The sequence below is a fragment of the Frankia sp. AiPa1 genome, assembly GCF_023243075.1.
Classification (GTDB): Bacteria; Actinomycetota; Actinomycetes; order Frankiales; family Frankiaceae; genus Frankia.
Window position 1 is genome coordinate 1 of record NZ_JALKFZ020000031.1, and the last position, 57,671, is coordinate 57,671.

Annotated in this window: 45 protein-coding genes (1 of these 45 running past the window's edge); 30 read left to right on the plus strand and 15 right to left on the minus strand. The window is 71.5% G+C overall.

Annotated features, from left to right (window positions below; translation table 11 throughout):
• The 10 genes from MXD95_RS04135 to MXD95_RS04180 form a co-directional block, all read left to right on the plus strand.
• A partial coding sequence (locus tag MXD95_RS04135) for an FtsK/SpoIIIE family DNA translocase (RefSeq protein WP_250639180.1) occupies nt 1-2,565 on the plus strand: 2,565 nt, incomplete at its 5' end.
• Between the two features lie 113 nt (nt 2,566-2,678).
• Nucleotides 2,679-3,500: a helix-turn-helix domain-containing protein gene (locus MXD95_RS04140; RefSeq protein WP_250639181.1), complete on the plus strand. Its 822-nt coding sequence runs from the start codon at nt 2,679-2,681 to the stop codon at nt 3,498-3,500.
• Nucleotides 3,501-3,853: 353 nt separating this feature from the next.
• Entirely contained in the window at nt 3,854-5,329 is a 1,476-nt protein-coding gene (rimO, locus tag MXD95_RS04145) for a 30S ribosomal protein S12 methylthiotransferase RimO (RefSeq protein ID WP_250639182.1), read from the plus strand.
• Nucleotides 5,326-5,940 carry a CDP-alcohol phosphatidyltransferase family protein gene (locus tag MXD95_RS04150; RefSeq protein WP_250639183.1) on the plus strand — a complete coding sequence of 205 codons (615 nt, stop codon included), beginning with the start codon at nt 5,326-5,328 and terminating at the stop codon, nt 5,938-5,940. The genes rimO and MXD95_RS04150 overlap by 4 nt, the downstream gene beginning before the upstream one ends.
• Nucleotides 5,930-7,204 (plus strand): competence/damage-inducible protein A, encoded by a 1,275-nt coding sequence (locus MXD95_RS04155; protein ID WP_250639184.1) that lies wholly within the window; start codon nt 5,930-5,932, stop codon nt 7,202-7,204. Before MXD95_RS04150 ends, MXD95_RS04155 begins: the two co-directional genes overlap by 11 nt.
• 148 nt (nt 7,205-7,352) lie before the next feature.
• Entirely contained in the window at nt 7,353-7,652 is a 300-nt protein-coding gene (locus tag MXD95_RS04160; RefSeq protein WP_250639185.1) for a helix-turn-helix domain-containing protein, read from the plus strand.
• A gap of 75 nt (nt 7,653-7,727) precedes the next feature.
• A complete protein-coding gene (locus MXD95_RS04165; RefSeq protein WP_250639186.1) occupies nt 7,728-8,195 on the plus strand; it encodes a Dps family protein in 468 nt (155 codons plus the stop codon).
• Between the two features lie 373 nt (nt 8,196-8,568).
• Nucleotides 8,569-9,411, plus strand: a complete 843-nt coding sequence (locus MXD95_RS04170; protein ID WP_250639187.1) for a PspA/IM30 family protein — start codon at nt 8,569-8,571, stop codon at nt 9,409-9,411.
• Nucleotides 9,398-10,144 carry a hypothetical protein gene (locus MXD95_RS04175; RefSeq protein ID WP_250639188.1) on the plus strand — a complete coding sequence of 249 codons (747 nt, stop codon included), beginning with the start codon at nt 9,398-9,400 and terminating at the stop codon, nt 10,142-10,144. The genes MXD95_RS04170 and MXD95_RS04175 overlap by 14 nt, the downstream gene beginning before the upstream one ends.
• 486 nt (nt 10,145-10,630) lie before the next feature.
• Nucleotides 10,631-11,182: an RNA polymerase sigma factor gene (locus MXD95_RS04180; protein WP_250639189.1), complete on the plus strand. Its 552-nt coding sequence runs from the start codon at nt 10,631-10,633 to the stop codon at nt 11,180-11,182.
• 327 nt (nt 11,183-11,509) lie between these two features.
• On the opposite strand, the gene MXD95_RS04185 is transcribed toward MXD95_RS04180, so the two are convergent.
• The 3 genes from MXD95_RS04185 to MXD95_RS04195 all read right to left on the minus strand — a co-directional run bounded on the left by MXD95_RS04185 (nt 11,510) and on the right by MXD95_RS04195 (nt 16,932).
• Nucleotides 11,510-11,773: a DNA-formamidopyrimidine glycosylase family protein gene (locus MXD95_RS04185; RefSeq protein ID WP_250639190.1), complete on the minus strand. Its 264-nt coding sequence runs from the start codon at nt 11,771-11,773 to the stop codon at nt 11,510-11,512.
• A 90-nt stretch (nt 11,774-11,863) separates the two neighbouring features.
• Nucleotides 11,864-12,085, minus strand: coding sequence for a hypothetical protein (locus tag MXD95_RS04190; RefSeq protein WP_250639267.1), 222 nt, complete (start codon nt 12,083-12,085; stop codon nt 11,864-11,866).
• A complete protein-coding gene (locus MXD95_RS04195) occupies nt 12,082-16,932 on the minus strand; it encodes an ATP-dependent helicase (protein WP_250639191.1) in 4,851 nt (1,616 codons plus the stop codon). The genes MXD95_RS04190 and MXD95_RS04195 overlap by 4 nt, the downstream gene beginning before the upstream one ends.
• A 128-nt stretch (nt 16,933-17,060) precedes the next feature.
• Between MXD95_RS04195 and MXD95_RS04200 the strand changes: the two genes are divergently transcribed.
• The 4 genes from MXD95_RS04200 to rny all read left to right on the plus strand — a co-directional run bounded on the left by MXD95_RS04200 (nt 17,061) and on the right by rny (nt 21,555).
• Nucleotides 17,061-17,255, plus strand: coding sequence for a DUF3046 domain-containing protein (locus MXD95_RS04200; protein WP_250639192.1), 195 nt, complete (start codon nt 17,061-17,063; stop codon nt 17,253-17,255).
• A gap of 168 nt (nt 17,256-17,423) precedes the next feature.
• Nucleotides 17,424-18,464 carry a recombinase RecA gene (gene recA, locus MXD95_RS04205; RefSeq protein WP_250639193.1) on the plus strand — a complete coding sequence of 347 codons (1,041 nt, stop codon included), beginning with the start codon at nt 17,424-17,426 and terminating at the stop codon, nt 18,462-18,464.
• Between the two features lie 3 nt (nt 18,465-18,467).
• Nucleotides 18,468-19,091 carry a regulatory protein RecX gene (locus tag MXD95_RS04210; RefSeq protein ID WP_250639194.1) on the plus strand — a complete coding sequence of 208 codons (624 nt, stop codon included), beginning with the start codon at nt 18,468-18,470 and terminating at the stop codon, nt 19,089-19,091.
• 373 nt (nt 19,092-19,464) lie between these two features.
• Nucleotides 19,465-21,555, plus strand: coding sequence for a ribonuclease Y (gene rny / locus MXD95_RS04215; RefSeq protein WP_250639195.1), 2,091 nt, complete (start codon nt 19,465-19,467; stop codon nt 21,553-21,555).
• 33 nt (nt 21,556-21,588) lie between these two features.
• Here the strand turns inward: rny and MXD95_RS04220 are convergent, their stop codons facing one another.
• The 4 genes from MXD95_RS04220 to MXD95_RS04235 form a co-directional block, all read right to left on the minus strand.
• A complete protein-coding gene (locus MXD95_RS04220) occupies nt 21,589-22,455 on the minus strand; it encodes an amino acid ABC transporter permease (protein ID WP_250639196.1) in 867 nt (288 codons plus the stop codon).
• Complete coding sequence (locus MXD95_RS04225) at nt 22,452-23,072, minus strand: amino acid ABC transporter permease (protein ID WP_308301444.1); 621 nt, start codon at nt 23,070-23,072, stop codon at nt 22,452-22,454. Before MXD95_RS04225 ends, MXD95_RS04220 begins: the two co-directional genes overlap by 4 nt.
• Nucleotides 23,073-23,268: 196 nt before the next feature.
• The gene (locus MXD95_RS04230) at nt 23,269-24,237 is read right to left on the minus strand and encodes a glutamate ABC transporter substrate-binding protein (RefSeq protein WP_250639197.1); all 969 of its coding nucleotides are present in this window, start codon (nt 24,235-24,237) and stop codon (nt 23,269-23,271) included.
• Nucleotides 24,238-24,303: 66 nt separating this feature from the next.
• Nucleotides 24,304-25,038, minus strand: coding sequence for an amino acid ABC transporter ATP-binding protein (locus MXD95_RS04235; RefSeq protein WP_308301440.1), 735 nt, complete (start codon nt 25,036-25,038; stop codon nt 24,304-24,306).
• A gap of 267 nt (nt 25,039-25,305) precedes the next feature.
• Here MXD95_RS04235 and miaB point away from each other — a divergent pair, with 267 nt between their 5' ends.
• The 7 genes from miaB to MXD95_RS04270 all read left to right on the plus strand — a co-directional run bounded on the left by miaB (nt 25,306) and on the right by MXD95_RS04270 (nt 31,934).
• Nucleotides 25,306-26,817 (plus strand): tRNA (N6-isopentenyl adenosine(37)-C2)-methylthiotransferase MiaB, encoded by a 1,512-nt coding sequence (gene miaB / locus MXD95_RS04240; protein ID WP_250639198.1) that lies wholly within the window; start codon nt 25,306-25,308, stop codon nt 26,815-26,817.
• Nucleotides 26,814-27,587: a class III extradiol ring-cleavage dioxygenase family protein gene (locus MXD95_RS04245; RefSeq protein ID WP_250639199.1), complete on the plus strand. Its 774-nt coding sequence runs from the start codon at nt 26,814-26,816 to the stop codon at nt 27,585-27,587. The genes miaB and MXD95_RS04245 overlap by 4 nt, the downstream gene beginning before the upstream one ends.
• A gap of 61 nt (nt 27,588-27,648) precedes the next feature.
• Complete coding sequence (locus tag MXD95_RS04250) at nt 27,649-28,464, plus strand: alpha/beta fold hydrolase (RefSeq protein ID WP_250639200.1); 816 nt, start codon at nt 27,649-27,651, stop codon at nt 28,462-28,464.
• Nucleotides 28,465-28,626: 162 nt separating this feature from the next.
• Entirely contained in the window at nt 28,627-29,502 is an 876-nt protein-coding gene (miaA, locus tag MXD95_RS04255; RefSeq protein ID WP_250639261.1) for a tRNA (adenosine(37)-N6)-dimethylallyltransferase MiaA, read from the plus strand.
• Between the two features lie 109 nt (nt 29,503-29,611).
• Complete coding sequence (locus MXD95_RS04260) at nt 29,612-30,502, plus strand: EAL domain-containing protein (protein ID WP_250639201.1); 891 nt, start codon at nt 29,612-29,614, stop codon at nt 30,500-30,502.
• A 31-nt stretch (nt 30,503-30,533) separates the two neighbouring features.
• On the plus strand, nt 30,534-31,508 hold the full coding sequence (gene dapF / locus MXD95_RS04265) for a diaminopimelate epimerase (protein WP_250639202.1): 975 nt from the start codon (nt 30,534-30,536) through the stop codon (nt 31,506-31,508).
• A 9-nt stretch (nt 31,509-31,517) separates the two neighbouring features.
• Nucleotides 31,518-31,934 carry a VOC family protein gene (locus MXD95_RS04270; protein ID WP_250639203.1) on the plus strand — a complete coding sequence of 139 codons (417 nt, stop codon included), beginning with the start codon at nt 31,518-31,520 and terminating at the stop codon, nt 31,932-31,934.
• A 43-nt stretch (nt 31,935-31,977) separates the two neighbouring features.
• Here the strand turns inward: MXD95_RS04270 and MXD95_RS04275 are convergent, their stop codons facing one another.
• Nucleotides 31,978-32,976: a helix-turn-helix transcriptional regulator gene (locus MXD95_RS04275; RefSeq protein ID WP_250639204.1), complete on the minus strand. Its 999-nt coding sequence runs from the start codon at nt 32,974-32,976 to the stop codon at nt 31,978-31,980.
• Nucleotides 32,977-33,269: 293 nt separating this feature from the next.
• Between MXD95_RS04275 and hflX the strand changes: the two genes are divergently transcribed.
• Nucleotides 33,270-34,736 (plus strand): GTPase HflX, encoded by a 1,467-nt coding sequence (hflX, locus tag MXD95_RS04280; RefSeq protein WP_250639205.1) that lies wholly within the window; start codon nt 33,270-33,272, stop codon nt 34,734-34,736.
• Between the two features lie 54 nt (nt 34,737-34,790).
• On the opposite strand, the gene lexA is transcribed toward hflX, so the two are convergent.
• The gene (gene lexA / locus MXD95_RS04285) at nt 34,791-35,555 is read right to left on the minus strand and encodes a transcriptional repressor LexA (protein ID WP_250639206.1); all 765 of its coding nucleotides are present in this window, start codon (nt 35,553-35,555) and stop codon (nt 34,791-34,793) included.
• A gap of 515 nt (nt 35,556-36,070) precedes the next feature.
• Here lexA and MXD95_RS04290 point away from each other — a divergent pair.
• The 3 genes from MXD95_RS04290 (at nt 36,071) to MXD95_RS04300 (ending at nt 40,453) form a co-directional block, all read left to right on the plus strand.
• Nucleotides 36,071-36,313, plus strand: a complete 243-nt coding sequence (locus MXD95_RS04290; protein WP_250639207.1) for a LysM peptidoglycan-binding domain-containing protein — start codon at nt 36,071-36,073, stop codon at nt 36,311-36,313.
• Between the two features lie 365 nt (nt 36,314-36,678).
• Nucleotides 36,679-37,353, plus strand: coding sequence for a transcriptional regulator NrdR (gene nrdR / locus MXD95_RS04295; RefSeq protein WP_250639208.1), 675 nt, complete (start codon nt 36,679-36,681; stop codon nt 37,351-37,353).
• Between the two features lie 259 nt (nt 37,354-37,612).
• Entirely contained in the window at nt 37,613-40,453 is a 2,841-nt protein-coding gene (locus MXD95_RS04300; protein WP_250639209.1) for a vitamin B12-dependent ribonucleotide reductase, read from the plus strand.
• A gap of 32 nt (nt 40,454-40,485) precedes the next feature.
• On the opposite strand, the gene MXD95_RS04305 is transcribed toward MXD95_RS04300, so the two are convergent.
• The 4 genes from MXD95_RS04305 to MXD95_RS04320 form a co-directional block, all read right to left on the minus strand.
• A complete protein-coding gene (locus tag MXD95_RS04305) occupies nt 40,486-40,908 on the minus strand; it encodes an SHOCT-like domain-containing protein (protein ID WP_250639210.1) in 423 nt (140 codons plus the stop codon).
• 22 nt (nt 40,909-40,930) lie between these two features.
• Entirely contained in the window at nt 40,931-41,188 is a 258-nt protein-coding gene (locus tag MXD95_RS04310) for a hypothetical protein (protein WP_250639211.1), read from the minus strand.
• Nucleotides 41,188-41,565 (minus strand): DUF2089 domain-containing protein, encoded by a 378-nt coding sequence (locus tag MXD95_RS04315; protein WP_250639212.1) that lies wholly within the window; start codon nt 41,563-41,565, stop codon nt 41,188-41,190. The genes MXD95_RS04310 and MXD95_RS04315 overlap by 1 nt, the downstream gene beginning before the upstream one ends.
• A 198-nt stretch (nt 41,566-41,763) precedes the next feature.
• Nucleotides 41,764-43,101, minus strand: coding sequence for an MGH1-like glycoside hydrolase domain-containing protein (locus tag MXD95_RS04320; RefSeq protein ID WP_250639213.1), 1,338 nt, complete (start codon nt 43,099-43,101; stop codon nt 41,764-41,766).
• A 677-nt stretch (nt 43,102-43,778) separates the two neighbouring features.
• On the opposite strand from MXD95_RS04320, the gene MXD95_RS04325 reads away from it, so the two are divergent.
• Nucleotides 43,779-45,053: an RNA polymerase sigma factor gene (locus tag MXD95_RS04325; RefSeq protein ID WP_250639214.1), complete on the plus strand. Its 1,275-nt coding sequence runs from the start codon at nt 43,779-43,781 to the stop codon at nt 45,051-45,053.
• Between the two features lie 153 nt (nt 45,054-45,206).
• Here the strand turns inward: MXD95_RS04325 and MXD95_RS04330 are convergent, their stop codons facing one another.
• The gene (locus tag MXD95_RS04330) at nt 45,207-47,279 is read right to left on the minus strand and encodes an acetoacetate--CoA ligase (RefSeq protein WP_250639215.1); all 2,073 of its coding nucleotides are present in this window, start codon (nt 47,277-47,279) and stop codon (nt 45,207-45,209) included.
• 143 nt (nt 47,280-47,422) lie between these two features.
• Here MXD95_RS04330 and MXD95_RS04335 point away from each other — a divergent pair, with 143 nt between their 5' ends.
• The 4 genes from MXD95_RS04335 to MXD95_RS04350 all read left to right on the plus strand — a co-directional run bounded on the left by MXD95_RS04335 (nt 47,423) and on the right by MXD95_RS04350 (nt 56,795).
• On the plus strand, nt 47,423-48,613 hold the full coding sequence (locus MXD95_RS04335) for an acetoin utilization protein AcuC (protein WP_374121965.1): 1,191 nt from the start codon (nt 47,423-47,425) through the stop codon (nt 48,611-48,613).
• Nucleotides 48,614-48,655: 42 nt separating this feature from the next.
• Nucleotides 48,656-51,325: a bifunctional acetate--CoA ligase family protein/GNAT family N-acetyltransferase gene (locus MXD95_RS04340; RefSeq protein ID WP_250639217.1), complete on the plus strand. Its 2,670-nt coding sequence runs from the start codon at nt 48,656-48,658 to the stop codon at nt 51,323-51,325.
• 530 nt (nt 51,326-51,855) lie between these two features.
• Nucleotides 51,856-55,881, plus strand: a complete 4,026-nt coding sequence (locus tag MXD95_RS04345; protein WP_250639218.1) for a SpoIIE family protein phosphatase — start codon at nt 51,856-51,858, stop codon at nt 55,879-55,881.
• Nucleotides 55,882-55,970: 89 nt separating this feature from the next.
• The gene (locus MXD95_RS04350) at nt 55,971-56,795 is read left to right on the plus strand and encodes an ABC transporter ATP-binding protein (protein ID WP_250639262.1); all 825 of its coding nucleotides are present in this window, start codon (nt 55,971-55,973) and stop codon (nt 56,793-56,795) included.
• A 569-nt stretch (nt 56,796-57,364) separates the two neighbouring features.
• Here the strand turns inward: MXD95_RS04350 and MXD95_RS04355 are convergent.
• A protein-coding gene (locus tag MXD95_RS04355; protein ID WP_250639219.1) for a hypothetical protein crosses the window boundary here: on the minus strand, nt 57,365-57,671 show its 3' portion. Its footprint extends 185 nt past the window's final position; only the last 307 of its 492 coding nucleotides appear in the window; the start codon falls outside the window, past its right edge — the gene reads right to left on this strand; the stop codon is at nt 57,365-57,367.

Below are 57,671 nucleotides of genomic sequence, written 5' to 3' on the forward strand. Positions count from 1 at the left end.
CGGCCGGCGCGCCGGCCACCGCTGTCGCTGCTGATCGGGCAGGCCGTTGTCCGCACCTGTTACCGGGCGTGGATGTCGGTGGCGACGCTGCTCGGCACGGCCCTGCGCCGCACCGGGCGCGGCGCCCGTGACCTGCGGATCGACCCGGCCCACCGGCGTGATGGTCTGGGCTTGGCCGCCTTTGGCGGTGCCATCCTCGCCGCGGCCGCGGTGTGGTTCTCCGCGGGTGGCCCGGTCGGCGACTTCGTGGCCGCCGCGCTGGAGCTGTCCGTCGGCGCGGGTGCCTGGGCGCTGCCGCTGTTCGGTCTGGGCGCGGCCTGGCGCCTGGTCCGCTCGCCCACCGATCCTGGCAGCCGCGGCCGGGTGGTGATCGGCTGGTCGGCGTTCGCGGTGGGCGCGCTGGGCGTGCTGCACATCGCCCGCGGCCTGCCGGACATCGGGGACGGTGTGGACCGGGTGCGGGGTGCGGGTGGCATCGTCGGCCTGATCGGCGGCCTTCCGCTGGCCAGCGCGGTGACGTCGTTCCTCGCGGTCCCCCTGCTGGTACTGCTCGCGGTGTTCGGCATCCTTGTGATCACCGCGACGCCGATCCGTCAGGTGCCCGAGCGGCTGGCCCTGCTCGTGGATCGGCTCACCGCCGGCGTCCGCGAGCCGCGCGCCGCGGCGGAGCCCGACGCCGACTACGACGAGTTCCTCGACGAGGACCCGGTCGGCGTGCCCGCTGCGGCGGTCGGCGACCCCGATGCGTACGACGTGGACGCGGCGCAGCCCAATACCCGGCGCTCGCGCCGCCGCTCGGCCAGCGCCCCCGGCGATGCCGCCGATCCGGCCGCCGCGGCCGCCGCGGCCGCCGCGGTCGCCGCCGCGTCCGGCGATGTCGGGCTTGACCTGTTCGGCGAGGTGGCCGGCCCGGAGGCGGACACCGGGTATGCCGTCGCGGGTCCAGCCCAAGCCTCAGCCCCGGCGCCCGCCGCCCGGCGTCGGCGCGACCGGGCGGCGAAGGCCACGGCGGGCGCTGCCGACACGGCCACGGGCGTGCCCGGGCCCGGCTCGCCGGATGCCGCTGAGCAGATCGAGTTTCTGGCGCCGCCGGGCGATGGTGGCTACACGCTGCCGTCGCCGACCCTGCTGCGTTCCGGGACCCCGCCGAAGGTCCGTTCGGCCGCGACGGACGCGGTGATCGGTTCACTGACCGACGTCTTCAGCCAGTTCAAGGTGGATGCTCGGGTCACCGGCTTCACCCGCGGTCCGACGGTGACCCGTTACGAGGTGGAACTCGGCGCGGCCGTGAAGGTCGAGCGGATCACCCAGCTGGCAAAGAACATCGCGTATGCGGTCAAGAGCCCGGACGTGCGGATCATCAGCCCGATTCCCGGCAAGAGCGCGGTCGGCATCGAGATCCCGAACACCGACCGGGAGCTGGTGTCTCTCGGCGACGTGCTGCGCAGCGGTGAGGCGCTCGGCAACGCCCATCCGCTCCTGGTGGGCCTCGGCAAGGACATCGAGGGCGGCTACGTCCTGGCGAATCTCGCGAAGATGCCGCACATCCTCATCGCCGGCGCGACCGGCGCGGGCAAGTCGACCTGCATCAACACCCTGATCACCTCGGTGCTCGCCCGAGCGACACCCGATCAGGTGCGCATGGTGCTGGTCGACCCCAAGCGGGTGGAGCTCACGAACTACCAGGGCATTCCGCACCTGATCACGCCGATCATCACGAACCCCAAGAAGGCCTCGGACGCGCTGCAGTGGGTCGTGAAGGAGATGGAAAACCGCTACGAGGACCTCGCCGCCTGCGGTGTGCGCCACGTGGACGACTTCAACCGCAAGGTACGTGCCGGGGAGATCGTCACCCCACCCGGCTCGGAGCGGGTGTACGTGCCGTATCCGTACATCCTGGCGATCGTGGACGAGCTCGCCGACCTGATGATGGTCGCCCCGCGCGACGTCGAGGACGCGATCTGCCGGATCACGGCGATGGCCCGGGCAGTCGGCATCCATCTGGTACTGGCCACCCAGCGCCCCTCGGTGGACGTCGTCACCGGACTGATCAAGGCGAACGTCCCGTCGCGACTGGCGTTCGCGACCGCGTCGCTGGCCGACAGCCGCACGATCCTCGACCAGGCCGGAGCAGAGAAGCTTGTCGGTCTGGGCGACGCCCTGTTCCTGCCGATGGGGGCGGGTAAACCGGCGCGGATCCAGGGCGCGTTCGTCTCCGAGGACGAGATCGCCGCGATCGTCGACCATACGAAGGAGCAGGCCCCGCCAGCGTTCCGGGAGGACGTGTTCGAGGCAGCGGGCGAGTCGAAGAAGGAGATCGACGAGGAGATCGGCGATGACATGGCCCTGTTCCTGCAGGCTGTGGAGCTCGTCGTCAGCACCCAGTTCGGCTCGACGTCGATGCTGCAGCGCAAGCTGCGGGTGGGTTTCGCCAAGGCTGGCCGCCTGATGGACCTGATGGAAAGCCGTGGCATCGTCGGCCCGAGCGAGGGCTCCAAGGCCCGCGACGTGCTGGTCATGCCGGACGAGCTGGAAGGCCTGCTCACCACCCTGCGCGCCGGCTGACCGGGGGGGCTCGGCCGGGTGGGCCTGCTTTCAGGGCCGGCCTGGGAATCGTAGACTCGCACGCGGTTGCCTCCACGCTAGTAGGCAGCAACGGACGGTGTGGAGGTCACGTCATGCAGTCCGTGGACGTTCCGCAGCCGGCCAGTGCCGGCTCGCAGCTCGCTGCGGCCCGCCGCGAACGTGGCCTGACGGTCGACGAGGTCAGCGAGCGCACGCGGGTACGCGCCACCCTGATCGAGCAGATTGAGCGCGACGACTACTCGCACTGCGGCGGCACGGTGTACGCCCGCGGTCACCTGCGCAGCATTTCGGCGACGCTGGGCCTGGACCCAGGGCCGGTGCTGGCCGCCTACGACGCCACCCACGAGTCGCTGACCGGCCCGGTCCTCGTAGTTCCCCCCGGCGAGTTCGACCCGCTGCGCAGCACATCCCGAAGCGGCGGCCGCACCTTCCGCTGGGGTACCGCCATGATCGTTTCGTTGGTGGCGGTGTGTCTGGTAGCCGTCGTCCTCCTGCTGCTGCCCGACGGTGGTTCGTCCGACTCGACCAACTCGGCGCGCCAGGCCAGCTCAACTGCCCCGGCCAGCGCCGCCCACGCCACGTCACCGCCCTCGGTCAGCGCCCCCGAACCCACCACCCCTGCCCCCACCGGGGTAAACCTCGTGCTGGTGGCGAAGGACGCGCAGAGCTGGCTTGAGGTCCGTGATGACCAGAGCCACATACTGCTCTCCCAACTTCTTCAGCCCGGCGATTCCCGGACGATCACCGCTCCCGGCGTACTGCGCATCCGCATGGGTAACGCCGGCGCCGTCAGCCTTTCCTGCAACGGCCGCGACCTCGGCCAGCCCGGGGGTGTCGGCCAGGTCGTGACGGTCACAGTCAGCGCTGCGGCATCCGGCGGCTGCCAGCTTGGCGGAGGCGACAGCGCCGGCTGACAAGGCTTCACGTTCCATGGTCACGGGTATGGACCGCCTTCCCGCCTCGAGACCTCGTGGATGTGGTGGACCTCGTGGACCCAGTGGACCCAGTGGACCCAGTGGACCCAGTGGACGTGGAGTCGGCCGCCCTGACGCTGGGAGCCGGAGCTGCGACAGGTGGCGTTGGCCGTTTGGTCCGGGGGGCACGGTTCGACGGTTCCGCGGAACCGTCCTCGCGACCGGGGACATCCAGACATAGCGGAGAGGCAGGCCCATGATTGCTCGGACGCGAGCTACCACGCCGGCCTGCTGCTGTCCGCCATGTCGGGCTGATGCGGCGCCGGCCATCGATGCCCCGGTAGCCTGACCTCGTGTCCACACGCGTTCCCCGCCGGGTAGCTTTGATCACGCTCGGTTGTGCCCGTAACGAGGTGGACTCAGAGGAGCTCGCGGCCCGGCTCGGCACCCAGGGCTGGCAGCTGGTTGACGAGGCCACTGACGCCGACGCCGTGCTGGTGAACACCTGCGGTTTCGTGGACGCGGCGAAAAAGGATTCGATCGATGCGCTCCTCGCTGCCGATGGCCTGCGTGACGAGACAGGCCGGGACGGTCCGCGGGCGGTCGTGGCGGTCGGCTGCATGGCGGAGCGCTACGGCAGCGAACTTGCGGGCAGCCTCCCCGAGGCCGACGCGGTGCTGGGCTTCGATGCCTATCCACGCATCGGTCAGCATCTGGACGCCGTCCTCGACGGCGCTGAGGTGCCGGCACACGCGCCCCGCGACCGCCGCCATCTACTGCCGATCACGCCGGTGGAGCGACGGTCCGCCGGCGTGCACGTGCCGGGGCATGGCACGGCGCTGCCGTCGGTGGAGCGTCGGCGGTTGGCGGCGGGGCCGGTTGCCGCGTTGAAGATCTCCAGCGGATGCGATCGGCGTTGCGCCTTCTGCGCGATCCCGTCGTTCCGCGGCTCCCATGTGTCCAGATCCGCCGAGGACATCCTCGCCGAGGCGGAATGGCTGGCGGGTGAGGGCGTGCGCGAACTCCTGTTGGTCAGTGAGAACTCGACGTCCTATGGCAAGGATCTCGGCGATCTGCGTGCGTTGGAGGCGCTGGTTCCGCAGCTTGCCGCCGTGCCAGGTATCGCACGGGTGCGCCCGGTCTACCTGCAGCCGGCCGAACTCCGTCCGTCGCTGCTGGAGGTGCTGCTCACGAACCCGGGGGTGGCGCCGTACCTGGACCTGTCATTCCAGCACGCCAGTCCGCGGGTACTGCGCAGTATGCGTCGGTTCGGCGGTGCGGAGCACTTCCTCGATCTGCTGCGCCGGGCTCGCGCGTTGTGCCCGGACCTCGGTGCGCGTTCCAACGTCATCGTCGGGTTCCCCGGCGAGACGGAGGCGGACATCGAGATTCTCGCCGAGTTCCTCGTCGAGGCCGATCTGGACGCGGTCGGGGTGTTCGGCTACTCGGACGAGGAGGGCACCGAGGCGGTCGGGATGGCCGGCAAGCTCGACGACGAGGAGATCGAACGTCGCCGGGCGACGATCACGGATCTTGTTGAGCAGCTGACCGCTGACCGGGCGATCGCACGTATCGGGCAGCGGGTGCAGGTGCTCGTGGAGGAGGTCACCGATGGCCTGGCCCATGGATGCGCCGGCCATCAGCAGCCGGAGGTTGACGGCGCGTGCGTCGTGCGTCTGCCCGCTGCGCCGTCGTCAGGAGGGCGTTCACCCGTGCGGATCGGTGACGTGATCGAGGCGCGAGTTGTAGCGACAGAAGGTGTGGATCTGATCGCCGAGCTCGAGACCGTCCCTGGTCAGGCGGGGCCCGGCGTGGCCGGCGAGACGTGACCGATACCCCCGCTGATGCTCCGGTGCTCAACGTGGCGAACCTGCTCACGATCGTGCGCCTGGCGTTGGTCCCGGTCTTCGTGGCTTTCCTTTTCACAGGACCGAGCGACCACGGATGGCGGTACGCGGCGTTCGCGGCCTATGCCGTGGCCGCAGTCACCGACCAGATCGACGGGCTGATCGCCCGCCACTGGCACCTGGTCACCGACTTCGGCATCCTGGTCGACCCGATCGCCGACAAGGCGCTGACCGGGGCGGCGATGATCTCGCTTTCCGTGCTTGGTGAACTGCCCTGGGTCGTGACCGTGGCAGTCCTCCTGCGCGAGGTTGGCGTGACGCTGCTACGCCTGTGGGTCATCCGGTTCGGGGTGATTGCCGCCAGTCGTGGCGGTAAGGTCAAAACGTTGTTACTCAACATCGCCATCGGGCTGTACATACTGCCGCTGACGGGGGCGGCCGCGACCGGTCGCGCGGTCATCCTCGCGGCTGGGGTGATCGTAGCTGTGGCCACCGGGATCGACTACGTCTACCGGGCTCTGGCCCTGCGTCGCCGGGCAGCCCGGCGGGAGCCGGCGGCCACCGACAGCGAGGGATTTGCGGATGCTTGCTGAGCTGCTGGCCGTGGGGGACGAGCTGCTGTACGGCGACATCGTCAACGGCAACGCGGCATGGCTCGGAGGTCAGCTTGCCGACGCCGGGGTGACGCTGAAGTGCTCGGTCGTCGTGGGCGATGACGTGGGCACGATCGCCACCGCGATCCGCACGGCTCTGACCCGCGCCGAGACCGTACTGATTACCGGTGGTCTCGGCCCCACCCAGGACGATCTGACCCGCGAGGGAATCGCGCTCGCCGCGGGCGTCGAGGTGCACCGGGACGCAGAGCTTGCCGGGGAGCTTGCCCGCCGGTATGAGCGGCAGGGGCGTCCCGGCGTGCCGAGCATGAACTTCCGCCAGGCGGAGCTGCCGGTCGGTGCGCGGCCGCTGTCCAACAGCGCAGGCACTGCGCCGGGAGTGCGGATGGCGATCGGCGCCGGGGTTGTCTACGCGATGCCCGGCGTACCGTTCGAGATGACCGCGATGTTCACCGCGAGCGTCCTGCCCGATCTGCTGAGTCGGGCGGGGCAGCCGGCCGTGGTGGTGCATCGGGTTCTGCGCACCGCGGGGATGTGGGAGTCCTCGGTCGCCGAGGCGTTGGCCGGTGAGGTCGAGCGGCTCGCGCCGATCGGCAATCCGCGTATCGCGTTCCTGGCCAGCGAGGGGCAGACCCGGGTTCGGATCACCGCCCGGGCCCGGGACCGGGCGGAGGCTGACGCGCTCATCGCCCCGGTGGAGACGGCGGCGCGGGCGGCGCTCGGCGCCGGCGTCTACGGCAGCGACGAGGACACCCTTGAGGGTGTGGTGCTCGGTCTGCTGGGCGCGCGCGGTGCGACGATCGCCGTCGCCGAATCGATCACCGGCGGCCTCCTCGCCGGCCGGCTCACCGACGTGCCCGGATCCAGCGCCGTGTTCCGCGGGGGAGTCGTGTCCTACGCGACGGACGTCAAGGCCTCGGCACTCGGCGTGGACGCCCAGGTGCTGGCCACCGAGGGTGCCGTGTCGGCGGCGACCGCCGCGGCGATGGCGTCGGGCGTGCGCGAGCGGCTGGGCGCCGACTACGGGCTGTCGACGACTGGCGTGGCCGGCCCGGGCAGCACCGAGGGGCATCCGGCGGGCACGGTTTACCTCGGCCTGGCTGGCCCGGACAGTTCGGTGGATGCCCGGACCCACCTGGTGCGGTTGCCGGGAGATCGGGCGCGAGTGCGGACATTTGCCGTCGTCTCCGCCCTGGACCTGCTGCGGCGGATGTTGACCACTGGCTTCAATGTGGCAGGCTGAACACACTGCGTCACGCACGCCCGGTGGGACACCGGAGTAATCGCCGGACCCGAGGTGCTTACACAGTTACAGTCCCATCAACGGCGGCCCGAGGGCCGTGGTGGTGGGTATACGGTGAACGCACCCCGCGGACGAAGGAGGAGGCTCGATGGTCCTGCTCCGACGCATGATCGGCGAGGCGTTGCGCCGCCGCCGTCAGGATCAGCACCGCACACTTCGGGAGGTGTCGTCGGCGGCCAGAGTGTCGCTCGGCTACCTCTCCGAGGTCGAACGCGGCCAGAAGGAGGCGAGCTCCGAGCTGCTCGCGGCGATCTGCGAGGCACTCGGGGTGCGGCTCGCTGACCTCCTACGTGAGGTCAGCGAGGACCTGGAGCTTGCCGAGCTCGCGGTCGGCGGCGCCACGGTGGTGGTGCCGGCTCGTCCGACCGTGGTGGAACGGGCGGCCTGAGCGTCGGCTTACGCACCTCGTTCCCGGGCAGGTCTGTGTGTGCAGGCGGCTGTCCGAGAGCGAGGAGAGCGAGCCATGAGCGCAATACGAAGTCCCCTGTCCGATGAGGCTGGCACTGTCGCCGGTGAGGCGCTGCAGGGCGCCCTGATCGATCTGGTCGATCTGGCGCTGTTTGCCAAGCAGCTGCACTGGAATGTCACCGGCCGGAGTTTTCGTAGCGTGCACCACCAGCTTGACGAGGTAGTCGCGCTGGCCCGGCGCTACTCCGACGAGGTCGCCGAGCGCGCTGTCGCGATCGGTATCAACCCGGATGGTCAGTCGGCGGTTGTTGCCCGCGGCACCCACCTGCCAGGGGTGGAGGCCGGTTATGTCGCGGACGAGAAGGTGCTGCGGCTCGTGACCGAGGTTCTCGCCGGTGTGGTGACGAGGATGCGTACCCGGATGGACGCCACCGGCCAGCCCGACCCGGTAACCCAGGATCTGATCATCGGCATCGTGCACGACCTGGAGGAGCAGCACTGGATGTTCCAGGCGATGGTCTGACGGGTCCCGCTGATCCGGATCTGGCCCGAACGGGCTAGGCCGGGTGGCGGCTGGCGCGCCGTTCTGCCAATCTCCCCGGTTACGAACGCCGTAAAGAAAGTAGGTGACGTGAGCACCGCCTCACGACCCGAGGAGGAGGACGTCGCGCCAGGCCACCGGCCCATCCAGGTCTGCAAGGGGTGCAATGGACTGGGCGAGCAACTTGTGGTCTTCGCGACCGCGCGCGGCGGATTCGTCCCGGCCTGTCGAACCTGCGGGGTATGTCTGGGGCGCGGTCGCACGGCGCTGAACCCTCCGGTCTGACGTCAGGCCGACTCGATCGGGCCCGCCCTGTGGGTACGCCGGGGCAGCGGTGCCGTGCGACGATCGTGGTATGGCGAATGTCGTCCGCAAGATTGCCCGGTATCTGTCGGCGTCGGCGAACCGCAAGTTCGACGAGCGGGCTGATCCGCGGGTGCAGATCGACCAGGCCATCGAGGACGCCCGCCAGCAGCACGAGGCGCTGGTCCAGCAGGCGGCGCTCGTCCTTGGCAATCAGCGCCAGCTCGAAATGCGCCTGGCCCGCCAGGCGGACGAGGTCGCGAACCTCACGGAATCGGCGCGCTCCTCGCTTCTGCTCGCCGATCGGGCGCGCGGTGCGGGTGACGTGGCCGCAGCGGCACGCTACGAGGAGACGGCGCAGGCCTTCGCCAGTCAGCTCGTCTCGGCGGAGGGATCGCTGGATGACCTGAAGAACCTGCACCGTCAGGCGGCGTCCTCGGCGGCGCAGGCCCGTACCGCGGTCGAGGACAACACGGCGCGCCTGCAGCGGCATCTCGCCGAACGGGCCCGGCTGCTGACCCAGATCGAGCACGCCGCCATGCAGGAGCAGATGACGCAGGCGATGGAGGGCATGTCACCGCTGGCGCCAGCCGGGGACACGCCGACTCTCGCCGAGATCCGGGACAAGGTCGAACACCGCTACGCCGTCGCTCTGGGCCGCCACGAGCTCGCCTCGCAGGGAATGGAGGCCCGGATGGTCGAGGTGCGTCGGGCGACCATGGACGCTCGCGCGCAGTCGCGTCTGGCCGAGCTGCGCGGCAGCCTGCAGTCCGGGTCGGCTGAGATCGAGCCCGGTGCCGCGGCGCGGCCCTCGCTGGCGAAGGGGGACGGCACGGCAAATCCGGCAGCGCAGGCTGGCCCGGCGGAGGAATCGGGCAGCGATGGACGTTCTTAGCCGGGCCGTACCCGGGCTGCCGGACTGGCTTGGGGCCGGCGTCGAGCGCCGCTCGCTGCGCCGGCTCCAGCGGCGGGACGGCCGTGGACGGCGTTGGGCTGGCCGATGGGTTGCCACGACAACGGCGGGCTGGAGTGCGGTGGCAGCACTGTCCCCGGTCGGGGCCGTGCTGGGCGGCGGGGAGTGGCTGCTGCTCGGGGCGGCGGCACTCGTCCGGGCGGGGCTCGGCGGATGGGAACTCGCGAGGCTGCGGCGAGTCGACGAGGCGGTCGCGCTGCCGCGTACGGTGGCGCCGAGTCCCTGGGAGCTGCGTGGGTCTGCCGCGGCGGCCCCGCTGCGCAGAGGAGAGACGGCCCTCGGCGCGCTCGCGGCGTTGGCCCGTTCGCTTGGTCAGGCCGGGCGGTCCGGTCCGGCCGCGAGCCTGGTGCGCGGTGCCGTCGTTGACGGCGTGGAGCTGGTGAACGGGCTGCGGATCGGGGCCGTGCGGGTCACGGCCTGTGAGGCAGCGATGCGGGCGATGGCGGACCCGGCTCGGCGGGCGGAGGTCGCCCGGGCCCGCGACGAGCTGGCGGCGACCATGCAGACGTCGGTGGCGGGCATGGACGAGCTGCTTGCGGCAGCCGTCGAGGTGGTCGGTGGAGCGCGCCCATCAGCGGCCGATCTGGAGCGGCTGCGAGCCGACTCCGAGCTGCTGCGCGAGTACGCGCGTGCACTGCGGTCGCTGGCCGGTTGACGCCCACCTCCTGTGTTGGACGGCAGATACGGGCGACAGGGCCTCCCCCACAGTGTCGTCTATCCAACTGGGTGGCACCTTGGGGGGAGAGATCGTCAGGTTTACCCCGGGTTCATTGACTACGCTCCGTAGTACATGGCAATCGGTCATAAGGTCCGCCGTCGTGCGTGTGGCCATCTTCTTGAGATTCACGGCCATTTGATGCCGTTTGCTGGTGCTACGCCGCCGCGAAACCAACGGTTCCGCCTGTGTCGTGCATACCGTGCGTAATTGTTGTGCTGGTGCGGCCGAGGTCGGGGCCGGGCGGCACTGGCCTGCCCAGGAGTGGATGTGTAATGTCCGGCTTGTCCAAAGCTCGCTGTCTGGCACACGGCGGGCTCATCAAGACCAAGGCGCGTTGCGGTCATCCGGTGCTGGCGCGTACCGGATCGGGTTGCAGGGCGCTGGGGGGTGGCGCGGTCCTAGCGGGTCAGAGGTGGACTTACCGTGACATGCCCAACCGAGGAGATCTCCTCGGGCGGTTCCGCGGCCGGCACGAGCGTCGCCGAGCTGGACCGGCCATATAGTGAACAGCGCTGGTCGTTGATGCTCCCGCATCGGGAGCGTCTTATTCACATCGCCCGCCGCCGGCTGCCCAGCAAGGCCGATGCGGAGGACTGCGTGCACGAGGCGTTCATCCGTGCGGCGGGATTTCGCGACCTTGATGCGAGTCGGGTCGGTCAGTTCCTCACCACCACTGTGCTTCGTCTGTGCGTCGACCATCACCGGGCCCGGCAGCGGGCCGAGCGGGCTGTGGTCCGCGGGTACCTGCAGCCGTGGGAGCCCGCGCCGGACGATGCGGTCTGTGACCGGGCCGAGGCGCGCTGGTTGCTTGCTCGTGCGGGTGCGCTACGTGGTCGTGAGCGTCAGGTGATCATGGCTCGGGCGGCCGGAATGAGCACCCGGGAGGCGGCGGCGGATCTTGAGATCAGCCTCAAGGCCGCCGAGGGCGCCTTCACGCGCGGCCGCGCCCGGCTGATCTCCTTCTCCCGGAACTGATCCATCCAGAATCGGCTTTCCCGGATCCCGCGTCCCGCACGGAACCTACAACCGGGTGGAGCTGACGTCCCGCCCCCGTCGGGCCGTTCGACGTAGGTTCCGCACTCTCACTGTCAGCACTCGGCTGGCAACGCGGGCACCAGGTGGTGCGGCGACTCTCGTCGCCGCCCCCGGGGCCGTTGCCACTGCCCGTCTTACCATCAGCGCCTCGAATCCTGCTTCCGCACCGTCGGCAGGGGCGCCCGGCGCGTCCGTAGACCCAGTGTTCCTGGCCGGGGCGAGTGGACCCGGTCGTCGCCTGATGCCCGCCCCGAGCGCCGACGGAGATCATCGTTCGGGCCCGGCGCACGAGCCCTTCGAGATCGGGCACATCGTCCACCGGCGTCCCCGGAAATGGGTGTGCAGGGTCAGGCCTCCGTCGATCCGGGTGAGCAGGTGCTTTCCGCGAGCGGCGACGCACCTCAGCCGCCGCCCGGACAGATCCACGGTAGCCAGGTGCGGCACTCGAAATTCGCTACGCAGCAGAGTCTCGCCGGCGAGCGCCGCGTCCAGCCGCCTGGCCGCGCGCCATACGGTGTCACCCTCGGGCATGGTCACCCCTGACCTGGTCGTCGGCTGCGGCGCCGCCCGCTGGGAGCCTGCGAACAACCAGAATCGCACCTGCCAGGCCCAGGGCCAGGGTCAGGGCGAAGGTCGCGCGAAGCCGTGCAGGTCGGCAGCGACGTCGGGCAGAACCGTGACCACTGCGAGCGCCTCGAACGCGACCAATGTGACGACTGCTACCAGGCCGACGGTGAGGGCCCGTACCCGCCGGTCCCACGCGGAGGTGATGGCCGGTCCCGACCAGCCTGGCGGCGGCTCGGGCGGCTCGGGCGGCTCGGGCCGGCCGGGCGATGCGCTCACCGCCGCAGGCGCAGGCCGCGCGGTGTCGGGCGGAAGCCGGCCCGGGTGAGCGCAGCGCCGACTGTGCTGGTGGTGATGACCCCTCCGTCGGCCTTCTCCACACTCAGCGTGCCAAGGGCTCCGTCGATCACCGACCGGGCGAGCGCCTCGGCGGCGCGCTCGGTGATCTTTTCGTCGGCGGACCAGGTCAGAAGTGAGCGCCCGCCGCGTTCGACGTACAGGACGAGCTCGCCGTCGACCAATACCACCAGCGCCCCTGCCTTGCGCCCCGGACGGTGCCCGGCGGCGTCTGGGGCCGGTCCGGGCCGGACTGGCCAGGGCAGTGCGGCGCCGAACGGATTCGCCGGGTCGGTCGCGGCGAGGACGACGCCGTCCGAGGCGCTCGGTGCTGGTGCTGCGGGTGCCCAGGCCGGGGTGGCCGCGGCGTCGCGTTGGGCAGCGGCGATGGTCCGCAGCCGGTCGACCGCTCCGGGCACGGCGAACTGGGCGGCGCCGAGCCCCTCGATGAAGTACCCGCGCCGAGCACGTCCGGCGTCCTCGAACGCGCTGAGTACTCGGTATACCGCGGCGAAGCCGCCCGGAGTGTGTTCGGCGGTGGCCGCGCCGCGGGTGACGATGCCATGCCGGTCGAGCAGCGCCTCGGCCTGGGCGTGGGCGCGTCGGGTGGGGTCACCGTCACGGGCGGGAAGCGCCGACCAGCGGCCGGCTGTGGTGGGCGGTCCGGTCCGGCGGGGCATCGCCGGGCGGCCGTAGCGGGACGGCCGGGGCCGGGCGGTGCGCCGCCGTCCGTTGCCAGCCGGGGTTCCATCGATACCACCGGATCCGGAGCCTCGAGAACCTCCGGATCCAAGGACGACCCGCAGCGGCGCCAGGGTGTCGTTGGTGATCTGGCCGGCCCAGACCAGGTCCCAGAGCGCAGTGGCGAGAGCGGAGTCGTCGAGCGACCCGACCCGGTCGGACAGTGCGCGGAAGAACATCGCCGCTCCATCGCCGAGCGCCTCGAGGATCGCGCCGTGCAGCGGACCACCGGCGGCGTCGACGTCGGGGACAGGAAGCAGCAGCGGCGCGGCGTCCGCGGTGACCAGGGTGAGCCAGCCGTCGCCGCCGGGCAGGCCACCGGCGCCGGCCCATTGCACCTCGCCGGCGGAGCACAGCTCGTCGAGCAGGGCGGGAGAGTATCCCGGCACCCGTGCCGGCAGCACCAGCCGTTCCCAGGCGCTGGCCGGGATGAGCGCCCCCTGCAGCTGCTCGACGGCGCGCAGCACGCCATCGACGCCGCGGGCGCTCCGGCGCCCGCTGCCGGTGATGCCGTGCCAGGCAGGCAGGAACGCTCCCAGCGCGCGCACCGGTGTCGGCTCGATCTCGCGCCGCAGTGCCGCGAGGCTGCGTCGGCGCAGCATCCGCAGCACCTCCGCGTCGCACCACTGCACCCCGGTGCGCTCAGGATGCAGCTCCCCGCGTACAAGTCGCCCGCGCGCGGTCAGCGCCTCCAACACGGTGACGACGACCGCCACGCCCAGACCGAGGCGGCGAGCCGGTTCGGCGGCGTCGAACGGCCCATGGGTGCGTGCGTACCGGGACAGCAGATCGCCGAGAGGGTCGTCGACCGGAACCGCGAACGCGTCGGGCACGCCGAGCGGGAGGGCGACGCCGAGCGCATCGCGCAGCCGCCCTGCATCCTCGACCGGTACCCAGCGTTCCTCCCCGGCGATGCGCACCCGCAGGATCCGCCGGGCCTGCTCGAGCTCGGCCAGCCATACCGGCGTCGCACCGCGGGCAAGGGCTTCCTCGGTCGTGAGGTCGCCGACGAGTCGCAGCAGATCGGCGACTCCTTCGACGTCGCGGGCGTGCCGGTCGGGGCTCAGCCGGGTCAGGTCGGCGCTCAGCCGGGCGAGCACCGCCGGGTCGACGAGCTCGCGCAGGTCGGCCTCGCCGAGCAGCTCCGCGAGCAGTGAGCTGTCCAGTGAGAGGACTTGGGCGCGCCGTTCGGCGAGCGGGGCGTCGCCGTCGTACATGAAAGCGGCGACGTAGCCGAACAGCAGCGCGCCGGCGAACGGCGACGGGCCCGGCGTCTCGACCTCGACGACCCGCAGCGAGCGGCCTGCGATCTCGCGCATCAGCCCGACCAGCGAAGGCGTGTCGAAGACGTCCTGCAGGCATTCCCGCATCGTCTCCAGCACGATCGGGAAGTCGGTGAACGTCGCCGCTACCGACAACAGCTGCGCACTGCGCTGGCGCTGCTGCCACAGCGGGGTACGCCGGCCGGGGGTGCGCCGCGGCAGGAGCAGCGCCCGCCCGGCGCATTCGCGGAAACGGCTGGCGAACAGTGCACTGGCGCCGATCTCGGCGCGCACGATCGCGTCGATCTCGTCCGGCTCGAACACGGCGAGCTCGGCGCTCGGCTCCTGCGCAGCGTCCGGGACGCGCGCGACGATGCCGTCGTCGGTGTGCATGATCTGCACTTCGGTGCCGTACTGCTCGCGTAGGCGGGCGCCGAGGGCGAGTGCCCAGGGCGCGTTCACCGGCGCACCGAACGGCGAGTGCACCGCGAGGCGCCAGTCGCCGAGCTCGTCGCGGAAGCGTTCGACCACGATCGTGCGGTCGTCGCTGAGGTGACCGACCGCGGCGCGTTGTTCCTCCAGGTAGCGCAGCAGGTTCGCGGCGGCCCAGGCATCAAGCCCGGCATCGCGCAGTCGGGCGTCGGCCGCGGCGGACGGGAGCTGGCCGAGCTCGCGCAGGAACGCGCCAAGCTGCCGGCCGAGTTCGGCGGGCCGCCCGGGTGCGTCGCCGTGCCAGAACGGCAGCCGGCCGGGTCGGCCGGGAGCCGGGGTGACCAGCACCCGATCCGGGGTGATCTCCTCGATCCGCCAGCTGGACGAGCCGAGCAGCACCACATCGCCGACCCGGGACTCGTAGACCATCTCCTCATCGAGCTCGCCGACCCGGCTGGACTTCTCGCCGACCAGGAATACTCCGAACATCCCGCGGTCGGGGATGGTGCCGCCGCTGGTCACGGCGAGCCGCTGCCCGCCCGGACGACCGTGCAGCATCCCGGTGGCCCGGTCCCAGACGATGCGGGGCCGGAGCTCGGCGAAGGCGTCGGACGGGTAACGCCCGGCCAGCATGTCGAGCACTCCCTCCAGCACGGATGCCGGCAGGGACGCGAACGTGGCCGTGCGCCGCACCAACGCGCCCAGATCCTCGACGGTCCAGTCCTCCATCGCGGTCATCGCCACGATCTGTTGGGCGAGGACGTCCAACGGGTTGCGCGGGTAACGCAGCGACTCGATCTGCCCGGCGCGCATCCGTTCGGCGACGACGGCGCATTCGAGCAGGTCACCGCGGTGACGGGGGAGTACCACGCCGACGCTTGGCGCGCCGACCTGATGCCCGGCGCGGCCCACCCGTTGCATGCCGGCGGCGACACTCGGGGGCGACCCGATCTGGACGACGAGGTCGACAGCGCCCATGTCGATGCCCAGCTCCAGGCTGGACGTCGCCACCACCGCGGGTAGCCGGCCGGCCTTGAGGTCCTCCTCGATCAGCCGTCGCTGCTCGCGGCTGACACTGCCGTGATGGGCGCGGGCCACCTCGGGTCGGGTCGGGTCGATGCGGGCGAGGCCGGCCGCCCCCATCGTCTCGGCCGGGAACCGGTCGCGCGGGTCACCGCCGGCGCCACTCGCAGCCGCATCCCCTGCCGGATCGTCCTCGTCCGGTGACAGGCGATCGGCATGACGCTCGTTGAGCCTGGCGCACAGCCGTTCCGCGAGACGGCGGGAGTTGACGAACACGATCGTCGAGGCGTGCGCGAGGATCAGATCGAGCACCCGCTCCTCCACCGCAGGCCAGATGGACGCCCGCCTCGCCGCCGCCGCGGACCCGTCGGGATCGGCGTCGGCAAGCGGCTCGCCGAGGTCCGTCATGTCCTCGACCGGCATGATGACCTCGAGCTCGAGGGTCTTCGCTGTCGGCGGCCGCACGACACCTACCGGCCGGGCACCGCCGAGGAACCGGGCCACCTCCTCGATCGGCCGGACCGTCGCCGAGAGCCCCACCCGCTGTGCCGGCTCGTCGAGCAGCGCGTCGAGCCGTTCGAGGCTCACCGCGAGATGCGCACCACGCTTGGTTCCGGCCACGGCGTGAACCTCGTCGATGATCACCATGCGCACGCCGCGTAGCGACTCCCGGGCGGCGCTGGTCAGCATAAGGAACAGTGACTCCGGCGTGGTGATGAGCACGTCCGGCGGGTGGGCGGCGAATCCGCGCCGCTCGGTGGCCGGAGTGTCACCCGACCGGATGGCGACGTCGATCTCGGGCCGGGGGAGCCCCAGGCGCTGGGCCGCAGCCCGTATACCCGCCAACGGGGCGCGCAGGTTGCGCTGCACATCCACGGCGAGCGCCTTCAAGGGGCTGATGTAGAGCACCCGGCAGCGGCGACTGCGCTCGGGCGGCGGCTGGGCCTGGGCGAGGGAGTCCAGCGACCACAGGAATGCCGCGAGCGTCTTGCCCGAGCCGGTGGGCGCGACGACGAGGGTGTCGCCACCGCCGCGGATGGCCTCCCACGCGCCGCGCTGCGCCGGTGTCGGAGCGGCGAAGGCGGCCTGGAACCACTCCCGCGTGGGCGCGGAGAACGGCGCGAGCGGATCGGCGGCCGTGTCCTCCCCGGCCGTGTCCTCCCCGACCGTGTCCTCCCCGACCGTGTCCTCGATGGCCGTGTCCTCCCCGGCCGTGTCCTCCCCGGCCGTGTCCTCCCCGACCGTGTCCTCCCCGACCGTGTCCTCCCCGACCGTGTCCTCCCCGACCGTGTCCTCGATGGCCGTGTCCTCCCCGGCGCTGTCGTCCTGCATGCCGTCCAGTGTGCGACGCGGCTCCGACAGTTTCCGTCTGCCCTACTCGCCCCGCCCCGGCCAGAATGCCGGATTAGTGCGTCTGTGGGAGGCGATGTCCGTGCCGGAGGCAGGTGCACACTGGACGGATGCGGCTGACCGAGTTCTGGGCGAGGATGAACAAGCAGTTCGGTTCCTCCTACGCGGAGTCGTTCGCCCGTGATCACGTGTTGGCCGGCCTCGACGGCGCTACCGTGGAGGTGGCGCTGGCCCGCGGGGATGACGCCAAGTCGGTGTGGCGGGCCGTGTGCGAGGAGTTCGATGTGCCTGCCCGGGAGCACTGAGGGCCCCCGTCCGGCGTGTCGCCTTCGCGTCGAACGCTTGTTCGTCTATGGTTGTCCCCATGCGGCAACTTGTCCACAGATCAGCCACGGCCCTCGAAACTGTCGGACCCAGGGCCTAGCGTCAGCCCCGTGGCCAAGAATCGACGACCTCAGCATGGAGTTACTCCGATGGCGGCAGGGCTTGACCGTGAGAAGGCGTTGGAGAACGCCCTCGCTCAGATCGACAAGGCGTTCGGCAAGGGATCCGTCATGCGGCTGGGAGACGACTCCCGGCCGCCCATTCAGGCCATCCCCACCGGCTCCATCGCGTTGGACGTAGCGCTGGGCATCGGCGGGCTCCCCCGTGGCCGCGTCATCGAGGTGTACGGCCCCGAGTCGTCAGGGAAGACGACCGTGGCATTGCACGTGGTGGCCAATGCGCAGGCCGCCGGGGGCATCGCGGCATTCATCGACGCGGAGCACGCGCTCGACCCGGAGTACGCGGGGAAGCTCGGGGTGGACACGGATGCCCTGCTCGTCTCCCAGCCCGACACGGGTGAGCAGGCCCTGGAGATCGCGGACATGCTGGTTCGCTCCGGGGCGTTGGACATCATCGTCATCGACTCGGTGGCCGCGCTTGTTCCGCGCGCCGAGATCGAGGGTGAGATGGGCGACAGCCACGTCGGTCTGCAGGCCCGGCTGATGTCGCAGGCGCTGCGCAAGATGACCGGGGCGCTCGCGAACTCCGGCACCACCGCGATCTTCATCAACCAGCTGCGCGAGAAGATCGGTGTCATGTTCGGCTCCCCGGAGACGACGACCGGTGGAAAGGCATTGAAATTCTACGCCTCGGTGCGTCTGGACGTGCGCCGAATCGAGACGCTCAAGGACGGCGCCGAGGCCGTGGGTAACCGCACCCGTGTGAAGGTGGTGAAGAACAAGGTCGCACCGCCCTTCCGGACCGCCGAATTTGACATCGTGTATGGCGGTGGTATCAGTCGTGAGGGTTCCCTCATCGACATGGGCGTCGAACACGGCATCATTCGTAAGTCCGGCGCCTGGTACACCTATGACGGTGACCAGCTCGGTCAGGGCAAAGAAAACGCCCGGTCGTTCATGCGCGACAATCCAGACCTTGCCAACGAGATCGAGAAGAAGATCAAGGAGAAGCTCGGTATTCTGCCGACCCTTGAGTCCGACGCGGCGGCGCCGGTCCCGGTCGATCTGTAGCGGATGCGCGCGAGTCGGCGTGACGCCGAACGCGGCCCGACCACCGCTGCCGGGCATGACGTGGCCGACAGGGGTGGTCAGGCGGTCGATCCGGCGGTGGTGGCTCGGGAGATCTGTCTGCGTCAGCTGGCTACGCGGGCGCGTAGCCGTGCTGAGCTTGCCGCCACTCTGCGTCGAAGAGGAGTCGCAGAGGACGTCGCCGAGGCGGTGCTGGACCGGCTGACCGCGGTCGGCCTGATAGATGACAGTGCCTTCGCTGCGGACTATGTCTCCTCTGCGCGAAGCCGACGTGGGTTGGGGCGGCAGGCGCTCGCCGCTGAACTGCGCCGGCGCGGAGTGCAGCCCGACGTCGTCCGGGTCGCCACCGAGTCCGTCTCCGGTGAGGAGGAGGAAAACGGCGCCCGCGATCTCGTGCGGCGCCGATCAGCCGCGATGCGTGGGTTGCCCGCGCCGGTGCGGGCGCGGCGGTTGCTTGCCGTGCTGGCCCGGCGCGGCTATTCGGCGCAGCTCGCCGCCCGGGTCGTGCGCGAGGAGCTCGAGGCAGATCACGGTGGCATGGGCGACCCTGGCGCTGACGGGCTTGGCGCTGACGGGCTTGGCGCGGGCGACGCGGAGCCGGACTGGTAGCCAGCTTGTCCTGGCCGGATTGCGGCGGTGAGTGATATGCGCGATTTCTTGACGCAGGAATGTGTTGTGATCTACGCTTCACTGGAAAGGTGACAGGATCTCGCGGTTCTGCGATGCGGCGATGCAGGTAGCGCGATGTAGATAGCTGGTCCAACTTCACACGTGGGCACCCGCCACCTGCGGATGTCCAGGCCGGTGCGCGACGCGGCCCGTCACGATTGGCGGTCCGCGCAAGTACGCCACAGCGGCTTCACACGCTGCCTGGGAGTACGGGTGTTCGTGCCGCGGTGGTGTTTGTGCCAGGCCGTGGATCCTTCGCCGCCCCCCGTCCAAGCCCGCTCGCGTGGGCCCGAAGACAGCGGAGGGAACCGCGGTGGAGGGCGTCCTGGTCATCGTCCTGTCCGTCGTCCTCCTCGTGCTTGTCGGGCTGGTGGTGATGGTTGCCCGGCTCGCGCACAACGACGGGCGGGTGTCACTGCCGGGTCGCGTACGACGACTGCGGCCCGGCCTCGGGTCCGCGACCCCGAGAAGCCCCGACGCGTACGACGCTCCGCGTTACGACCCGGCCTCTGACGGTGCGGACGGGGAACCCACCGTGAGGGTCCTGCCCGCTGCCACCGGCGGAACGCGGCAGCAATCCCACGACGACGGCCGGCCGTCCGCCGTGGCGCCGGTGGACCCGCCGGAGGCACCCGAGGCCTCTGGGCCCGCCGAGATCCCGGGGATCCCCACGACCCCGGAGATCGCCGAGACCCCACAGACCTCACAGACCACCGAGACCCCACAGACCTCACAGACCACCGAGACCCCACAGACCACGGTGGTGAACACGACCGGTTCCGTGGCCACGCATGCAAGCGTCGGGGCCGCCGGCGCTGCGACCGCGGGGAGCGCTTCTGCCGGCCGTGCGGCCGTCGAGGGCGCGCAGCTACTCGTCCGCGCTGAACGGGAGTCGCAGGAGCGCCTGGCGCGGGCTGAGCGGGAAGGCGCCGAGATCCGTCGGCGCGGTGCCGAGGAGGCCGCCTCGCTGCGTGACCGGGCCCGGGCGGAGGCCGCGGCCGAGGCAGAACGGCTCGAGGCCGCCGCCCGCGAGAAGGCCCAGGCTCAGGCCGAGTCGGCCCGAGCGAAGGTCGAAGAGGCCCGGGCCGAACTGCGTCGACGCGAGGACGCCCTGACCGGCCGCGAGCAACTGATCGAGCAGCGCGCGGCCAGCCTTGACGAGCACGCGAACCGCCTGGCCGACCGGGAGCAGGATCTCCGCGCAAGGGAGACGGAGCTCACTCGGCGGGCGGCAGAGGCGGACGACCTCGAGGCCGAGCGGCGGCAGGCGCTCGAGCAGGTTGCCGGGCTCACCGCCACACAGGCTCGCGCCGAGCTTGTCAGCACCATCCAGCAGGAGGCCCGTCGAGAGGCGGTGCTGCTGGTCCGGGAGATCGAGACGCGGGCCGAGGAAGAAGGTGAGGAACGGGCGCGGCGCATCGTCACGACCGCGATCCAGCGGGTCGCCGCCGAGCAGACCACGGAGTCCGTCGTGACCGTGCTGCAGCTGCCAGGCGACGAAATGAAGGGGCGGATCATCGGCCGCGAAGGCCGCAACATCCGCACCTTCGAGTCCGTCACCGGGGTGAACGTTCTCATCGATGACACGCCGGAAGCGGTGCTGCTGAGCTGCTTCGACCCGGTGCGCCGGGAGGTCGGGCGGATCACGCTCGCGGCGCTGGTCGCCGACGGGCGGATCCATCCGCACCGGATCGAGGAGGAGTACGCCCGCGCCCAGGTCGAGGTCGAGGCGCGCTGCGTGCGGGCGGGGGAGGACGCCCTGGTCGAGACGGGGATCTCGGAGCTGCACCCGGAGCTGATCGTCCTGCTCGGGAGGCTGCGCTACCGCACCAGCTACGGGCAGAACGTGCTCGCGCATCTGATCGAGAGTGCGCACCTCGCCGGGATCATGGCCGCTGAGCTCAGGATGGAACTGCCCCTGGCGAAACGGGCAGCGCTGCTGCACGACCTCGGCAAGGCGTTGACCCACCAGGTGGAGGGCTCGCACGCGCTGATCGGCGCCGACGTCGCTCGCCGCTACGGCGAATCCGAGGAGGTCGTACACGCCATCGAGGCGCATCACAACGAGGTGGCGCCGCGCTCGCTGTGTGCGGTGCTCACCCAGGCCGCCGATCAGATCTCCGGCGGGCGGCCCGGTGCCCGGCGCGCGAGTCTCGAGTCGTACGTGAAACGCCTCGAGCGCATCGAGCAGATCGCCGGGGAGCGCCCCGGTGTCGATCGGGTGTTCGCCATGCAGGCCGGCCGTGAGGTGCGGGTCATGGTGGTTCCCGAGGAGGTCGACGACGCTGCGGCCCATCTGCTCGCCCGCGATGTCGCCCGTCAGATCGAGGACGAGCTGACCTATCCCGGCCAGATCCGGGTCACCGTGGTGCGCGAAACCCGGGCCGTGGGCACCGCCCGCTGAACGGAGAACCTGAGCGGGGAGGGTGAGTGGGGATCAGCCCCGAGTCAGCGGCGGGTCGACTGGCCCGATGGCCGCGGGCGCGCCGAGCCGCCGGTCCTGCCGACGATCCAGCCAGCGGGCCAGCAGCGACAGTAGACCGTTGGTCACGATGTAGATCAGTGCCAGCACGGTGTAGACGGGCAGGGCGTAGCGACTGCCGAGATACTCCACCGCGCCTCGGCCGGACCGCAGCAGCTCGCTGTAGGCGATCACGAATCCGAGCGAGGTGTCCTTGAGCAGGATGACGAGCTGACTGACCAGGGTGGGGCTCATTCGCCGCACGGCCTGCGGGAGCAGGACGAGCCGGAAGGCCTGCAACGGCCGCAGGCCGAGGGCTGCGGCGGCCTCCGCCTGCCCCCGATCGATCGAGCCGACGCCGGCCCGGAAGATCTCGCTGAGCACCGCGCCGTTGTAGACGGTCAGGCCGAGCACGAGCGCCCAGAAGGTTGACACCTGCCAGCCAAGTGCCGGTAGCCCCAAATAGGCGAAGAGGATCAGCATCAGCACTGGCAGGCTGCGCAGCAGTTCCACCGCGACCGTGGCCGGTAGGCGAACCACCCGGCGGCTGGACATCCGGCCGAGCGCCAGCAGCAGGCCGAGTCCCACCGCGAGGACCATTCCGGTGACGGCCACACGCAGCGTGGCGAGCAGTCCCTTCCACAACAGGGTACGTAGCTCCGGCTCGTCCAGGAACACCCGCCAGATCTCCGCGTCGAGCTGCCCCTTGCTGGCAAGCCTGGCCAGGGCGAGCGCGACCAGCCCGGCGAACACGACCAGCGCGGCGACACTTCCGACCAGGATCCGTCGGCGTCCGCGCGGCCCGGGTGGATCGGCGAGCATGAGGGACGTGCCGCCGTTCATCGAACCCGCTCCAGCCGCCGCTCGGTCACTGCGAGCCCGCCGGCCAGCGTGAGAGTGAGGATCAGGTAGCCGACCACACCACCGAGCAGGATGGCGATGACGGCGTCCGGGTTAGCCGTGGTCAGCCGCTGCACCACGCCGGTGAGCTCCTGGACGCCGAAGGCCGCGGCAATCGAGGTGTTGCGGATCAGAGCGCTGATGACGCTGCCCAGCGGCTGCACAACGGTGCGCAGCGCCTGCGGCAGCACGACCAGCCGAAGGTTCTGGCTGAAGGTGAGGCCCAGCGCTCGCGCTGCCTCCACCTGGCCGACATCGACCCCGTTGATGCCGGAGCGTACCGCCTCGCAGACCATCGCCGCGTGGTAGATCGACAGCGCGACCACGGCAAAAGTGAAATACGAGAAGACGATGTCGACCTGGGGCAGAACGAACACCACGAAGAAGAACACCACTGTCAGCGGGGTGTTGCGCACGACCTCCACGTAAACGGTGCCGGCCCAGCGCAACGGAGGCACCGGTCCGACCCGCATGGTGGCAAGCAGAGTCCCGCCGACGAGCGCCGCCACCGTGGCGAACAGGCTCAGCCCCACCGTGCGGCGCAGGCCCTCGGCGAAGATGTCGAGGTTGTCAAGAACGGCGTCGATCGCGAGCCCCTCCCTTCTGTCCCACCGGTCGGCCCTGGTCGCACCGGTCACCGCGGCGGCTGGGGACGCCGGTGGGAAGGCCGGCGGGACGGGCGCGGTTGCGCGGTACCGCGGCCACCCGCCGGCTCTGTCCTGTGGCCTCCGTCGCGCTGCCCGGAGCCCCTGCCCGTCAGCTGGTGTATCGGTCCACTGGCGGCGGGGTCGGCGTCGTCTTCTCGACCTTGCCGACGGTGCTGGCGAACGCCTTCGCCCAGCGTCCGTCACGGTAGGAGGCCTCGAGGGTGTCGTTGACGAACGTCCGGAACGCGGTGTCACCCTTGCGGAGCCCGATGCCGTACGGCTCCTTGGTGAAGGTGCCGCCGACCAGCTTGAACGCGTCCGGATCCTTGTCGATCAGGCCGAGCAGAATCACGTTGTCGGTGGTGACGGCGTCGACCTGGCCATTCTTCAGCGCGTCCGCGCACTTGCTGTAGACGTCGAACAGGACGAGCTGGGCGGCGGGCGCGACCTTGCGGATGTTGTCGGCCGGAGTGGAGCCGCTTACTGAGCACACCTTCTTGCCGGCCAGGGAGTCCTTGCCGGTGATGGTGGTGTTGTCCTTCTTCACCATAATGGCCTGGCCGGCGACGTAGTACGGCCCGGCGAAGTCGACGACCTTCTTGCGTTTGTCGTTGATGGTGTACGTGGCCGCCACGATGTCGACCCGGCCCTGCTCGATGAACGGTTCACGGTTCGCGGAGACGGTTTCGACAAAGTTGATTTTGTTCTCCGGGATTCCCAGCGCGCCCGCGATGATCTTGGAGATCTCGACGTCGAAGCCCTCGGGCTTGCCGCTGAGGTTCTTCAGCCCGAACAGTGGCTGGTCGAACTTCGTACCGACCGTGATCTTTCCGGCGTCGTGCAGGCGGGCCATGGTGGTGCCGGGGGCGAAGCTCGTGGCGGCACTGGGCGTTGCGCTGTCACCGTCGTCGTCGCTGCCGCAGGCGGACAGGCCCAGCGTGGTGAGCAGCACGGCGCCGAGCAGCAGTGCGCCGGCGCGTCGACGGCGCAGACCAAACCCAGTTCGACCGAGCCCAGTACCTCGGCTGGACCCAGTACCTCGGCTGGACCCAGTATCTCGACCGATTGCTGTGCGCATGAACCATTCCCTTCGGGGGCGTTCGCGGATCGTTCTGTTTCAGATGGCTCAGGGCGCCTGGCGGGCTCAGTGCCGCAGCACCCGGCCAAGGAAATCGCGGGCGCGGTCCGAGTTCGGGGCGTCGAAGAAGGTGGCCGGCGGGGCGATCTCCACGATCCGGCCGTCGGCCATGAAGGCGACCCGGTCGGCGGCGGAGCGGGCGAAGCCCATCTCGTGGGTGACCACGATCATGGTCATGCCGCTGGCGGCCAGCGAGCGCATGACGTCGAGCACCTCGGAGATCATCTCCGGGTCGAGGGCCGAGGTCGGCTCGTCGAACAGCATCAGGACCGGATCCATCGCGAGTGCCCGGGCGATGGCGGCCCGTTGCTGCTGGCCCCCGGAGAGCTGGCGCGGCAGCCGGTCGGCCTTGTCCGCGATCCCCACCCGCGCGAGCAGTTCGCGGGCCCGAGCCTCGGCCACAGGGCGCTTCTGGCCGAGCACCTTCACCGGACCGAGCGTCAGGTTGTCCAGGATCGTCCGGTGGGCGAACAGGTTGAACGACTGGAACACCATCCCGACCCGCGCCCGCATCCGGGCGAGCTCACGGCCCTCCGCGGGCAGCGGCCTGTCCTCGAACAGGATCCGGCCCTCGTCGATCGTCTCGAGCCGGTTGATACAGCGGCACATCGTCGACTTGCCGGACCCGGACGGCCCGATGACGACCACCACCTCGCCCGCCTCCACGGACAGATCGATATCGGAAAGCACGCGGTGGTCGCCGAACGACTTGCCGACGCCCTCCAGGGCCACCAGGGGCACGTGGAACCTCCCGACACATTATGGAAACGGTAGGTGATGGGCCGATCATCCCGATCCTGGCCGTCGCGTGCCGTTCGACGCGCGGATCGGTCGTGAGTCCGACAGCGGCAGCGCCGGTCGGCTCCGACGCCCTTCCGTCCGTGCTCGTGCTCTCCGCGCTGACGCTGTGCCTCCATGACTCGTCGTCGTGCTGGTTTGTCGGGGCCTCGCCGTACGCTGGTGGACGTGACCGGACGCAGTTATGAGGTACGCACGTTCGGGTGTCAGATGAACGTTCACGACTCCGAGCGGCTCTCCGGCCTGCTCGAGTCCGCAGGCTACGTCCCCGCAGCCGCTGGTGCCGAGGCGGATGTCGTCGTGTTCAACACCTGCGCGGTGCGAGAGAACGCGGACAACCGGTTGTACGGCAACCTTGGCCAGCTCGTCCCGGCGAAGAAGTCCCATCCCGGCATGCAGATCGCCGTCGGCGGCTGCCTCGCGCAGAAGGACCGGGCGACGATCCTCGATCGGGCGCCGTGGGTCGACGTGGTCTTCGGCACCCACAACCTGCACCGCCTGCCCGTCCTGCTCGAACGTGCTCGGCACAACGCCGCCGCGCAGCTCGAGATCGTCGAGGCGCTGGAGGTGTTTCCCAGCACGTTGCCGACCCGGCGCGCCAGTCACCACTGCGCATGGGTCAGCATCAGCGTCGGCTGCGACAACACCTGCACCTTCTGCATCGTGCCGAGCCTGCGCGGGACCGAACGCGACCGGCGGCCCGGTGACGTGCTCGCCGAGGTCGAGGCGCTGGTCGCCGAGGGCGTCCTGGAGATCACCCTGCTTGGCCAGAACGTGAACTCCTACGGCCGCTCGCTCGGTGACCCCGGCGCGTTCGCGAAACTACTGCGGTCCTGCGGCGGCATCGAGGGCCTGGAGCGGGTGCGCTTCACCTCACCGCATCCGCGGGACTTCACCGACGACGTCATCGAAGCCATGGCCGCCACCCCGAACGTCTGCCATCAGCTGCACATGCCGCTCCAGTCAGGCTCGGACGCGGTGCTGCGCCGGATGCGCCGTTCCTACCGGCGCGAGCGTTACCTCGGCATCATCGAGCGGGTCCGCGCCGCGATGCCGGACGCCGCGATCAGCACCGACATCATCGTCGGCTTCCCCGGCGAGACCGAGGCCGACTTCGTCGACACCCTCGACGTCGTGCGCGCGGCCCGGTTCTCCGGCGCGTTCACGTTCCAGTACTCGCCGCGCCCCGGCACGCCGGCGGCGACGATGGACCACCAGATCGACCGGGCCACGGTCGCTGAGCGTTACGGTCGGCTCGTCGCGCTGCAGGATGAGATCTCCTGGGCGGAGAACCGTGAGCTGGTGGGCGCCCGGGTGGAACTGCTGGTCGCCGAGGGCGAGGGTCGCAAGGACGACGCGACCGGCCGGCTGACCGGCCGGGCCCGCGACGGCCGGCTCGTCCACTTCCGCGCCGCCGAGCTCACACCTGGGGAGAGCCGGCCCGGGGAGGTTCGGCCTGGTGATGTTGTGGAGACCTTGGTGACCAGGGCCGCGCCGCACCACCTGACCGCGGACGGGCCGCTGCTGTCGCTGCGGCGGACCCGCGCCGGTGACGCCTGGGAGCAGGCCCGTCGCACGTCGGCGGCGACGCCCGATGCCTCCTCGCGGCCGACCGTCACCCTTGGTATGCCAGCGCTGCGGCCGACGGACTCGGGATCGGAGGGGTCGGGGGCGCCGATCACGGCCTGTTCCGCGGCCGACGCCGGGCCTGGCTCGCGGTGACGTTCGTCGCGGCGGCGGTCTGCCCGCATCCTCCGTTGCTGGTCCCGGAGGTCGGCGGCGCCGAGCCGGTGGCGGCGCGGCCGGCCGCCCTCGCCGCGGTGCGCCAGCTGACCGCGGCCTCCCCGGACCGGATCGTCGTCGTCGGCGACGCCGGGGACGTGCCCGCTGAGATCGACTACGGCCCGGCGACCGCAGGCACGTTCGCCGGCTTCGGGGTGGACCTCTCGGTGTCTCTTGGCGTTGAGGCAGCTGTGCCGTCCGCGCCGGTCCTGCCGCTGTCGCTCACGGTCGGTGCGTGGCTGCTCGCGACGGCTGGGTGGCCGGGCGCGCGTACGGCGCTGGGTGTGCCCAGCGGGTACTCGGCGCGCCAGGCGGCCGAGCTCGGGCAGCGGCTGGTGGCGGCGAGCGACCCGGCCGAGCGGCTCGGGCTGTTGGTGATGGGCGACGCCTCCGCCCGCCGGACGGTGAAGGCGCCGGGTGCGCTGGATGAGCGGGCCGCGCCGTTCGACGCCGCTGTCGCCGCCGCGCTGCTCGGCGTCGACCCGGACGGACTGCTCGGCCTCGACGCCGGGCTCGCGGCCGATCTGCTCGTGGCCGGACGGGCTTCCTGGCAGGTCCTCGCCGGTGCGCTAGTCGCCGCGACTCGGGACGACACGCCCCGCGCGGCCTGGATCGGCGCGCTCGGTTACGACGCCGCACCCTACGGTGTCGGTTATCTGGTAGCCGTTTGGATCCGGGGGGATGCAGCACGTGAGGGAGCCGGCGAGTGATCTGCCGTCAGGAGTGCGACGAACGGAGATAGCGGGCCTGGCTGCTCTGCGGACCACAGCTGTGGCGCCGGACGGTACCGCGGTTCTGTTGCTCGCGGGATTCGCCGCGAGCAAGGAGGACTACCTGCCGATCCTGCCAGCGCTGGCCGCCGCGGGTTTCACCGCGGTCGCTCCGGATCAGCGTGGCCAGTACGAGTCACCCGGCCCCGACGATGTCGCCGGCTACACCTTGGCCGCGTTCGCCGCCGACGTCCACCGGGTGATCGGTGCGCTCGGCGGTGGGCCGGTCCACCTGGTCGGGCACAGCTTCGGCGGTCTGGTCGCGCGGGAGGTGGTCCTCACCGAGCCCACCGCGGTACGCACGTTGGCGCTGCTGTCGTCCGGCCCGGCCGGCATTGTCGGCCACCGCCGTCGGGCGCTGCGCACGATCCGACGGATGCTGCTGCACGGCGGGCAGCCGGCGGTGTGGGCGGCGCTGCACGCGGTCGCCCACCCGCGCCCCGACCAGACCGACGAGTTTCTGCGGCGCAGATTCCTCGCGCACCATCGCGTGGGCCTGACCGCCGTCAGTGACCATCTCCTGTCCGCCCCCGACCAGGTCGATCAGCTTGCCGGAGTGACGCGGGCGACGAGGCTGCCTGTCCTCGTCGCCCATGGCGATGGCGATGACGGCTGGCCCGCGAGTGTGCAGGCGGACATGGCCCGCCGGCTCGCGGCCCGCTACGAGGTGATCCCCGCCGCCCGTCATGACCCGGTGCGCGACAGCCCGGACGCACTCGTGGCCACGCTCATCCGGTTCTGGCAGGCGGGGACAACCCGGCAGGCCGAGCCCGGCGGACGAAGACCTCACCGCGCAACCGCGCGCGGCGGCGTCTGACCGGGTCGAGCGAGGAGCGTCCGGTACGCGAGGGTGGGGATCCGCGGGCGATGACCACGGGTCGTGGGGCGTGGCACCATTCTCGCGATGAGCGCATGTGGGAGTTCCGGGTCCCGTCCTGGGGTCGGCGGGCAGGGGCAGGGGCAGGGGCAGGGGCCGGTGGTGGCGGTGGTCGGGCCGACCGCGGCGGGCAAGAGCGATCTCGGGATCGAGCTCGCGCTCGCGCTCGGCGGCGAGGTCGTCAACGCCGACTCGATGCAGCTCTACCGCGGGATGGACATCGGCACGGCCAAGATCCCCCAGGATGAGCGCCGCGGGGTGCCGCACCATCTGCTCGACGTCTGGGAGATCAGCCGCGCCGCGGACGTCGCGAGCTATCAGACCGACGCCCGCCGGGTGATCGACGCGCTGCTGGCCGCGGGCCGGGTCCCGATCCTGGTCGGTGGCTCGGGGCTGTACCTGCGCGCGGCCCTCGATGATCTGAGCTTTCCGGGCACCGACCCGGCCGTGCGGGCTCGATGGGAGGCCGAGCTTGCCCGGCGGGGGCCCGCCGAGCTGCACGCGGAGCTGGCACGGCGAGCGCCGCGGGCAGCCGAGGCGATTCTGGTCAGCAACGGCCGGCGGATCGTGCGTGCCCTCGAGGTCGTCGAACTGACCGGGGACTACGTGGCGACGCTCCCGGAACACCGAGCGTTCTACGATATCGTCCAGATCGGCCTCGACCGGGCGGATCTCGATGAGCGAATCACCCAGCGGGTGGACCGGATGTGGCAGGCCGGTTTTTTGGATGAAGTGCGACAGTTGGCAGAATGCGGTCTCCGGGAAGGGCGTACGGCGTCCCGTGCGCTTGGATACGCTCAGCTCCTCGCCTGGATGGACGGCGCAATGGAGTCCGCCGAGGAGGCCAAGCTCGCCACAATTTCCGCGACGCGGCGTTTCGCTCGGCGGCAAAGGTCCTGGTTTCGCCGGGATGACCGGATATCGTGGCTCGACCATCCGGACGTCACGCAGGCGCTACGGCTGGTGGGTTCGCTCTGACGGGTGACCGGTTCGTCCGATCGCCGGAAGCATGGTTGGCGCTGGCCGCGGCGTCGCCGGAAGTCCGGCGCCCAGCGGCCTGTCCCGCTCGGCGTCTGGAGAGATCGATGTGACCACGCCCGCCACCGCTGGTGGTTCACCACCCGACCTCACCCTCGTGCCCGCACTCTACGCAGCCTTCGATGACGGTTCGCTGCGGCTGCACTTCCAGCCCGAAGTGGACCTGCGCAACGGCTCGGTTCCCGGCATGGAGGCACATCCGCGCTGGCAACATCCCGAGCGGGGGGTGCTGGGGCCCGCGGAGTTCATGCCGATCGCCGCGGCAGCCGGGCTCACCCATCAGGTGGACCAGTGGGTCCTGCGGATGGCGGTGACCGAGGCGCGGACGTGGCACCGCATGGCGGTGGGTACGCCAATCCGGCCACCGCGACTGTGGGTGAACATCGACGGGCGCCAGCTGGCCAGCCCCGTGTTCCTCACCGAGGTGGACCGGCTGCTGTCTGGACGGCTGTTGCCGGCTGGAGCGATTGGCCTGGAGTTCAGCGAGCGTGCGCTGGGCCTGGCCGCCCCGATCGTGCCGGGTCTGCTGGCGCGGCTGCGTGCGCTCGGGGTGGCCATCGCGGTCGAGTCGTTCGGGACCTGGTTCGGCTCGTTGACCATGCTCGACCTGCTGCCTCTGGATCTGGTCAAGCTCGACGGTCTGTATCTGCGGGCCACGATGCGTGACCTTGAGGGGGAGGCGGTCGTGGCGGCGATCATCCGCCTCGCGCACGGCCGGGAGCTGACGGTCGTCGCCGACGGGGTGGACACCGCGCCATTCGCCTCCCGGGTGCACGACCTGGGCTGTGACCGCGCCATCGGCCCGGTGTTCTGCCCGCCGGTCCCGGTCGAGGACGCCCGGATGATCGCGCTCGGACGAGGCCGTCCGGACCGCTGGTACCGGCCGCCGCAGCGGGCCGACGACCGCCTGCGGGCCTGGGTGCCGGCCGCCGGCGGCTGAGCGGATCCGCGCGTGGCCGTACGATGTGCCCGTGCGGGACGGTCGGCAGCTGCGCTTCGTCAAGGGCCACGGCACGGGCAACGACTTCGTCATCCTGCCCGATCCGGACGGCGATCTTGATCTGACCCCCGATCTGGTCCGGGCGCTGTGCGACCGCCGGACCGGCATCGGCGCCGACGGTGTGCTGCGAGTGGTGCTAGCGGCCGCGGACCCTGACGGAGCTCCGTTCGCCCGTGCCGCCCGCTGGTTCATGGACTACCGCAACGCCGACGGGTCGCCCGCCGAGATGTGCGGCAACGGCGCCCGGGTGTTCGCCCGTTACCTGGTGGACGCCGGTTACGCCGCACCAGGCAGTTTTTCGCTTGCCACCCGGGCGGGCCCGCGGCTCGTCGAGGTGGGATCGGTCGGCGACGTCACCGTCGAGATGGGCCCGCCGCGCCTGGCCGCGGCACCGGTGCCCGCGCCGCCGGTCACTGTCGCCGGCCGGGCGTTCGCCGCGGTCGCCGTGTCGATGGGCAACCCGCACGCTGTCTGCTTCGCCGACGACCTGAACGTCGTCTCGCTGCGCGGGCTGGACCTGACCCGCCCGCCGGAGTTCCGCGCCTGCGACTTCCCCGACGGGGTCAACGTCGAGATCGTCGTGGACCGGCCCGGCGGCGGGGTGGCCATGCGGGTCTACGAACGCGGCGTCGGAGAAACGGACTCGTGTGGCACGGGTGCGTGTGCCGTGGCTGTGGCCTGGGCCGAACGGCAGGGCCGACGGCCGGTCCCGGTCGCCGATGGTGGCGGTGCCTCCGGTGCTGGCTTCGGCACCGAGGCCGGCACCGAGGCCGAGGTCGAGGTGGCGGTGGACGTGCCCGGCGGGACGTTGACCGTCCGGTGGCGGGCGGACACAGTGCTGTTGCGGGGGCCGGCCGAGCTGGTCTTCGACGGCGTGGTGCGCCCGGACGCGCCACTTCGCTGGATGTCCGATTCCGACAAGACCGCGTGGGTCGGGCGGACCTAGTCTGCCGCCATGTCCATCACCTTCAACGTCACCAGCCTGATCGTTTCCGACATGGCCCGCAGCCTGGCCTTCTACCGCCGGCTCGGGCTTGACATCCCGGTGTCCGCCGACGCCGAACCGCATGTCGAGGTCGTCCTGCCGGGCGGGCTGCGGCTGCTGTTCGACACCGAGGGCACCGTGCGCTCCTTCGACCCGGGCTGGACGCCGGCCACCGGTGGCCAGGGCCGGATCGGTCTCGCGTTCGCCTGCGGGAGCCCGGCGGAGGTCGACACCGTCCACGACGAGCTGGTCGCTGCCGGGCATGACAGCCATCGAGCGCCCTGGGATGCCTTCTGGGGTCAGCGCTACGCCAGCGTCGCCGACCCCGACGGCAACAGCATCGATCTCTATGCCCCGCTTCCCGCAGCCGTCCCATCGGCGCCCTGAGCGCCGGCCCGCGCCGTCTTCCGGACGCCCGCGCGGGGCACCGTCAGCGGGGCGGGACGTACGTGAGCAGGTGGGTCGCGGTGACGCCGGTGAGTGCCCGCACCTCGCGGGCGAGATGGGCCTGGTCGGCGTAGCCGGTCATCGCCGCCACCGAGGCGAGCCCATGGCCCAGCCGGGCGGCGCGCAGCGCATCCTGCAGGCGAAGAATGCGGGCCAGGGTCATCGGTCCGTAACCGAAGGCCCGCCGGCTGCGGCGCAACAGCTGCCGCTCGCTCAGCCCGACTTCCTGGGCGAGCGTGCCAACCCGGAGGTGATCTCGGGTACCGGCCACGATCGCCGGCGCCAGCGGGTCGTGCAGGCCTGGATCAGGCGCCCGTGCGGCCAGGGCCGCCTCGAGTTCCGCAGCCTCACGGGCCGCCATCTGATGTTCGGCTGCTCTGAGCTCCGCTGCCCCGTCGGCCACTGACCCGCGGCCCACTGACCCATGGGCCGCGGCCTGGTGGACCGCTGCCTGGTGGACCGCTGCCTCGCGCGTCACTGCCGTGCGGGTTCGCGTCACTGCCGTGCGGGTTACAGGGTCGTGGCCTGCCGTCCCGGACGACCTCCTGGGCAGGGAGACCGCCATGAGCCGGTCGGCGAGCCGTCGGGCCGGGGCATCTCCCCACAGCTCCGCCAGGTCGTGGCGCCCGTCTCGCAGTGCCTCGGCGTCCGCGCCCGCCTGGGCCGGTCCGTGCCCGGGATCGAAACGCATGCCGACGTAGCGCACACCGGGCGCCCAGTGGGCGAACGTCGCGGCGGTGTCCGGCCCGGCCACGATCAGCCGGCCGTCCGAACTCCAGATGATGTCGATGCCACCGTCGGGCAGCACTCGGTGGGTGTCCTGCCCGCAACCGCCGCCTTCGGCCGCCCCCGGATCGGACCGGTCGGCCCGTTCGACGGCCCGGCTCGCCTGATCGTTCGGGTCCGCCTGGGCGGTCCAGACGGTGGCCGGGAGCCGCGTGGATCGGCGCTCGCGGTACATGGGGGCGAGGGTACGCGTCATCCGGGGCATGCCGCAGGACGCACGGGGAATGACGCGGGGAAAGGGCACGCGGAGCTTGCGACACCGGACACCGCATCGAGACCTGGCCAAATCCGTTCGCGATCGCCGGGTCGGCGTGGGACCCTGGCAACTGAGGGAGGGACCACCGGCGCCATGCTGATGTCGGTGCCCGGTCGGGCGGTTGTACGCCGGCCGGGCAGGGCCCTTCCGGAGGTCGCCGCAGACGCGCGTGACCTGGCCGGACGAAGCAGCGCGGAATGCCGCGGCAGCGGGCCACGTTGAGAACGGATGGTATGACACTTCCTGTTGACGCCCTGGATGCGTCCATTTTTGACAGATCGCTCATCGAGCTCACCGACGATGGCGACGAGACTGCGGCACTTTCCGGCTTTTTCGCCGATTCAGGTGAGGGCCTCGACCTGGCGGACCGTGCGGCCCTGCGTCGGGTGCCGGGTCTCGCGACCGAGCTCGACGACGTCACCGAGGTCGAGTACCGACAGCTCCGGCTGGAGCGGGTCGTACTTATCGGTGTGTGGACGTCGGGTTCACTGCGGACGGCCGAGGCGTCCATGGCAGAGCTTGGCGCGCTCGCCACGACCGCGGGCTCGGTCGTGCTCGATGCGCTCGTGCAGCGCCGGGACCGCCCGGACGCCGCGACCTACGTCGGTTCCGGCAAGGCGCGCTCCCTCGCCGAGGTCGTCGCCGCGAGTGGCGCCGACACGGTGATCTGTGACGGCGAGCTCACCCCGGGCCAGCTCCGCCAGCTTGAGGAGATCGTCAAGGTCAAGGTGATCGACCGGACCGCCCTGATCCTCGACATCTTCGCCCAGCACGCGACCTCCCGGGAGGGCAAGGCCCAGGTCGAGCTCGCGCAGCTGCAGTACATGTTGCCGCGGCTGCGCGGCTGGGGTGAATCCATGTCCCGAGCCGCCGCCAGCGGCGGTGGCCGCGCGCCGATCGGTACCCGCGGCCCGGGTGAGACCAAGATCGAGACGGATCGGCGCCGGCTGCGCGCCCGGATGGCCCGGCTGCGCCGCGAGCTTGCCGCGATGGCCACCGTGCGGGAGACCAAACGCTCGTCCCGCCGTCGCGGCGAGGTGCCCTCGGTCGCGATCGCCGGCTATACCAACGGCGGCAAGTCGTCGCTGCTCAACCGGCTCACCGGTGCTGGGGTGCTGGTGGAGGACGCGCTGTTCGCCACGCTTGATCCCACCGTCCGCCGCGCCACGCTGCCCGACGGGCGGACCTTCACCCTCGCTGACACGGTCGGTTTCGTCCGCCACCTGCCGCACCAGATCGTCGAGGCGTTCCGCTCCACGCTGGAGGAGGTCGCCGGCGCGGACCTGATCCTGCACGTGGTCGATGGTTCCGCCCCCGACCCGGCCGCCCAGATCTCGGCGGTGCGGGAGGTTCTGAACGACATCGACGCGGGTGGTGTGGCTGAGCTGATCGTCGTCAACAAGATCGACACGGTCGAACCGACGGCGCTGGCCGAGCTGCGCCAGCTCGCCCCGGACGCGGTGTTCGTCTCCGCCCGCACCGGCGACGGGCTCAGCGCGCTCGTCGACGCTCTGTGCGAGCGTGTGCCGCACCCCGACGTGGAGCTCACGGTGCTGCTCCCGTACACACGGGGCGATCTCGTCTCCCGGGTGCACGCCCATGGCGAGGTGCTCGGCCAGGAGCACATCGCCGACGGCACTCGACTGACCGCCCGGGTCTCTCCATCGCTTGCCGCGGATCTCGACGTGTTCCGCGCCTGAGCACCCTCGGCCCACTGGAGTGGCCGGCCGCCCACCGCGGCCGGCCATTGCTGGTCAGACCCGGCGCAGCACCGCGACGATTCGGCCAAGGATGCTCGCGCCCTCGCCCGGAATATCGCTGAAGGCCGGGTTCTCCGGGTGCAGCCAGACCTTGCCGTCCCGCACCCGCAGCCGCTTGACGGTCGCCTCGCCGTCGATCATGGCGGCGACGATCTCGCCGTTGTCCGCCACGGGCTGCTGGCGGACCACGACCCAGTCGCCGTCGCAGATCGCCGCGCCCACCATCGACTCGCCGACGACCCGCAGCAGGAACAGCGTGCCCTCGCCGACGATCTCCCGGGGCAGCGGGAAGACATCCTCGATCGCCTGCTCGGCAAGGATCGGGCCACCGGCGGCGATCCGGCCGAGCACGGGCACGTAGGTCGCCCGTGTGTCGCCATCGGCCCCTGGGGTGGCCGGTACCCCGCCGCTGAACGCCGGCACGACGGTGGCCATGCCGCCCGCGTCCGGGATGCGGCGCGGCCGGTCGGGGCTGAGCACCTCCATCGCCCGCGGGCGGTTCGGGTCACGCCGGATGAAGCCCTTCTCCTCCAGCATCTTCAACTGGTGAGCCACGCTGCTGGTACTGGTCAGCCCGACGGCCTCGCCGATTTCCCGCACGCTGGGCGGGTAGCCTCGCCGTTCGACGGCCGCCCGGATGACCTCGAGCACCTTGCGCTGCCGGGGGGTCAGTCCGGCCGCGTCCGCGGGGCTTTCCGGGAAGGCCCGCACGTTGCCGCGGGCGCCGCCCCGGCGCGTGCCCCTGCTTTGGGTGGTCATCGCTTACCGCACTCCTCGTCGCGTACCACGTCGTGGGCATCCGGATGGCCACCCTGAGGTCGCGGGCCAGACGACTGGGCGACCGTCGGGGTCACTGTGTGTTCCCGACGACTCCACGGCGTGCGGTTCTCCGCGACCGGGTGACTCACCCGGTCCACACCTGATCGTCTTGACAGTAATCGGACGGTCGCGGAATCTCAAACGTCTGTTCGAGCGTGTCGCTTTCCTCGGCATGTGGCCGCATGGCACAATCGACCAGTAGTTCGATCGAACGGGAGTTCGTGTTGACCTTCCGTCCGCTCGCCCGGGAGGTTTCCGTGAGTGTGGACCACGTGACGCGAGTCGTCGATCTGGCGGCGGTGCGTGCCGAGCGGCGCGGCGGTGCCCGGTCTCGCGCTGATGGCTGTCGCGCTCGTGACGGCCGCGGGAGGGGCGATCGTGGCGCCAGGGCGACGGTGCGCGGGGGGAGTGGAGTTCAGCCGCCGCTGCGGCTCACGCGGCGTGGTCGCGTGGTCGTGGTCGGGCTCGTTGCGCTGTGTGTCGTCGCCGCGCTGATGGTCATGGTGCCGCGCGCGTCGGTTGCCTGGGCGGACGAGCCGCCCCGTGGCCATCTGGTCGTGGCGGGGGAGACGCTGTGGCAGCTTGCCGTGACGCTCGAGCCCGACGCGGATACCCGGGTCGTCGTCGCCCGGCTGATGCGGATCAACCATCTGTCATCGCCCGATCTGACCCCTGGCCAGCTTCTGTTACTGACCTGACGCCGGCCTCGGCGCCGTGGGTGGGCGCCGAGGCTCAGGTGGGGGTGCGCCCTGGATGGGACGTCGGTCCGTCCAGGTGCGGCGTGCGTGGCGCGTGGCGGGTACCCCCCCGACTGATCGGACACCCACCGTTGACGCCCGGGTGGCGGGATGGCCGTCGCGGTGACCTGTCGGTATCCGACGGTTCCGGCCGGCTCGACGCCGCTCGCGGACGGTCGTCGACCATCCGCGGACCGGTGCCCCGATGTGGCATGGCGGGGGGTCCCTGTCCCAGCCATGGTGTTATGCGCTAGGATTAGACACAACATCTGGTGCTGGTTCGGGTGCTGGTTCGGTTTCTTGTGGGGCGCCCGCGAGGTGCGTGGATGCCGTTTCGGGCTAAGGAGGCGTCACGCGTGCGGTGCCCGTTCTGCCGGCATCCGGACAGTCGCGTCGTCGACAGCCGGGAGGCGGAGGAGGGGTCGGCGATTCGTCGGCGGCGCTCCTGCCTGTCGTGCGGTCGCCGGTTCACGACGATGGAGGAAGCATCGCTGCGGGTGGTCAAGCGCAGCGGTGTGGCCGAGCCGTACAGCCGGGCGAAGGTGATCGCTGGCGTGCGCAAGGCCTGCCAGGGCCGACCGGTGCGCGACGACGATCTCGCCCTTCTCGCGCAGCGGGTGGAGGATGCGGTGCGTTCCGCAGGGTCCGCCGAGGTCCCCGCGGAGGCGATTGGCCGGGCGATTCTCGGCCCGCTGCGGGAGCTCGACGAGGTCGCCTACCTCCGGTTCGCCTCGGTGTACCTCGCGTTCGAGTCGCTCGGCGACTTCGAGAACGCGATCGCGGCGCTACGGGCCGAGACCTCCGGCGTCCGCCGGGACACGGGCCGCCCGGCCGGACGAGCGGAGCCCGAGAGTGGCGTGCGGCCACCCGCCACGGGTCCGCCCGGGGCTGGGCTGCTGGAAGGCGGGCCGCTGGACCCGGGTGGGCCGGATGTGGATCCGCCGGACGAGGTGAGCCCGACGCTGGGCCCGCCCGCCGGGGCCGCGGCAGAGCACGCCTGACAAGGCCCTCAGCACAGCACAGCACAGTGCCACGCCGGTCCGCCCCAGTGAGGGCGGGACGACCTGACCCCGCCGACGTGGGTTTTTTCCGCATGCCCTGATCCGCCTGTGTTCGAGTGGCGTTCCTCGTCCGAGACGCCGCCGAACATTCGCCGTGGATCCGCGGCCTGCGGGCATCTCAACCACAGCGACAGCGCGGCCGCCGCGGTGCGGCGAGCCGGCGCGCGCCGACTAGCACGAGGACAGGACGAGGAGCGTCATGACCGAAAGTCGCGGCACCAAGGCGGGTAGGTCGGTAGCCAGGCCGTCCGGGCTGAAGATCCGCCGCTCGCGTACCACCGCCGGGGTCCATCCCTACGACGAGGTCACCTGGGAGTCCCGGGACGTCGTCATGACCAACTGGCGGGACGGCTCGGTCAACTTCGAGCAGCGCGGGGTCGAGTTCCCCGACTTCTGGTCGGTCAACGCGTCCAACATCGTGACCAGCAAGTACTTCCGCGGCGCTCTTGGCGGGCCGGTCCGGGAATCCTCGCTGCGCCAGCTCATCGACCGGGTCGTGCTCACATACACCAAGGCCGGCCGCGAGCACGGTTACTTCGACGCCGACGCCGACGCCGAGATCTTCGAGCACGAGCTGACCTGGATGCTGCTGCACCAGGTATTCAGCTTCAATTCTCCCGTCTGGTTCAACGTCGGCACCTCGGCCCCGCAGCAGGTCTCCGCTTGTTTTATTCTTTCCGTTGATGACACCATGGAGTCTATTCTCAACTGGTATAGGGAAGAAGGGCTGATCTTCAAGGGTGGCTCGGGGGCGGGGCTGAATCTGTCCCGTATTCGCTCCTCGAAGGAGCTGCTGTCGTCCGGGGGCACCGCCTCCGGGCCGGTGAGCTTCATGCGTGGCGCCGACGCGTCGGCGGGGACGATCAAGTCGGGCGGCGCGACCCGGCGGGCGGCCAAGATGGTCGTGCTGGACGTCGACCACCCGGACATCGTCGAGTTCGTCGAGACGAAGGCGCGTGAAGAGGTCAAGATCCGGGCGCTGCGCGACGCTGGGTTCGACATGGACCTCGGCGGGCGGGACATCGCCTCGGTGCAGTACCAGAACGCCAACAACTCGGTGCGCGTCACCGACGAGTTCATGCAGGCCGTCGTCGACGAGAGCACCTTCGACCTGCGGGCCCGCCTTGACGGCCGCACCATCGAGTCGATCGACGCGAAGGGGCTGTTCCGGACCATCGCCGAAGCGGCCTGGGCGTGTGCGGATCCCGGCATCCAGTACGACGGCACCATCAATGACTGGCACACCTGCCCGGAGTCCGGCCGGATCAGCGCGTCCAACCCGTGCAGTGAATACGTCCACCTGGACAATTCCAGCTGCAACCTCGCGTCGCTGAACCTGCTGAAGTTCCTGCGCCCGGACCGGACGTTCGACGCCGAAGCGTTCGTCGCCGCCGTCGAGATAATCATCACGGCGATGGACATCTCGATCTGCTTCGCGGACTTCCCGACGCCCGAGATCACCGCGGTGACCCGCGCCTACCGGCAGCTCGGCATCGGCTACGCCAACCTGGGCGCACTGCTCATGGCCAGCGCCCGCGCCTACGACTCCGACGGCGGTCGAGCCCTCGCCGCGGCGATCACCTCGCTGATGAGCGCCACCGCCTACCGCCGGTCCGCGGAGCTCGCCGGCATCGTCGGCGCCTACGACGGCTTCGCCCGCAATGCCGACGCCCACCGCCGGGTCGTGCGCAAGCACGCTGTCGCCAACGACGACGTGCGCTCCGTGCACCCCGAGGACGCCCGTGTCCTCGCCGCCGCCTCGAAGGAGTGGTCGAAGGCACAGAGCGTCGGCGAGAAGCACGGCTGGCGCAACGCCCAGGTCAGCCTGCTCGCCCCGACCGGCACCATCGGCCTCGCGATGGACTGCGACACCACCGGCATCGAGCCGGACCTCGCCCTGGTCAAGATGAAGAAGCTGGTCGGCGGCGCCAGCATGAAGATCGTGAACCAGACGGTCCCGGCGGCGCTGCGCGCGCTCGGCTACACCGAGGAGACCCTCGAGGCGATCGTCGAGTTCATCGCCGAGCACGGGCACGTCGTCGATGCGCCGGGCCTTCGCCCCGAGCACTATGACGTGTTCGACTGCGCCATCGGTGAGCGGGCCATCTCCCCGATGGGCCACGTGCGGATGATGGCCTCGGTGCAACCGTTCCTGTCTGGCGCGATCTCCAAGACGGTGAACATGCCGGCGACGGCCACCGTCGAGGACGTCGAGGAGATCTACCTCGCCGGTTGGCAGGTTGGCCTCAAGGCCCTGGCCATCTACCGGGACAACTGCAAGGTCGGCCAGCCGTTGACCGACGTCAGGGGTGCGAAGCGGGACGCGGCCGCGGCCGCCGCCCGCGAGCCTGCGGCTGCTGCCGAGGTGGAGTACCGGCCGGTGCGCCGCCGGTTGCCGAAGACACGTCCGTCGCAGACGGTCTCGTTCTCCGTCGGCGGTGCCGAGGGCTACCTCACTGCCGGGTCCTATCCGGACGACGGCCTCGGCGAGGTCTTCATCAAGATGTCGAAGCAGGGCTCGACGCTCGCCGGTGTCATGGACGCCTTCGCCATCGCGATCTCCATCGGCCTGCAGTACGGGGTGCCGCTCGAGGCCTACGTCAGCAAGTTCATCAACATGCGCTTCGAGCCCGCCGGGATGACCGACGACCCCGACGTCCGGATCGCCCAGTCGATCATGGACTATCTGTTCCGCCGCCTGGCGCTGGACTATCTCGACGCCGACCACCGCGCCGAGCTCGGCATCTCCACCGCCGCCGAACGGACCCGTACCGTCGCCGGCCAGTACGGCAGCACCCCCGCTCCCGCCGACGAGACCGTGCCGAGTGCCCTGCCCGGAACGGCGGACGCCGTGGTCCACCTGAACGGGCACGGCCCCGAGCACGTCGCCCGGGAGCTGCGTCTCGCCCCGCCTGGCGAGTCGCTGGTCGCGCAGACGGTCGTCGACGCTCCGCTGTGCTTCACCTGCGGAGTGACGATGCGCCCCGCCGGCAGCTGCTACGTCTGCGAACAGTGCGGCTCCACCAGCGGCTGCAGCTGATCCACGCCGCCCTCCGGACCTGGCGCGCGGGCCTACTCGCAGAAGACGCGCACCTTGGCGTCGGGGGAGTCGACCTCCACGGTCACCTCGTCGAGGTGCTCGACGAGTGCCTCGAGCTGTTCGGGCTTGAGCTGGGTGAGGTCCAGCGGTACGCCCGACCTGCTCAGTTCGGTGTTGGCCCGGCCCAGGGCCTGCGGCGGGACCAGGGCTGCGAGCCGCACGCCGGCCCGCAGCAGCTGCAGCGGCACCCGCACGTTGACCCGCCCCGGCTCGCCGTTGTCCACGGTGTCCACGAGCACCCGCAGGTACTTCGGTCTGCCCTTCGGACGGATGTCGGGCCCGACCGCGGCGGGCGGCTGGTCCGCCTCGAGCGCCGAGAGGAGCCGCTCCGCCTCCGCCGCGGTGATCTTGCCCTCGGCCAGTAGGTCGAGAATGTCCTTGCGCTGGTCGTTCATCAGAGCCTCCAGGGGACGAGCGTTATCGGACGGTGACGAGCACGGCCGTATGACCCTGCTCGAGGTCGAACCGGGTGCCCGGCAGGGCACAGATGATGCGCAGTGCGGTGCCGAATGCCCGCACCGCACTGATGCGGTACCTGCGACAGGCGACGACCGCTACCGGCACGGCCAGCAGAAGGAGCGGCGAGAGCACGACGACCACGGGAAGCACCGGAACCCAGATCCGCAGGGGGTGACCGCTCGAGCGCCTGATCCGTGCGGTCACCAACTGCGGCATCACGAGCGGTCCTCCAGCTCGGACACCGCCTGCTGGGCGGTGATCTCGCCGCGGCGCAACCGGTCGATGACGTCGGCCCGTGACGGCGCCGGATCGGTTTCGACGAAGTCGAGCATCCGCATGATCCGGTTCAGCCGTGACTTGATCGTCGGATAGCTCACCCCGAAGATCCGTTCCATCTCTTTGATGGAGCCGTGGCACCGCACGAACGCCGTGACGAAGACCTGGTCCTCGACGCCCAGCTGGGCCAGCTGAGGTAGCTCGAACTCGCCCTCGACCGCCACGCCGCTGCCCGCCAGGCGCACCCGCTCGACGACGAACGGCTGACCTCGGGTGAGGTCCGTGAGCTCCTGCCAGTCCATCGCGCGCTTTGCCATGTCTGAGATTAGACCGCTTCAGACTTCAACTTTCAAGAAGTTGACCTTAATTTTTCCAAGACGTGCGGCGGCGCGGATCCGCTTCGCCGCCTTCGGTCCGCGGTGCGGTGGATGCCGACGGCACGGGGCACCGAGATCGGCAGACGGTTCCGCGGAACCGTCGCGGCGGGGTGGACGGGCCGTCGGCGCGGTGCGGCGTCAGCGCTGGGTGGCGAGGAGGTCGAGGAGCAGGGCGGCCGTCCAGGAGAAGCGGTTGCTGCCGGCGCCGGTGCCGTCGAGGGGGGAGTAGTACTCGAACATGGCGCCCGAGGCCGCGATCACGTCGACGGTGTTGCGGCGCAGGTCGTCGGCGGCGTCCAGGCGGCCGTAGCGCTCCAGGCCGTCGGCGATCAGCCAGTTCATGTTCACCCAGACTGGGCCCTGCCAGTAGCAGCGCGGCAGGAAACTCGGGTCGTCCTGCGGGACGCTGGCCACGCCGAACCGCGACCAGTACCGCGGTGAGGTGAGCATCTTGACCATCTCGTCGACCCGGTCGTCGGGCACCACCCCGGCATACAGCGGCAGCAGGCCGGCGATCGTCTCGTGACGCAGCAGCGTGTGGGTACGGAAGTCGCGGCTGTAATACACGCCGTCGACGACGAGCTGGCTGATGGCCTCACGCGAGCGGCGGATCGAGCGGCGCAGGCGGGTCGGGATGACCTCGCCGATCTCGGCGGCGATCGTCGCCAGGTGCTCGTTGGCGCGGATCAGGATGGAATTGAACGCGACGTCCTGCACCAGTGGGACGATCGTCCGCCGAATCTCGCGGAAGTTGTAGTGCGCCCGGCGCAGTTCGCGCACGATCCGGTACAGGGTGAACAGGTCCCCGGAGGTCAGCCGCTCGTCCGGGGGGACCTCCTTGGAATCGCGGCGCAGTGCGTCGAGCGCGTCGTCCCCGTTGACCCGGCGCAGCACCCGCACGCCCAGGGGAGCGACCGGTCGGGTGATCTCCATCCAGGTCGGGGTGTTGTCCATGCCCGACTCCCAGGAATGGACCAGCGCCACGAGGCCGTCGTCGTCGGGGTCGCGCTCGTCGTACAGCCACTGGTGAAAGCGCAGCAGCCCCGGGTAGAGCTGCCGGTAGAACGCCGCGCGCTGCGCGTCGGACATCTTCTCGCCGACCCGGACGGCCGCCTCGGCAATCATGGGCGGCTGGGTCACGCCGGTGCTCTGCGCGCCGCCGGCGGTCGTGGTCACCCGGTCGCACCGCCAGCGCTGCGGGCCGGCGTGGTAGAAGTCCGTGGTCTCGGCGAAGATCACGTGCGGGATCATCCCGTTCGGCCACTGGCCGCCCAGCAGCGAGAGGATCTCGGCCGCGGCGCGCTCGGGGTCGAGGTGGCGCAGCCCGATCGCGATGAAACAGGAGTCCCACAGCCACTGGTGCGGATACAGCGTCGGCGACGGTCGGGTGACGTCGCCGAGGTCGTTGCCACGCAGCACCGAGACCGCGGTCTCACGCAGCGCCGCCAGCTCTGTCGGGAGGCTGGGTGCGACCATCGTGTGAGAGTAGCGGTCACACCCTGTGCCCACAGGGAGGCCGCCCCGGGTGTGGCCCGCGTTACGAGGCGCGGACGCGCACCGTGGCGGCCCGAAGCGACCGCGCCGACCAGGCCGCCACGTGTTGGCGTCGATTGGCTTCGATGAGCGTCGTCGACGGGTCGCCGATGCCGGCAGGCCGAGCCTGGCGCAGGGCGTGCACCGGACAGCGCCGGGACGGCGCGAAGACATGGACCCGCGAAGACATGGACCGGAGTGCGCCCGGGTGGGGGTCGTCGCGCGGTGGTGCCGGCACCTCTCGGCATGGCCAACGGTGGGTTGCGGCCCGATGGCGGTAGCGGCGCGAAAATGTGGCACGCGCAGCAGCCGCCGCAAATTCTCGCCTAAAGTGATTATTCTGCTACTCGCAGTTGAGGATGTGGGGCTCGGGCGGCGCTCCCGGTACGCAAGACGGTCAAGATAGTTCGCTGAACACGCCACACGAGGGGATCTGACAGGTAGTCTTCGCGACAGCGAGTCCAGCGGCTCGAGGGCTAGGGTCTACACTGCCGGTAGGCCCGGCGATCGCTGATGTCCGGGTGCGCCTGCACAGGGAATGGTTCCACGGCATCGTTCGTTGCCCCCCATGTGCACGGAAACAGATGTCCCACCCGCACCGACCATCGGATTTGCCACTGATGACGCTGCCTGCCCTGGACCTTGCCGAGCGTACCGACGAGAACCGTCCGCGTAGCCCGCGGCGCGCTCGCCGGTCCGCAACCCCTGCCCGTACCGCCCCCAGCCGCTCCCTGGCCGCGGTTCCTGACGACGTCGACGAGCTTGACGTGAGCGCCGTCGCCGAGGTCATCGCCCGTGGTCGTGATGCCGGCGAAATCAGTCGTGCCGAGCTGCGAGACGCCCTCGAGGCCGCGGACATCGGCCTTGAGCTGCTGCCCGCGCTCATCGCGCGGCTGAACGCCGCCGGCGTCGAGCTCCTCGAGGATGAGGACGGCGAGGCGGCCAGCGACACCGTCGCCGTCAGTCGTTCCACCTCCGAGCACGCGGGCACCGCGGATCTCGTGCGCATGTACCTGCGCGAGATCGGCAAGGTGCCGCTGCTCAACGCCGCTCAGGAGGTCGAGCTCTCCAAGCGGGTCGAGGCCGGCCTGTTCGCCGAACACAAGGTGGAGTCCGTCCCCGACCTGCCCGCGGACCTCCGCCGGGATCTTGGTCTGCTGGTCAAGGACGGCCACGCCGCCAAGCAGCAGCTTGTCTCAGCGAACCTGCGCCTGGTCGTCTCCGTCGCGAAGAAGTACAGCGGTCGCGGGATGACCCTGCTGGACCTGGTCCAGGAGGGCAATCTCGGACTCATCCGCGCGGTGGAGAAGTTCGACTACGCCAAGGGCTACAAGTTCTCGACCTACGCGACCTGGTGGATCCGCCAGGCCATCGGTCGGGCACTCGCCGACCAGGCGCGGACCATCCGCATCCCGGTCCACGTCGTCGAGCAGATCAACAAGATCACCCGCCTGCAGCGCCAGCTCGTCTCCACGCTCGGTCGGGAACCGACCGACGAGGAGCTCGCGCTCGAGCTCGACATGCCGATCGAGCAGGTCGTCGAACTGCGCCGCTACGCGCAGGACACGGTCAGCCTGGAAACCTCCGTCGGTGACGACGGCGATTCCGTGCTCGGCGACTTCATCGAGGACTCGGACGCGACCTCGCCTGCCGACGCCGCGTCCTACGGCGCCATGCAGGACGAGATCGACAACGTCCTCGGTGGGCTCAACCCGCGGGAGCGGGAGGTGATGCGGCTGCGGTTCGGCCTCGCCGACGGCAAGCAGCACACCCTCGCCGAGGTGGGCAACCGCCTGGGTCTCACTCGGGAACGCATCCGCCAGATCGAGCGCGACACGCTGCGCGAGCTGCGTAAGCCCGCGGTCGCCGGCCGGCTGCGCGAGTTTCTCGACTGACTGCCGTCCGCCGGCACCACCTACCGCCGGCGGTCGCGGAACTCACCCGCCCGGCGGGTGCGTGTTCGAGGTCTCGGGTGGCATCCACCCGCAACCGCGGTGGAGGGTGACCGCGGAACCGGGGGAACCGATGAAAGCCGGATCTTCGCCTGATCAGCGGCGAAGATCCGGCTTTGTTGTCTGGGCCATCGAGGAGGTCTGGGCCGCTGCCGCGAAGGCCAGCAGGGCCTGCGGGTTCGCCACGGCGTCGAGGCTGACGACATCGGCCAGCTCCGCCCCGGCAAGCAGACGCCGCAGCGGGACCTCGAGTTTCTTGCCGGAGTGGGTACGCGGCACGGCAGCGATCTCGATGATCTGGTCCGGCACGTGCCGAGGGCTCAGTTCCGAGCGCAGCGCCGTGCGGATCCGGTGGGCGGTCTGCTCGGTCAGGCCGGCTTCGGCCAGCACCACGAACAGCAGCAGCCCGCCGCCGGCGGCGCCCAGCGGGCCGGCGGCGTCCGAGACGTCGACGGCGATGCTGTCCAGCACCTCGGGCAGCGCCTCGACCACGCCGTAGAGCTCCGCGGTGCCGATCCGCACCCCGTGCCGGTTCAGGGTCGCGTCCGAACGTCCCTCGACAACCGCGGCGCCGTCCGCGGTGAACCGCACCCAGTCGCCATGGCGCCAGACGCCGGGATAGGTGGAGTAATAGGCCTCACGCAGTCGCGTGCCGTCCGGATCATCCCAGAACGACACCGGCATCGAGGGCATCGGCGCGGTGACCACGAGCTCACCGACCTGGTCGACGAGCGGCGCGCCGCCGGGGTCGAAGGCCGCGGCGGCGCAGCCCAGAGCACGGGAACCGATCTCCCCGGCCCGCACGGGCAGGGTCGGAAGGCCGGCGAGCAGTGCCGTGCAGACATCGGTGCCGCCGCTGATCGACGAGAGCAGCACATCCGGGCTCACCGCGTCGTACACCCAGGCGTAGCCGGAGGCCGACAGCGGCGACCCGGTCGACCCGATGGTGCGCAGCAGCGACAGATCGTTGTCATCCCCGGGCACCAGCCCAGCGTTCCGGCAGGCGTGCAGATAGGCCGCGGAAGTGCCGAGAACCGTCAGCTCCAGCGCCTCGGCCAGACCGAACTGGGTGCCGAGCGTCGGATAGCCGGGTGCGCCGTCGTAGAGCACCACGGTCGCGCCGACCAGCAGGCCGGACAGCAGGAAGTTCCACATCATCCAGCCGGTTGTCGTGAACCAGCAGAATCGGTCGTCCGGACCGAGGTCGAGATGCAGGGCCAGCGTCTTGAGATGTTCCAGCAGGATGCCGCCGTGGCCGTGCACGATCGCCTTGGGCGGCCCGGTGGTGCCCGACGAGTACAGAATCCACAGCGGGGCGTCGAAGGGAACACGGGTGAACGTGGGCTCGGCCGCGTCGTCCGCCATCAGCTCGTCCCAGGTGAGCAGGCCCGGCAGCCCGGCCTCCTGGGCCTGGGTGAAGGCATCGGCCGACAGATACGGCACGATCACCGTCGCGGCGAGGCCCGGCAGGTCCGCGGCGACGGTGGCGAGCGCCTCGATCGTGTTGTAGGCGCGGCCGCGGTGGCTGTAGCCGTCGACGCCGAACAGCACCTTCGGCGCTACCTGGGCGAACCGGGAGGCGAGCGCCGTCGGGCCGAGTTCGGGAGCACACGACGACCACACCGCGCCGATGCTCGCCGTGGCCAGCATCGCCACCGCCGCGTAGACGGTGTTGGGCAGGACGGCGCAGACGCGGTCGCCGGCGGTGACGCCGAGGGCGCGCAGCCCCGCCGCGGCGCGGGCGACCTGGCGGCGCAGCTCGTCCCAGGACACGACGGCGGTGGCGCCGTCCTCCCGCACTCCGATCACGGCAGGTGCCGGGCCACGCCGGGTCAGCGCGTTCTCGGCGTAGTTCACCCGCGCGCCCGGGAACCACACGGCGCCGGGCAGCGTCGCGTCGGCCAGCGCCGGCCCCGGGCCGCGCTCACCCTCGACGGCGCAGAAGTCCCAGATCGACTCCCAGAAGCCGTCCGGCTCGCTGACCGACCACCGCCACAGCGCGGGGTCGTCGTCGAGCGCGACACCGCGCTCCTGCGCGAGCCAGCTCCGGTAGTGCGTCACCGCCGCCTGGCTGGCCCGTTCGGGGGAGGGCTGCCACAGCGGGGTGCCGGGCCGGACGTGCCTCCCGCCGGCCGTCTCTGGTAGCGGTGTCGTTCCGTCTGCTGCCACGGGCACTGACCCTAGGGCATTTCAGAAAGGCGCATGGCCAGCCCGGGGCGCCTGCACCGATCGCGTGCGGCTGCCCGAGCGCACCCGTTCAGGCTACCGTCGAAGGCGTGATGGTGCCGACGCTGCTGGCCTGGGATCCCGCGATGGCCCACTACGACTTCGGGCCGCAGCATCCGCTGCACCCGATCCGGCTGGGCCTGACGATGGATCTCGCCGGCCGTCTCGGTGTGCTCGACGCGCCGGGGCTGGAGCTGGTCGCGCCGACCTTCGCCCCGGACGATCTGATCGAACTCGTCCACGACCCGGCCTATGTCGCCGCCGTGCGGGCCGCCCCCGAACCCGCCCAGGCCTGGCTCGCCGCCCGGTTCGGCCTCGGCAGTACCGACAACCCGGTGTTCGACCGGATGCACGAGGCCGCCGCGCTGATCACTGGCGGGACGCTCGAGGCCGCCCGGGCCGTGTGGTCGGACCCCCCGCGGCACGCGGTGTCGATCGCCGGCGGTCTGCACCACGCGATGCCGAGTGCCGCCAGCGGCTTCTGCGTCTACAACGATCCGGCGGTCGCGATCGCCTGGTTGCTCTCAGCCGGCGCCGAGCGGGTCGCCTACGTCGACGTCGACGTGCACCACGGCGACGGTGTGCAGGCGGCGTTCTACGACGACCCGCGGGTGCTCACGATCTCGTTGCACCAGTCCGGGCGCACCCTGTTCCCGGGCACCGGGTTTCCGGACGAGTCCGGTGGGCCGCAGGCAGCGGGCAGCGCCGTCAACGTGGCGCTGCCCGCGCGCACCCGTGACGCCGGCTGGCTGCGGGCGTTCTCCGGGGTGGTCCCGGTGCTGTTGCGCGCGTTCCGCCCGCAGGTACTCGTCACCCAGCACGGCTGCGACACCCACGCGTTGGACCCACTGGCCGACCTGGATCTGTCGGTGGACGGCCAACGGGCCTCCTACGAGACGCTGCACGCCCTGGCCCACGAGTTGTGCGAGGGCCGCTGGCTCGCCTGCGGCGGCGGCGGGTACGCACTGGACGCCGTCGTGCCGCGGGCGTGGACGCAGCTGCTCGCGATCGCCGCGCATCATCCGCTCGAACCCGGCGCGGCGCTACCGGCGCAGTGGCGGGCCGCCGCGCCGGAACAGGTCCGCGCCGCCACCGGCCGCCCGTCGGTCGGCTCGGTAGCCGGCATGCCGCGCACCCTCGGGGACGGTGCGGGCGTGCGCTACCGGCCGTGGGACGCCGGCGACGGCGACCCGGACAGCCCACTGGACCGGGCGATCGCCGCGACCCGGCGCGAAGTTCTGCCGCTGCACGGCCTCGACCCGTCCGTCGACCGATGAGCGCGCCGGGCAGCCAGGTGCGGGGTGGGCGGGCGTCCACCGGTGGGTGAGGCGGACCCGGTCGTCTACCCGGCCGAGTGGGAGGCCGACGTCATTCTCACCGACGGCGGCACGGCGCACCTGCGGCCGGTCCTGCCCTCCGACGGGCCGCTGCTGCGGGCGTTCTGGACCCGACTGTCCCCGCAGACGATCTACTTCCGCTTCTTCGCGGCCCGCCGCGTCCTGTCGGACGCCGACATTCACCGCATCGTCGTGGTCGACCAGCGCCTGCGGGGCGCCCTGGTCGCCATGATCGGCGAGGATCTGGTCGCGCTCGCGCACTGGGAGAGCAGCGCGTCGCACCCGACCGAGGCCGAGATCGCTTTCCTGGTCCAGGACGACCAGCAGCGCCGGGGCCTCGGCTCCATCCTGCTGGAACACCTGGCCGCGGCCGCACGCGACCGGGGGATCCGTCGGTTCGACGCGGACGTGCTCGGCGAGAACCGGCAGATGCTCAGGGTTTTTCTTGACGCCGGCTACACAGTGGCCCGGGCGTTCGACTCCGGCGCGGTACGGCTCTCGTTCGAGATCGCGCCGACTGAGCGGTCCGTTGACGTCATGCGGGCCCGCGAGCACCGGGCGGAGGCCGCCTCCATCCGCCGGCTGCTGCATCCGCGGGCGATCGCCGTGCTCGGCGCGGGCCGATCGACCGGATCGGTGGGCAACGCGGTGCTCCATCACCTGCTGGCCGGCGGATTCGACGGCCCGGTGTACCCGGTCAACCCGGCAGCCGCGGCCGCCGGCACAGCCGTCGCCTCGATTCGCGCCTACGCCGGCATCGAGGACGTGCCCAAGCCTGTGGACCTGGCCGTGGTGTGCGTGCCGCCGGCCGAGGTGCCCGGTGTCGTCGCCGCCTGCGGGCGGGCCGGCGTCTGGGGCCTGATAGTGATCACTGACCAGCGGGACGACGCCGCGGACGGGATGCTGGTGGCCGAGGCACGGGCCGACGGGATGCGGGTGGTGGGTCCGGCGAGCATGGGCGTGCAGAATCCGCGGGCGGGCCTGAATGCCAGCATGGTGCCCTGGATGCCGCCGGCGGGCCGGATCGGCTGCTATGCGCAGTCCGGGCCGTTCGGCGGAGCGATTCTGGAGGCGGCCGCGGCGCGCCAGGTGGGTCTGTCCGCGTTCGTCTCCGCCGGGGACCGCGGCGACGTCAGCGGCAACGACCTGTTGCAGTACTGGGAGGAGGACACCGCCACCGACGCCGTGATCATGCATCTGGAGACGTTCGGCAACCCGCGCAAGTTCGTCCGGCTCGCCCGCCGGGTCGGCCGGCGCAAGCCGGTGGTGACGGTCTACTCGGGCCGTTCCGTGCTCGACGACGCGCTGCTGCGCCAGGCCGGCGTGATCGGCGTGGACCGGATCTCGCAGGCGTTCGACGTCGCCCTGCTGCTGACCGCGGGCCCGCTGCCGGCCGGACGGCGGGTCGCCGTCGTCGGGGACTCGCGGGCACTCGTGCGGCTGACCGCCCGGGCGGCGGATGCCGCCGGACTCGACGCCGAGGAGGTGCTGCTGCCCGCTGGCGGCGATCCGGCGATGTTCGCCGACGCGGTGCTGGCGGCCGCGGGTCGGGTCGACGCGCTGATCGTGTCGGTCGTGCGGCTACCGGTCGTCCTGCCCACCTCGGCGCTCGGCGGGCTGGCCCTGGCCCTCGGCCGGATCGAGGTGCCGGTGCTGATCGCGCTGCGTGGCATGGCGCTGCCGCCGAGCCTGGCCGGTGTCCCGGTCTACCCGTCGCCGGAGGCGGCGGTGTCCGCCCTTCGCCGGGTGGCCGGTTACGCGGAGTGGCGGGCTCGGCCTAGCGGCACCGTGCCCACCCCGGCGGACGTTCCGGTGCGCGTCGACGACGTCCGTCCACTCGTCGCCGACGTCACCGGTCGGATGTCCGACGTCCAGGCCGGGGCACTGCTCGCCCGCTACGGCATCGGCGTACTGCCTGCGCCGGTGGTGACCTCCGGGGACGAGGCCGCCCGGGCTGCCGCGGAACTCGGCTTTCCGGTGGTCCTCAAGACTCTGGCCGAGCCCTACCGTCACCGGGCGGACCTGGGCGGGCAGCGCCTGCACCTGGCCGACTCGGACGCGGTGCGGGCAGCCTGGGCGTCGCTGCGCGCCCAGCTTGGACCGGCGCCGATGATCGCCGTGCAGCCGATGGCGCCGGCCGGCGTGCCGGTGGTCGTCGGGTCGGAGGAACATCCCCGTTACGGGCCGTTGGTGTCCTTCGGCCTGTCCGGTCCCGCGACCGACCTGCTCGGTGACCGTGCGCATCACATTCTGCCGTTGACCGACGTCGACGCCGCGCGGTTGGTGCGGATGGTGCGGGCCGCTCCGCTGCTGCTCGGCTATCACGGGTCGCAGCCGTTGGACGTCGCCGCGTTGGAGGACCTGCTGCTGCGGGTGGGCCGTCTTGCCGACGACCTGTCCGAGGTGACCAGTCTCACCCTTGACCCCGTGGTCGTCTCCGCGGGGCGGATCACGGTGCTGTCCGCCGAGATCGTCCTCGGGCCGTCCGCGCCCCGGGCCGATGTCGGCCCGCGCCGCTTCTGGTCTCCGGCGCTGCCCGGCGGGGACCATCCGCCGCCCGTGACTGACCAGGCGCGACCCGCCGTCGGAGCGCCGGCTACCCGGGGCGGTTCTGCCCAACATGGTCACACCGGCCACAATCGTCTCCCATGACGTCGCCGCACTCCGAGCAGCCCCCCATCTGGCCTGCATCCGGAGCCTTCGGGGGTCCCCAGTCCGACGCTGGTTGGCCCGTTCGGGCCACGGGAGTGGCAGGGGCGGGCGTACCCGCAACGGGGGTGTTCGACCGGGGGACCCCCGGCGACGCCGCGCAGATCTCGGCATCGGCATCAGCGTCGGCATCGGCCACCGGGCCTGGGCGGGGCGGCGGACGGGACCTGCCCGTGCTGCCGCCAGGCTGGCCGATGGTGCAGCGCGAGGCCATCGACGGCACCGGTCCGCGGCGCCCGGCGGACGGCGCGCCGCCCGGGTACGGCCGGCCGGAGCCGGGTCCCGCCGAATCCGGCGGGTTCGGACCTGATGCGTCTGATGCGTCTGGCCCGTCTGGCCCGTCTGGTTCTGCCTCGTTCGGGTCCGGTCCTTTCGGGTCAGGGTCGTCCGGTTCGGGGCCGTCGGGCTCCGGATCATCGGCCGCCGGCGCGGCCGGCCCCGGGCGGGGGACGATCGCTGCTGCCGCCGCCGCGGTGGTGGATCCGGCGGTCGCCGTCTACGCGTTGCTCGACGCCCTGTTCGCCCGGGCCTCGGTCGGGCTTGCCCTGCTCGACCGGGCCGGCCGCTTCGTCCGGGTCAACGACACGCTGGCCCGGCTGGGTCGCCGGCCTGCCCGGGAGCATCTGGGCCGCACCATCAGCGAGGTGTTGGGGGACACCGGGCAGGAACTCGACGCGCTCGTCGCCGGCGCACTGCGCACCGGCGAACCCGTACTCGACCTCGAGGTGGCGGTCGCCGGCGGCGCTGGGGAACCGGCCCGGACCTGGTCGGCCAGTTGGTTTCCGGTGCACGACCCGCAGCTCGGCCCGGTCGGCCTCGCCTTCGTCGCGGTGGACATCACCGGCGTTCGCCAGGCGGAGCGGGAACGCGCGCAGGCGCAGGCACGGTACCGGGCGGTGGCCGAGGCCGGCGGCGGGGACGTCTTTCACGCGACCGCTCAGGGAGGTCTTGACGTCGATCTGCCCGCCTGGCGGTCGGTGACCGGTCAGCACCCGGGTGATCTCGCCGGTACCGGCTGGCTTGCCGGGGTGCACCCCGACGATCGCGAGAACGTGGCCCGGCTCTGGCATGCCACGCTCGATCGCGGTGGCGTGTTCGAGGCCGAGTTCCGGCTGTCCGGGCCGCCCGCGACCGGACCTTCCGAGGCCGGCGCCGCGCATGGCGCGCCGCGGGTGGTCGTGGCGCGCGTGCTGCCGGTGGTGGTGGGGGAAGGCCGGCCAGTCGAATGGATCGGTGTTCTGCGTGACCTCAGTGCGCAACGGGCCGCCGAGTCCGGCCAGATCGAGGCGCGTCAGCAGGTCGAGGGGGCCGTCCGCCAGGCCGAGGCGGCGCAGTCCCGGGCCGAGGCGGCGCAGTCCCGGGCGGATGTGGCCGAGACGCGGACAGCGGCGGCCGAGCAGCGGGCCGAGGTCGCCGAGGCAGGGGCGGACGCCGCGCAGGAGGCGTCGCGGACGGCGCTGGCACAGGCAGCGGCCGGGCAGCAGCGGCTCGAGGCCGCCGTACGTCGGGCGGAGGAAGCCGAGGCACAGGTAGCGGCGGCCCTGGAAGAAGCCGGGTCGGCCGCGGAGCAGGTGAGTTCGGCCGATCTGCGGGTCAGCGAGGCGCAGAGCCTGGCCGAGGCTGCCGACCAGCGCGCGCAGGCCGCGGTCGGCCAGGCGGAAGCCGCGGTCGGTGAGGCACAAGCCGCCGACCGCCGTGCGGAGCAGCTCGCCGAACAGGCCGCTGCCGCCGAGTCGCGGGCGACGGCCGCCGAGCGTGAGGCCGCTCAGCATGCGGAACAGGCCGCCGCGGCGACGCAGCGGGCGCAGAACGCCGAAGAAGCGGTGGCGGCGACGCAGGCTCGGAGCGACCAGGCGGAGCGGGAAGCGGTGGCCGCGGGCGACTGGCTCGAGGCGGGCGGCCGGTTCGCCCTCGCCCTCGCCGGCGCGGGCACCGTCGATGACGTCGTTACCGCGATCCTGGACGCCGGGGGCGACGCGGTGCAGGCCGGCAGGCGTGGGGTGGCCCTGGTCGACGCTGACCACGACCAGCTGCGCTTCCTGCGCCCGTCCGACCGAGGCAGCCGGGACTGGTCCTGGCCGGACGTGGCCCTCGGCGCGGTGCATCCCGTCGCCGAAGTGGTCCGCGGCAGCCGGGGGCTGTACCTGGCCGACCGCGACGAGCTGCTCGCTCGTTGGCCCGTGGCAGACCTGGCCGACGCCGTCGCCGCCACCGGCGAGCAGGCGTGGGCGCTGCTGCCGCTCACCACCGCGGACGGAACGCCGTTCGGCGTGGTGACCTTCGGGTTTCCGGCACCTCGGGCATTCACTCTGATCGAACAGGTCTATCTGGACGGTGTGGCCGCGGCGGCCGCTCGGGCGATCGAGCGTGCCGGCACCCATGACCGGCTCGCCGGGGACGCTGTCGAGGGCCGCGCCGCACTGAGCGTGGCTGACACGGAACGGGAAGCTCGCCTGGTCGCCGCCGGCCGACTGGATCTGCTGGCCCGCGCCACCGCGGTCGTCAACGCCCCCGGCGATGCCCGCGCGGCGCTGCGGTCGTTCGCGCGGCTGCTCGTCGCCGAGGTCGCCGATGTCTGCGCGATCCACCTGGTCACGCAGGCCGCTGACCGGGCCTCCGTCGACGGTTCGTCCTTGGACGGTACGCCGCCCGCACCCGCGGTCGCCTCCGCCGGCCCGGACGATCTGGCCGGTCGGGCCGACATCCCCCCCGAGGTCTCCGCGGCGACGGGTGCGACGGAGGCGGACGCGGACGCGGACCCAGCGGGCATCGGCGCCGGGGACGGTGAGCCGGACGGCGCTGTCGATCCGGACAGCGATGTCGATCCGGACGGCGGTGAGGCCCAGCTGGCCGTCGGCGCCGAGCAGGCCGAGTCCGGCGGGAGCGGGATGGCGGGAGCGACCGGTCGATCCGGCACGGAACCTGTGCCCGGGCTGACGACCCTGATCGTCGCGGTCGGTTCCGCCGGAACACGCGTCCCGGGGAGCGACGGGAGGGGCTCGGGCGCCGGGCGGAGTCCCGCGGCGGACCAGGTGGCCCGGACGGCCTGGGCCGCGGCCCTCGTCGCGCCCCCCGACCCGATCGCCGCGGTGGCCGAGGGGGCGGGCGGGCGCATCATCGTCCACGCGGCGGACGGCTGGGAGCCGCCGGCCGACACCGCCCGCTGGCTGCGCCAGATCGACGCCGACACGACTGCCGTGCTGCCCGTGCCGGGCCCGGACGGGATCGCGGCGGTCATCACCCTGACGCGCACCGCGGAACAGACCCCGTATACCGACAGCGACCTCACGTTCCTCGCCGAGCTCTCCGCCCGCGCTGGCGTGGCCCTGGGGCGTATCGAGCGGGACCGGGCCGCCGTCGACGGAGCCGTCCAGCTGCGGGAGACGCTGCGTGGCACCCGTCCGGGCGCTCCCGTCGGCCTGCAGGTCGCGGCCCGCTACCTTTCCGCGGGTGGCGAGGGCAGGGCCGGGGGCGAGTGGTCCGACGTGGTCGATCTCGGCGCGGGTCGGATCGCGCTTGTCATCGGGGAGGCCCGTGGCCAGGACGTGGCGGCGACTGCCACGATGGGCCAGCTGCGGGCCACGGCGCGGGCCTGCGCGCGGCTGGACCTGCCGCCCGGCGAGGTGCTGGCCCTGCTGCACACGGTGGTCGCGGACGCACCGGGTGAGCAGTCTGCCACCTGCCTGTACGCGATCGCCGAGGTGGACACGGGTGTCCTGACGCTGGCCAGCGCCGGGCATCCCCCGCCCCTGGTTGTCGCCCCCGACGGCCTGGTCTCCCGGTTGTACATGGCGGTCGGGGCACCGCTCGGGGCGGCCCGCGCCGCGGCCGGGGTGGCGGGCGAACCCACCGAGTACACCGTCCGGCTGGGCCAGGGTTACCTGCTCGCGCTGTTCACCGACGGACTGGTCCGGGCGGGCGGGCGGGATGCCGACGCGGGCGTGTCGGACCTGGCGGCGGTGCTCGCCAGCATCGGTGATGGCGCTGGCGCCCCGCTCGACGCCCTGGTTGATGCCGCCTGCGCCGGACTCGGCCGGGACGGCGAGCCGGCGCCGGACGATCCGGGTGTGGCCCTGCTGTTCGCCCGCCTGCCCGCCGATCCGCTCGCCGGGCCGACGCTGCTCGACGTCACCGTGGATGGTCCGGACGGGCTACGCGCCGTGCGTGCGCAGTCCAGGCTCGCGTTGGAGAACGCCAACCTCAGCACCGCGCTCGTCGACGTCATCGTCCTTGTCCAGTCCGAGCTGACCAGCAACGCGGTCCGGCATGGGCGCCCGCCCCTGAGCGTACGGCTGCGCCTGCTGGGCACCCGGGCCGTGGTCGAGGTGGCCGACAGCGGCGGCCGGCTGCCCCGCCGACGTCTGGCAGCCGTCGACGACGAGGCCGGCCGAGGGCTGGACCTGGTCTCGCGGCTCGCCGTGCGCCAAGGCACCCGGCCGATCGCCGCTGGCAAGGTGGTGTGGGCGGAGATCGACCTTGTCGATCCGCCGACCCACTGAATGGCCCGATCGGGGCCTGCGGGGCGGTGTGGTGGGTTCGCGGCCGTCCTCCTGCCGCCGGACGGGTCAGGTCGCGTAACGTGAGCGTTATGCCGGACGCGGTGCTGCGCCTTGACCACGTCAACGTCGTACGCGACGGTTCCCCGCTGCTGCGGGACGTGACCTGGGAGGTGGCGTCCGGGCAGCGATGGGTGGTGCTCGGGCCCAACGGTGCGGGCAAGACGACGCTGCTGCAGGTCGCCTCCGGGCGCCTGTTCCCCACCTCCGGCATGGTCGATCTGCTGGGCTACCGGTTGGGCTCGGTGAACATGCTCGACCTGCGTTACCGGGTGGGTGTCGTCAGCCCGGCGCTGGTCGAGATGCCGCCGGGGGACGAGCGGGTGCTCGACGCGGTGGTGACGGCCGGATGGTCGGTGTTCGGCCGGGCCGAGGAGCAGTACGACCAGGTCGACCTCGATCGAGCCGCCGGGCTGCTCACCCAGTTCGGCTGCCGGGAGTTGCGCGAGCGGCGGTTCGGGACGCTGTCCGAGGGCGAACGCAAGCGGGTGTTGATCGCCCGGTCGCTGATGACCGATCCTGAGCTGCTTCTGCTCGACGAGCCCGCCTCCGGTCTTGATCTCGGTGCCCGGGAGGCGTTGCTGCGCCGGCTGACCCGCTTCGCCGCCGATGCCACCGCGCCGGTCACCGTTCTGGTCAGCCATCACGTGGAGGAGATCCCGGTCGGGGTCACCCACGCGTTGCTGGTCCGCTCGGGCCAGGTGCGTGCTGCCGGGCCGGTCGCCGAGGTGCTGACCGCCGACCGCCTGTCGGACTGTTTCGGCATCCCGCTCGAGATCACGGTGACCGCCGGGCGCTACTCCGCCCGGCTCGCGGCTCGCCCCCCGGCGCGCCGTCCCGCCTCCGTCGGCGTCTGAGCGATCCGCGGCGTCGGCCCGCGTTTTCCGGTCCTGCCCCACCTCACCGTCGTCCTGGACGAGATGTCCGTCGCCAATGGCGGCCGGGATGGGCAGGGGCGGGGGTCCCGGGGACATGCGGACACGGCCACGGGGGACGCGCGGAAGAACGGCGTCCGACGGACACGGCCACGGGGGACGCGCGGAAGAGCGGCGTCCGAGAGGTGTGGCAGGGCGGATCTCGCCGGTCGGCGTGGCCGGTTCCGCGCGTGGGATGCGTGCGGCCGGCAGTGGTCCCAGCGGGGCCATGAGGGCGTCAGCCGACGCCCTCCGGTGTGATGTCCCTTGCCGCCCTGGGAGGTCCCAGATAGCCCGGTGAGTCCGCGTGGACTGATTTCCTCCGGATGCCCCCCACTGGACCCACCATGGTCCGCTGGAGGGCCAGCCGGAGGGCTGGCGGCCACCGTAGGGGCCACGGGCCCCCGGGCGGTTCACGAACGACCGTTGGCACGCCGAAGGCCCATCGGGAGCGGCGCCTGACGCCCGCACGGCGCGCTCACCTGCCCCCAGGCGCATCGTAGGCGGCCGGGTCAGATACCGATCGTGTCCCGCAGCCAGCGGGCGCCGCGGGTACTGGCGCCGATCATTCGCACCCGGCCGGCGAGCGCTCGATCCGAGGTGATCACAAGGGTGCCCGGACCGGCGTCGTGTGCGGCGGCCACAATGGCATCGTCGCCGTGTCCGGGCGCGTGCACGATCTCCAGGGCGGGCCGTTCGGCCGATCCGGTCCACAACCCGCGGGCGGATACCGGATCAGCTCTCAAGCTCGACCCCGCGAAATCCCCCGTAACAGCCTTCCCGCCGGGGCCGTTGGCAACCGGGCCGGCCGGGTAACCG

Coding starts and splice junctions, on each gene's coding strand:
- MXD95_RS04325 (WP_250639214.1), top strand. CDS start 43,779: ATGACGCTGCCTGCCCTGGACCTTGCCGAGCGTACCGACGAGAACCGT.
- miaB (WP_250639198.1), top strand. CDS start 25,306: ATGAACGTTCACGACTCCGAGCGGCTCTCCGGCCTGCTCGAGTCCGCA.
- MXD95_RS04335 (WP_374121965.1), top strand. CDS start 47,423: ATGGCCCACTACGACTTCGGGCCGCAGCATCCGCTGCACCCGATCCGG.
- MXD95_RS04140 (WP_250639181.1), top strand. CDS start 2,679: ATGCAGTCCGTGGACGTTCCGCAGCCGGCCAGTGCCGGCTCGCAGCTC.
- MXD95_RS04320 (WP_250639213.1), bottom strand. CDS start 43,101: ATGGTCGCACCCAGCCTCCCGACAGAGCTGGCGGCGCTGCGTGAGACC.
- MXD95_RS04195 (WP_250639191.1), bottom strand. CDS start 16,932: ATGCAGGACGACAGCGCCGGGGAGGACACGGCCATCGAGGACACGGTC.
- MXD95_RS04165 (WP_250639186.1), top strand. CDS start 7,728: ATGAGCGCAATACGAAGTCCCCTGTCCGATGAGGCTGGCACTGTCGCC.
- recA (WP_250639193.1), top strand. CDS start 17,424: ATGGCGGCAGGGCTTGACCGTGAGAAGGCGTTGGAGAACGCCCTCGCT.
- MXD95_RS04275 (WP_250639204.1), bottom strand. CDS start 32,976: ATGACGCGTACCCTCGCCCCCATGTACCGCGAGCGCCGATCCACGCGG.
- MXD95_RS04220 (WP_250639196.1), bottom strand. CDS start 22,455: ATGAACGGCGGCACGTCCCTCATGCTCGCCGATCCACCCGGGCCGCGC.
- MXD95_RS04175 (WP_250639188.1), top strand. CDS start 9,398: ATGGACGTTCTTAGCCGGGCCGTACCCGGGCTGCCGGACTGGCTTGGG.
- MXD95_RS04210 (WP_250639194.1), top strand. CDS start 18,468: ATGCGCGCGAGTCGGCGTGACGCCGAACGCGGCCCGACCACCGCTGCC.
- nrdR (WP_250639208.1), top strand. CDS start 36,679: ATGCCGTTTCGGGCTAAGGAGGCGTCACGCGTGCGGTGCCCGTTCTGC.
- MXD95_RS04270 (WP_250639203.1), top strand. CDS start 31,518: ATGTCCATCACCTTCAACGTCACCAGCCTGATCGTTTCCGACATGGCC.
- hflX (WP_250639205.1), top strand. CDS start 33,270: ATGACACTTCCTGTTGACGCCCTGGATGCGTCCATTTTTGACAGATCG.
- MXD95_RS04310 (WP_250639211.1), bottom strand. CDS start 41,188: ATGCCGCAGTTGGTGACCGCACGGATCAGGCGCTCGAGCGGTCACCCC.
- MXD95_RS04305 (WP_250639210.1), bottom strand. CDS start 40,908: ATGAACGACCAGCGCAAGGACATTCTCGACCTACTGGCCGAGGGCAAG.
- MXD95_RS04185 (WP_250639190.1), bottom strand. CDS start 11,773: ATGCCCGAGGGTGACACCGTATGGCGCGCGGCCAGGCGGCTGGACGCG.
- MXD95_RS04170 (WP_250639187.1), top strand. CDS start 8,569: ATGGCGAATGTCGTCCGCAAGATTGCCCGGTATCTGTCGGCGTCGGCG.
- MXD95_RS04160 (WP_250639185.1), top strand. CDS start 7,353: ATGGTCCTGCTCCGACGCATGATCGGCGAGGCGTTGCGCCGCCGCCGT.
- MXD95_RS04350 (WP_250639262.1), top strand. CDS start 55,971: ATGCCGGACGCGGTGCTGCGCCTTGACCACGTCAACGTCGTACGCGAC.
- MXD95_RS04155 (WP_250639184.1), top strand. CDS start 5,930: ATGCTTGCTGAGCTGCTGGCCGTGGGGGACGAGCTGCTGTACGGCGAC.
- MXD95_RS04230 (WP_250639197.1), bottom strand. CDS start 24,237: ATGCGCACAGCAATCGGTCGAGATACTGGGTCCAGCCGAGGTACTGGG.
- MXD95_RS04300 (WP_250639209.1), top strand. CDS start 37,613: ATGACCGAAAGTCGCGGCACCAAGGCGGGTAGGTCGGTAGCCAGGCCG.
- MXD95_RS04200 (WP_250639192.1), top strand. CDS start 17,061: ATGCGGCTGACCGAGTTCTGGGCGAGGATGAACAAGCAGTTCGGTTCC.
- MXD95_RS04315 (WP_250639212.1), bottom strand. CDS start 41,565: ATGGCAAAGCGCGCGATGGACTGGCAGGAGCTCACGGACCTCACCCGA.
- lexA (WP_250639206.1), bottom strand. CDS start 35,555: ATGACCACCCAAAGCAGGGGCACGCGCCGGGGCGGCGCCCGCGGCAAC.